The following is a 55,270-nucleotide window of genomic DNA, read 5'->3' as shown; positions in this document are numbered from 1 at the left end:
TGTGACCCGAGTCATCGCGCAGGCTCGTCACCAGGCCGGCGATCATCACCGTCGGCGAGGGCGCCCAGGAGCCGTAGTGGCCGTCGTGCAGCGGCTTCAGCGGGCCGTAGACCGTGGCCTTGAAGCCGGTGATGCCGCGGTTGCCGAAGTTGATCTCCTGCTTGCCGGACTGGTGCATGGGCCCATCGCCCATGATCAGGAGGTCGCCGCGCACCGTCTCCAGGTTCCTGGCCACCAGCCTGGCGAAGTGGGGCGAGCCCTGCTCCTCCTCGCCCTCGTAGAGCAGCTTGATGTTGACGCTGGGCCTGATGCCTGAGGCCTGCAGCGCGTCGAAAGCCGAGATCAGCGCCTGGATCGAGCCCTTGTCGTCGCCGGCCGAGCGGGCGAACAGCCGCCAGTCCGGATCGAGCGTGGCGGCCGCCTTCCAGTCGACCGGCCTGGCCTCCGGGAGCGCGGTGCGCATGGAGGGCTCGAAGGGCGTCGAGATCCAGCCCTTCTGGCTGATCGGCTGACCATCGTAGTGGGCGTAGAAGACGACGGTGCGGGTCGCGCCGGGGACCTTCAGCTCGGCGAAGACCGAGGCCGGCGTGCCGGGGTCGGCGCGCAGCAGCTGGGTCTTGAAGCCGCGCTTTTCCAGGAGGCCGGAAATATAGGCCGCGTTGGCGTCGACGTCGGCGAGCGTGGTGGCGACATTGGGCTTGGCGAGCAGGGCGGTGAAGTCGGCGAGGATTTCGCGCTCATGGGCCACGCGCCAGGCATGGACGGCGGCTTTGGGCGAGGCGGCGTCCGCGGCGCCGGCGGCGCCGAGCAGCATGGCCAAGGCGGTGATCAGATCGCGAGATTTCATGCATTCCCCCAAAGGCGCCTACGAGGGCGTCGCCGCCGTCGCATAACCGTACAGGCTGAGGGCCAAGCTCGCCTCGATCAAAAATTCGCTATTCACGAATTGTGGCGGGCGCCAGAAAGCTGGGCGCATGAGGGGACCGATGATCCGAGCCTTGATCTTTGCGGCCGCGTTTGTGGCCTTGGCGTCCAGCGCGAGCGCTGAGGGCGTGCCGCGCGCGGCGGACGGGCACGCCGACCTGTCGGGCGTCTGGTCCAATGCCTCGGTGACTCATCTGACCCGGCCGCCTGGCCAGACGACGCTGACGATCAGCAAGGCCGAGGCCGAGGCCTTCGCCAAGTCGAGCCCGCTGGTGGCGCGCCAGGAGCGTGACGCCGCGCCCATCGACCCCAAGGCCGGCGCGCCCGGCGTGGGCGATCCCGGCGGCTACAACGCCTTCTGGCTCGACCCCGGCAACACCATGGGCGAGGTGAAGGGCCAGTACCGCACCTCCTGGATCGTCGACCCGGCGGACGGCCAGCTGCCGCTCTCGGCGCAGGGCAAGGCGCTGGTGGCCAAGGCCAATGCCTACAGCCGCGACGCCGACCGGCCCGACAACCCCGAGGCCTTCGAGCCCTGGGACCGCTGCATCATCTCCAGCCGAGGCTCCGGCGGGCCGGGGATGCTGAACAACATCTACAACTCCAACTACCAGATCCTGCAGACGGCCAAGTACGTGGTCATCGAGGTCGAGATGATCCACGACGCGCGCGGCGTGCCGGTTTTCGCCTCCAAGGCCGCCGCCCAGGCGGCGCACGGCCCCGCGGCGCTGGCGTTGTGGCTGGGTGACTCGACGGCGTGGTGGGAGGGCGACACCCTGGTGATCGAGACGGTCAATGTGAACGCCGAGCAGGGGCGCGCCGGGCCGATCTTCCTGACCCCCAAAGGCCGCGTGACCGAGCGCCTGACCCGGGTCTCGGCCAAGCAGATCCTCTATGCGTTCGAGGTGGAGGATCCGACCTACTACACCCGCCCCTGGAAGGCCGAGATGAGCCTGAACGCCGGCCCCAAGGCGATCTACGAATACGCCTGCCATGAGGGGAACTACGCCCTGCCCGATATCCTGAGCGGCATGCGCGCCGGCGAGCGGGCGTCGGCCGGCAAGGCGAAGACCGGCGGGGAATAGGGCCGGGCCGAAGCTCCCACCCAAACCAAGGTGCGACCATCCGTACAGGCGCCCGTTCGCTTGACATGCGAACTTGCGAACAAGTTTCATGTATCCTGGTGTTTTCGGGGGGAACGGCCATGGCTGATGGAGAACCGCTGGCGGCGGCCGCCGCCGCGCCGGGAGGGCCGTCTGGGAGCATTCCGGGCGAGGCGTCGCGCCACGGCTTCGGGCCGGACGCGGTGCACCTGCTGCGCACCACCCAGGCGATCCAGTACCAGCTGAGTCAGATGGCCGACCAGAAGGCCAATATGGTGCTGGCCATCACCTTCGTGATCTTCTCGCTCGCGCTGGGCCAGGCGAAGGGCGGGTCGGAGCCCCTGCCGCTGCTGATCATGGGCGCGGCCGCCTTCGTAGCCGCGACGCTGGCGGTGATGGCGGTGCTGCCGTCGGTGACGCCGCCGCACGTTGGGCCGGACGGGCCGGCCAACATCCTGTTCTTCGGCGCCTTCGGCCAGATGGAGGAGGAGGCCTTCATCGACAAGCTGCTCGACAGCCTCACCGACAACCGCGCGGTCTTCCGAACCTTCGCCCGCGACATCTATCAGAACGGCCACGTGCTGGCGGTGAAGAAGTACCGGCTGCTGGGCTATTCCTATCGCGTCCTGTTGGCGGGCCTGTTTCTCAGCGCCTCGGCCTTCGTCCTGACCTATGGCATGAAGCTGGCGGGGTTCTAGACCTCACCGCCCAGTTCGCTTGACATGCGAACTTGCGAACGCCTTCCATAGTCACGCTGGGTCTAGGGGCGTGAGCATGGCGGACGGGGAACGGGCGTTGGAGGCCGCGGGGCTGGCGGAGGCGGCCCTGGTCGGGACGGGACCCGCGGGGCAGCCGCCCTATGGACCGGACACCGTGCAACTGCTGCGCAACACCCAGCAGATCCAGTACCAGCTCAGCCAGATGGCCGACCAGAAGGCCAGCATGCTGCTGGCCATCACCTTCGTGATCTTCTCGCTGTCGCTCGGCCAGTCGCATCCGGGCGCCATCCCGCAGGCGCCGGTGCTGATCCTGGGCGGCACGGCCTTCCTGGCGGCGACGCTGGCGGTCCTGGCGGTGCTGCCGTCGGTCAAGACCCCGGGCCCCGCGCAGGGCGCGCCGAACATCCTGTTCTTCGGCGCCTTCAGCCACATGTCGGAGGACCAATACATCCGCACCCTGCTGAGCGGCCTCACCGACAACCACGCGGTCTTCCAGGCCTTCGCCCGCGACATCTACCAGAACGGTCAGGTGCTCTCGGGGAAGAAGTACCGCCTGCTGGGCTGGGCCTACCGGATCCTGCTGCTGGGCCTGTTCTCCAGCGCCACGGCGTGGATCACGCCCTATGCGGCGCACGCCGCGGGCCTGCGCTGAACGCAACGAAAGCGGGCCAGGAACGTTTCGGGACTGCAACAATGCGCCATGTGGCGCCTGCAGCCGGAGTTTCCCCCTTATGAAGTCCCTTTTCGTCGTGGCGCTGGCCGCCTCGGCCCTTACGTCCGCCGCGCCCGCGATGGCGCAGCAATTCCAACCCTCCGCCGGCGGGCCCGTGCAGCCGGGCCACGGCTTCCGCGAACAGCTCGAAATGCTCGAAGGCCGCGTGCGGGAGGGCATCCGCGCCGGCCAGATCGATCCGGGCGAGGCGGCCCGCGCCAATCGCGAGCTGGCCTCGATCCGTGGCGAGATGGAAAATCTGCGCAGCCGCAGTGGCGGGGAACTGTCGGACATGGACCGCGGCCGCCTGCAGCAGCGCCTGGACGGTCTGTCGCGCTCGATCCATTGGATGCGCCAGAACGGTCCCGTCGCCGGCCCCGGCGGCCCGCCGCCCGTGGTCGCCATGCCGCAGGGCCAGATGGCCGGCGGCGAGTGGTCGCTCGAACGCCGCGAAGCCTGGATGCAGGAACGCCTGGACCGCGCGCGGTCGGACGGCTCGCTCACCCGCCACGACATCAAGCGGGCGCAGAACACCCTGAACGGCATCCTGGCTCGCCAGAACCGCATGATGCGCGACGGCCACCTGGACGGCCGGGAACGCAGCGAGCTGGAAGGCCGCCTGGATCAGCTGCGCGACACCCTGCGCTGGGCCAACCGCGAGGACGCCCCGCCCTGGCGCCGGTGAGCCGCCGCCCGCGCTGAGCCGCGTGGAACGAAGCCACAGCCCCCGCGCCGCAAGGCGCGGGGGTTTTCGTTCCTGAACGCCGGCTAAACGGGCGGCTCAGCTTGGCCTCAGGGCGCCCGGCGCAACCTCACCGACGATCCGCCACCCTTGGCGGACGCGACGAGGCCAAGACCATGCTGACCGCACGCACCCTTGAGTGGGCGCCGCTCGACCACACCGCGCAGCGGCCGGTGGAGATCGGAGACCTGGTCTCCGCCGACGCCGGCGGCATGCCGATCTACCGCGTCACGGCCTTCGAGGAGGGCCGCGCCTGGGTCGCCACCCGCGAGGGCGCGCCGGCCCGCGCCATGCCCCTGGACGGCTTCCGCTGGAAGGGCCGGAGCGGCTAGATCAGCGCCAAAGTTGGGTCCGTCGGAGTAGACTCCTAACCCTCCCTATAGGGCGCACACGTCACCCGCGCGCGCCGATGTTGGACATGAGAAAGACGGCGGGCCGGGCGCGTAGCGCCAGACCCAACCGCGCAGAATAAGGCCGGCGGCGGCAGCGGCCGAAGATTAAGTGTTCATGTTTTGTTTCAGCCTAAGACGCGCAGTCCGCAAGGCCGTGCAGGGCCGCGACGATCAGCGGTTTCGCCTGGGCCTGGCTGAGTTTCGTCAGCTGTTCGAGCGAGCGGGTCCTGCCGAGCTCCTGGGCGACCAGGAAGCCCACATAGTAGCCGAAGCGCGGCGGCAGCTCCGGGCTCAGCCGCTGGAAGGTGAACAGCGGCGCCTCGTCCTTGTCGTCGGTGGAATCGAGCCGCGCGGTCACCGCGCAGACCGCGGCCTTGCGGTTGGCGTCCACCGCCGGGCGGATCGGCTCGGGCAGCGTCAGCAGCAGGGCCTCGTCGGTGGCGCCGGGATTGAGCCGCGACGCCACATAGGTCGCCAGCCCCTCCTTCCAGAGCCCGCACCAGACCGGCTGGCAGTCGCCAAAGCTGCGTTCGTGCAGGATGTGGAACAGCTCGTGGTGGAAGAACGGCTGGACCTGCGGCCCCTTGTGGATGCGCGCGATCAGGTCGGCCCCGAACAGCAGCCGCACGCCCTGCGGCAGGTCGCGCGTGCCGCCGTCGAACTCGCCCAGGCTGTGCACCAGGTAGATCGGCGCATAGCCGCGCATGGGGCCAAACCGCGCCTCGAAGGTCTTCAGCGCCGGCGCGAACATGGCGGAGAACCTGTGCTCCACGTCCTCGATGCCCGCGCGATCCTGCGGGAAGGCTTTCAGGTTGCGCAGCAGGCGGGCGCGGTAGGCGTCCTTGCCCTTCGGCGTTTCGAACCGCGCGGCGTCGTAGAAGCCCGGCAGCGCCGGGGCGAAGGCGGCCTCGAACGCCGCCCCGCGCTCGGCGTCGGGGAGCGCCTGCGTCGCCTCCCAGGCGCGGGCGAAATCGGGGATCGTGTCGACCAGCCTGGGCTCGCCGCCGGCGGCGGGCGCGGGGTTTGGCGCGGCCTGGGCCGGGGCGGCGGTGAGCAGGGCGAGCGCGCTGAGCGCGAGGATGATCGGGCGCATCCGCCCCCTCTAGGCGTGGCCGTGGCGCAAGCTCCAGTTAAACATCGGTCATGCCGTCGCGGTCGGGGGTAGGGCGGGCGGCCGCGGGCCGGTTTTGTGGGTTGACAAGGGTGGAACAAAAAGAGAACATATACCGACCTGCTCCTCTCCCAGGCGCGGCAGCGCCGAGGGAGAGGAGCAGGGGTTGTTGCGCCGCGCTCACCCCTCGGGCTTGGCGCCGGCTTCGTAGCGGAGGGGGATGTTGATGGTCCCGCCGACCGTCGGCAGGCCCTCGGCGGTCCAGGTGGTGAGGCGGAAGTGCGGGCTGAGCCCCAGCGCCGCCTGGCCGACGCCGGTTCCGGCCGGGTCCTCGGACTGGACGCTGCAATCGGCGACCGAGCCCCCCTGCTGCACCGTGCAGGCGAGACGCGCGTGCGCCGTGCCGGTCGCCACCACCTTGCCGAAGGCGGCCACGGTATCCTGGCCGTTCGGCAGCGCCGCCCACTGGGCCTTGCCGATCACCGGCTGGCCGGCGTCCAGCATGGCCGGGTCGAAGACGAAGGGAAGCTGCAGGTGGGCGCCGGTGACGGGCTTGCCGTCGCTGAGCGTCGGGAAGGCGCGGAAGGCCTTTGACAGCGCCTTGGCGGCGTCGCCGAAGCCCTCGTGCTTTGGCTCCTCCGTCAGCGTGTCGCAGTGGAAGAGCCGCCCCTCCCGATTGATCTCGCAATCCAGGCTGACCCGCCCGCCGACCCGGGCGGCGCGCGCCTTGGCCGGGTAGGCGGCCGCCACGGCCGCGTAGCTGGGCGCCTCGGGCCAGGCCATGTTGGCGCTCACCACCGGCTTGCCGGCGTAGGCGTCCGGCGGCGGGCGGTAGCCGAGCGACTTGAAATTGATGGGGATGTTGGCGGAAGAGACGACGGGCTTTCCGTCAAGGGTCGCCGGCCTCATCAGGAACTGCGGCGCGAGCGCCAAGGCGGCGTCCCCGAAATGTGCGCCGGGCGGCGTTTCAAAGGTGACCTTGCAGTCGAACAGCGCGCCCTGGACGCTGACCGAGCAGTGGATGGTCGCCTGGCCGCCCGTCCCGTTCTTCAGGGCCTCGGTGGGCCAGACCTTCATCAGCTCGCCGGCGGTCGGTTTCCGCAGCCAGTCCGCATTCTTGTAGACCGACTGCGCTCGCGCGTCGGCCGCGGACAGCAGGACCGCGGCGGCCGCCACGGCGATGATACGCAGCTTCATGATACCCGCTCCCCCCAAGGCGCAACCGCAGCGTGCCATAGCGGTTGTGGGGAGGATAGGGGGGCCGCGGCGCGCCGCCGCCCCCGGCGCCATCCGCCTATTTGCCGGTGACCTTGGTGGTCTGGGAGGCGACCGCCATCCAGTGGCCGCCGCGCTTCTGGAACACGTCGGTCCAGCTGTAGGTCCCGCTCGAGTCCTTGCCCTTGTCGAGGCCGGTCTCGTCGTCATAGCCCTGCACGACCGCGACATCGCCGAACACGCGGACCACGACGTCGTGGTTCTTGATCGCGGTGGTCTTGCTGGTCGGGTCCTTCATTTCGGCGAGCGCCTTGGCCTTGTTGTTCTGCTTGCCGCTCGGCCCGCGGCCGATCCAATCCGGCGCCAGGATCGCGTCGACCGCCTTGACGTCCTGAGTGAGCCCCGCGGCCGACCACTTGGCCTCGAGGTCGGTCAGGGTCTTGGCCACGTCTTCCGCGGCCGAGGCGGCGCCCGCCGCGCCGGCCAGCATCAGCACCGCGGCGCCTAGGATGAGACTACGCATGTTGTTTCCTCCCCCGTGGGCGAGGCCGGCCACAGGGCGGGCCTCGCCAGGGCGCTGAGCTTACGACGTTCGCTCAGCGCCCGGCAGTGCACATTTTTGGCGCGCGCGCTTACGCCGCTTCGGGGGCGAAGCGGCCGGCGACGCCGGAGAGGGCGAGGCCGCCGAAGATCGCCCCGGCCGCGGCGACGACGCCGGCGTGCAGCGCCCAGAAGGCGGTGGGCGAGAGGGTCTCGTAGAGGCCGCCCAGGCGTCCGCTGATCAGGCTGCCGGCGAAGATCGCCAGGTAGTAGACCCCGACCATCATGGCGTTGACCTTCTTGGGCGCGGTGTGGGTGTAGAAGGCGATGGCCACCGGCACGACCCACAGGTAGCCGAACGACTCCCCGAAATTGTCCACGATCACCCAGATGAGCGGGATCTTCGCGCTCGCGCCGAAGATCAGGCTGGCCGCGCCGTCGAGCAGGGTGAAGGCCGCCATGACGGCGCAGCCGAACGCCATCTTGCCCATGTTGCTGAACTCACGCCCGTTGCGCTGCTGCCAGTCCCAAAGGGCGAGGACCAGCGGCACCAGGGCGACGCAGATGATGCTGCCCAGGGACTGGATCCAGGCGATCGGCATGTGAAATCCGCCGACCACCATGTTCACATGGTCGCGGGTCCAGATGTTGTAGACGTTCCACTCCTGGGAATTGACGATCCAGTAGAGGGTGAGCGGCGGCAGGAGCGCGATCAGGAAGCCGACCGTGCGCCACTCCGCCCCGGTGAGCGGCGCCGTCGCGCGGACCTCATGCCGCGGCGGGTCGGCCGGGATGTGCTTCGATCCCGCGAGGTAGGTCACAAGCCCGATCAGCATGCCGAAGCCCGCGAACCCGAAGCCGAAGTGCCAGCCCCAGGTCTGGCCCAACAGGCCGGTGATGATCGGGGCGATGAAGCCGCCGGTGTTGACCATGGCCACATAGATCTGCAGGCCCGACGCCAGCCTGGGATCGCCGGATGTATAGAGCTTGCCCACCTGGGCGATCAGGTTGCCGCGCAGGAAGCCCGCGCCCAGGATCAGCAGCAGCAGCGCCAGCAGGAAGGACTGGTCGAAGGCCATGGCCAGGTGGCCGCAGGTCATCAGCACCGCGCCCAGGATCACCGCGTTCTTGCGCCCGATCACCCGGTCGCCGATGAAGCCGCCGAAGATCGGCGTGAAGTAGATGAAGCCGATGTAGAGGCCGAAGATCTGCGAGGCCAGCGCCTGGACGCTGAGCGGCCCGGTGACGCCCTCGATCACCGCCCGGAAGGCCGGGAAGCCCACGACCTTCTCCACGTGGCCGGGCAGGAGCAGCTGCTCGGCGAGATAGAGGGTGAGGAGCGCCAGCATCCCGTGGAACGAGATCCGCTCCCACAGCTCCGTCCCGGCCAGCGGAATGAGCCCCGTCGGATGCCCGAAGGCGCGGCGGTCGCCCCGCGCGATCGCCAGATCGCCGGCTACCGCCATGCCGCCCCGGTCTTCTGCATCCCGCCGTCCCCCAGGGCCGCGAAGGCCCAGGATGGAGTGTAGGCCGCCGTGGCGGGGCGGCAAGGAAAGCAAAAATGTTCAGGGGCGGGCGGGCCGCCACGAATTGGGGCGCCCGGGCCTGGGCCTCGACGTTAACCCCTGTGACGCCGACTCGGACAAATATTCATCGGTCCGATGAAGTTGATTGGCTCGGTGGGGCGAACAATGTTCCAAACGCTCGATTGGGGATGATCGATGAGCGTTCTGAAAGACGACATCGCCGCGTTCGAGCGGATGAGAGCGACGCTTGAAGCCGAGCACGACCACGAGTGGGTCGTGTTCCATGCCGGCGTCTATATCGGCGCATTCAAGGACTTTGAGACCGCGGCCGAAGAAGCCTTGGAACGCTTCGATGTCGGACCGTATCTGATCCGCCAGGTTGGAGCGCCGCCGGTCCAGCTTCCGGGCGGCATGATCTTCACCCCGGCCCATTCCTTTGGCCCAGGCGGGCTTTAGGAAGGGCAAGGACGGCAAGTCGCCGTCCGACCTCCTCGCCGAACTCGGGCCGACGCTGCTGGTCGACATCGGCCTTCGGCGGACCGTCGACACGGACGGAAAGCCCGATCTGCCGACCAAGGGGGTCCGGGCGCTGATCGACACCGGCGCCGGCGGCGACTGCATTGACGACGACCTCGCCCGGTCGCTGGGCCTGATCATCCACGAAGAAGGCTTCATCAGCGGCGTCGGCGGCCGGCACTGGGCGGCGACCTACATGGCGCGGATCTATGTGCCCAGCCTCGACCGCCTGCTGTTCCAGAGCTTCACGGGCGTCAAACTTCGCCAGGGCGGCCAGTGGCATCGCGTGATCCTGGGGCGAACGTTCCTGAGGCAGTACCGGCTGGTCTACGATGGCGGCGATGGCCAGGTGGAGATCGGCGGGGGGCCGGGCTAGCCGCGTCGGGGTCGAGCGTGGCCGCCGCCCCAATCCCGCCGACGATGGGAGCCTGCCTGCGCAGTCCGTTCAAGGACGCCCAGCGGCGCCTTGACCAGGTTCGCCGCCGCGCGAAGCGAACCTTGTTATGCGGCTGGCAGAGGGATAGATTACAACCAGGGCGTGATCCGGCGGGGGCCTCGATCCCATCGCCGCGCGCACGCCGGGGAGGGATTCAAATTGGCCGAACAGAAGCCGCCGCCGCGGGAGCGTTTCCGTTTCTGGGAATTGATGGCGGTGTTCGCCTTCGTCCTGGGGGCGGTCGCGATCGGCGTCTACGGCTGGTCGGTCGCCGCGTTCATCCGGGTCTCGAGCACCCTGCTGCTGGTCGGTTCGGCGGCCTGGCTGTCGGGAAGCGTCCTGGGGTTTCTGTTCGGCGTGCCGCGCTTTCAGACCGATGCGGAACGCCGAGGCGCCCTTGGCGGCCCGTCCGGCTTCATTCCAAACACCAATCTGGAGCAGATCTCGGACTGGCTCACCAAGATCATCATCGGCGCGACGCTCGTACAGCTGAACACACTGGCCGGCGCGATCGGCGGCCTGTGCACGACGATCGGAACCGCCGTGGGAACCCAGGGGGCGGCGACGGTGGCCGGCGCGGTCCTGATCTTCTATTTCGCGACCGGATTCATGTGGGGCTACCTCTGGTGCAGCCTGCGCATCTTCCGCGAGATGGCGGACCTGATGGGAAGCCAGCTCCAGGCCTTCCGCAAAGCGGGCGGACCCGACCCGACGCCCTAGGCGCCGCCCCAATCCCACTGACGATGAGAGCTTGCCCGCGCCGCCCGTTCAAGGACGCGCTCTGGGGTGGGCGGCGGCCGTTGTCTCAAAGATCGGCAAGCTGGTTGTAGTGGAGCAACTCGGTTCCTGTCGTGGCGGCGAGGTGCTGAGCTTGCGGCGTGTACGAGGTGCTGCACACGACCGCGGCGCGGCGGGCTCCCATATGAACCTTGCCCGTCAGCGCTTCTTGTACCGCCTTGTTGCCGACCGGCCCCGAGTAGAGCTTGCATTGGATGACGATGCTGTCGTCGCCCCGGCGGGCGAAGATGTCGACGCCCTGGTCGCCCGAGAACTGGGTCACGTCGGTGGTCCACCCTCCTCGCTGCATTATGGCCGCGCAAAAGTTTTCGAACTCACGCGGCGACATCTTGGGATCAAAGGCCATTCCGAGCGTCAGGTTTTTCGCCGCTTCTTCCACACGCCGATCAAGCTTGGTTGCCTCTAGCTCCATGATTGATCGGGCAAGGTCCGCTTTCACGCGGCGTAGACGAAGTTCTGGCCCCATGCGCGTGGAGTAGAACTCCTGAAGTTCCCTTTCCCATTGCCGTCTGTCCTCGACGCCGTAGGCATTTCGCCGAACCAACTGGAGATACCGGCGCGTAAGCGCGCCTTCGTACTCGTCAACGACCTTCCAGAATTCGAGGCGGGCGCGGGTTCGCTCAGCGAAGCGGCCGCGAATGACCAATACCGGCACGATCAGGATCGCCAACAGCATCAGCAATCCGATGATCGCGCTTGCTGGGGAACTGGGTTGCGGCGTTGGGGCTGAGGTGAGGGGCGTTGACGTGGGCTGAGCGGGCGCGCTCGAACCTGCGGCAGCGCCCGCCGGGGCCGGAACCGGCGCCAGGGATAGGGAGTCGGCTGGCGGCGCCGCGTAATTGGCAGGAGGCGGCTGGTCTGGGGAGCCGACGGTTTGGCTGGCGCTGGTTGGATTGCTGGCTGTCGAATTCGGGGCGGACGCGGGGTTTGTGCTTTCAGAAGCCGAGGACGCATCGGCGAGGTCCTGACGTCTATGTTCCATAGCCAACCGGAGACAGCCGCGATCCCCGTTGCATTGGAGCAGGGCGCGGATAAAGCCCGCTTCGGTCGTCCGGTAGTTGTCGGCGACGTCCGGGTTTTCGCGCATCCGGTCGTGGTAGAGACCGTTTTCCTGTCCCAGGAGGTCAAGGAGGTCGGAGTCGGAGCAGACGGCCTGGGCCGTCGGGTTCGCGCTCCTGACCGAGCAATTAATCGTAGCAGAGCGGGCCAACGGGGCCGACGCTACGACGACGAGGCCCAGCGCAAGCGCAAACAGGTTCCGCATTCGACGATCCCCCGACCAGCCGCGAAACAACTATACGCTGAAATACGGTCGGCAACCGCCTATGAGCGTCCGGACCGTCCTTGTGCTCCTGCTCCGCGACTATCAGACTGAATTTACTAGGAAGGTTCGAAGTCATGGCGTCGTTGATTCTGGAATGCCCCCATTGCGGCGCCGAGCAGATCGGGTTCGCTATCGTGTACGAGTGCGGTGCTCGTCCAGTCAGGTTAGACTATTCTTTTATGGAAATGATGATTTGCAGCGGTTGTGAGCAGGCTGTTGTTGGAATATTTGACGGCAGTGTTGGGTCGGCGAAAAACAATTCTCCGAATAAATGCCAAGGTGATCCCCGTACTCACGGATGGAAGCTCTATACCACCTACCCTGTCCCGACACGGCGAGACGTCCCTCAGTTCATTCCCGATCCGCTCGCAGCGTTCTTTAGGCAGGCGGCGGAATCTTGCCGACGGGGCCACTACGATGCCTCTGGCGCGATGAGTCGGAAGGTCGTGGACGTTGCAACGAAGAAACTCTTGGGCGGCGATCTCGCTAAGAATGAAACAGTCTACAAGAGAATAGAATACCTTTCCGAAAAAGGTCGCCTGACTAGTGATCTGAAAGACTGGGCTCATCATGTCCGCCTGGAGGGAAATGATGCGGTGCATGATGAGGCGCAGTTCACTCGTGATGAGGCCGAGGAATTGTTGAGTTTTGTCGAGTTATTTCTGACATACATATATTCAATGCCCGGACAACTCGCGGCAGCTCGGGCAAAGCGCGATCAAACTACGCCGAGCTGAAGCAGTACACGGCCCCTAAGTTCCCATTCCGTTCCCACCCGACTCCGCGCTAAAACACCCGGGTGACTCTCACCCCCGCCACCCTCGATCTCGCGCCCGCGCTGGTGGTGCTCCCAGGCCCTCGCGCGGCGGTGGCGGACGCCACCGGGCCGCAGGCGCTGCGGACGCCGGATGCGCGGGATCTGTTCGAGCAGTGGCCGGTGCTGACAGCGCATGCGGCGATGACGGCGCGGCGGCTGGGGGTTCCGGTGCCGCCGCGGTCGAACCGGGTGTTCGACGCGCTGGAGCTCTATGCGTTCGTGCGGCCGGGACGGTTCTGTGCGCCGTCGGCGGCGGGGTTGGCGCAGGCCTTGGGGCTGGCGGAGCCGAAGGGGGCTCCGGCGCAGGCGGTGGCTCTTAGGGCTGTGTGCGGGCTGCTGCTGGCGGAGTTGGCGGCGGCGCCGGAGCCCTCGCGGGAAGAGGCGCTGGCGGTGGCCGAGACGCTGGCGCGGGGCGGCTGGCCCTGGGGCCCGGCGGTGGTGGGCGCGCTGCGCTCGGCGCCGGTGGGGAACATGTTCAGGACGTCGGGGCTCGACGTCTGGTCGCGGCTCTCCGAATGGGAGGGCGAGGCGCCGCCGGGGGAGGCGGGGAGCAAGCCGGTGGCGCCGGAGGCGGCGGCGGCGCGGCTGGTGGAGCTGCTGGCGCGCTCGGGGCTGGATGAGGCGAGGCCGGCGCAGGCGGACTATGCGGCGGAGGCGGCGTTCGCGTTCTCGCCGCGCGAGCGGGAGGGGGAGCCGCGGATGATGCTGGCCGAGGCCGGCACGGGGATCGGCAAGACGCTGGCCTATCTGGCGCCGGCGTCGCTGTGGGCCGAGGCCAACGGGCCGGCGGTGTGGATCTCGACCTATACGCGGGCGCTGCAGCGGCAGATCGAGCGGGAAAGCCATTCGGTCTATCCGGACCCGAAGGTGCGGGCGAAGAAGGCGGTCGTGCGCAAGGGGCGCGAGAACTACCTGTGCCTGCTGAATTTCCAGGAGGCGGTGAACGCGGCGCAGCTGGGCGGCGGCGACCTTGTGGGGATGGCGCTGGCGGCGCGGTGGGCGCGGGCGTCGCGCGACGGGGACATGACCGGCGGGGATTTCCCGGCCTGGCTGCCGACGCTGTTTTCGGTCGCGCCGGCGGCGCAGGCCTCGCCCGCCAATCTGGTGGACCGGCGGGGCGAGTGCATCCACGCCGGCTGCCAGCACTATCGGACCTGCTTCGTGGAGAAGGCGATCCGGGGCTCCAGGCGCGCCGACATCGTGATCGCCAACCACGCCCTGGTGCTGAGCCAGGCGGCGTTCGACGGGGCGCGGGCGGCGCGCGGGTCGAAGGGCGACGCGGAGACGACGCAGCTGAAGCGCATCGTGTTCGACGAGGGCCACCACCTGTTCGACGCGGCGGACTCGGCGTTTTCGGCGGCGATCTCCGGGGCGGAGGCGGCGGAGCTTAGGCGCTGGATCCGCGGGCCGGAGGGGCGCGGGCGGCGCGGGCGGGGCCTGGAAGCGCGGCTGATGGAGGTGCTGGGCGACCACGAGGAGGCGCAGGGCGCGCTGATCGCGGCGACCCAGGCGGCGAGCGCGCTGCCGGGCGAGGGGTGGTCGGGGCGGATCGCGCCGCCGAACGGGGAGGTGAACCCGCTGGGGCCGGTGGAGCACTTCCTGGTGGCGGTGATGGAGCAGCTGCGGGCGCGGGCCACGCCGAGCGAGGTGGGGATGGAGTGCGCGGCGCGGCCGGCGCTCGACCTGGTGCGGACGACGGCGCGGACGGCGGCCGAGGCGCTGGCGAAGATCGAGGCGCCCTTGGTGGCGCTGGCCAGGCAGCTGGAGGAGGTGCTGGACGACGAGGCAGCGACGCTGACGACCGCCGACCGGGCGCGGATCGAAGGGGCTCTCAGGGGCATCGACCGGCGGGCGCGGATGGCGCTGCCGGCCTGGCGCTCGATGCTGCGGGCCATCGACGAGGACGCCGAGGACGACCCGGACTTCGTCGACTGGTTCGACGCGACCTTCATGTTCGGCCGCGTGGTGGACGCGGCGTGCCGCCGGCACTGGGTCGACCCGACCGAGCCCTTGACCAACGCGGTGATCGCCCCGGCGCACGGGGTGCTGGTGACGTCTGCGACGCTGGCGGACCCGACGCTGGAGGACCCGTTCGCGCTGGCGGAGATGCGGACCGGCGCGGCGCGGCTGCCGGAGCGGCCCAAGACGTTGAAGCTCGCCTCGCCGTTCGACTATGCGAACCAGGCGCGCTGTTTCGTGGTCACCGACGTCGGCAAGGACGATCCACGCCAGGTGGCCGCGGCCATGCGCGAGCTGTTCCTGGCGGCGGGCGGCGGCGGGCTTGGGCTGTTCACGGCGATCCGGCGGCTGCGCGCGGTGCACGAGAAGATCGCCGCGCCCTTGGCCGACAAGGGAATCGCGCTCTACGCCCAGCACGTGGACGGCGAGGTGGGCTCGCTGGTCGACATCTTCCGGGCGGAGGAGGACGCGTGCCTGCTCGGCACCGACGCGGTGCGGGACGGGGTGGACGTGCCGGGGCGGTCGCTGCGGCTTTTGGTGTTCGACCGGGTGCCGTGGGCGCGGCCCGACATCCTGCACAAGGCCCGGCGGATGCGGTTCGGCGGCAAGGGCTATGACGACGCCGTCGCCCGCGGGCGGATCGCCCAGGCGTTCGGGCGGCTGATTAGGCGGGCGGACGACAAGGGGGTGTTCGTGATGCTGGACGCGTCATCGCCGACGCGGCTTTTCTCGGGGTTGCCCGAGGGGGTGGAGCTGCAGCGGGTGGGGCTGGTGGAGGCGATCGAGGGGGTTCAGGAATTTCTCACGACCCCCAACTCCGCTCATCCCGGCGAAAGCCGGGACCCAAGCTGAGGCTCCGGAGAGGGCTCGGTGAGCTTCTACGTCTACATCGTCGCCAGCGCGCCCTACGGGACGCTCTACATCGGACAGACGAGCGACCTGCCGCGCCGCATCTTCGAGCACCGTGAGAAGGCCGTGCCGGGCTTCACGGCCAAATACGGTTGCACGCGGCTGGTCTGGTTCGAGAGCTTCGAGCTGCGCGAGAACGCCTTCCGCCGCGAGCGGCAGATGAAGGAGTGGAAGCGGACATGGAAGATCGAACTGATCGAGGCGACGAACCCGCGGTGGGACGATCTCTATGAGGACCTGAACAACCTGCTCGGGTTCTGAGAGTCGGCTTGGGTCCCGGCTTTCGCCGGGATGAGCGGAGTTTGGGGTTGGGATGAGCGGATGGAAATCAACCCAGGGCCGTCTCCAGCCAGCCCAGGATCATGCCCCAGCCTTCCTTCGAGCGGTCGGCCCATTCGGCGGGGACGTCGCTGTGGGTGAGGCGGAGCTCGCAGCCGCCGGCGGCGGTGGGGGTGAAGTCCAGGGTGACCGTGGTGAAGTCCGGGTTGAACTGGGGGACGCCGAAGGTGAAGGCGAGGCGCTTGGGGCGGTCGATCTCCAGGTACTCGCCGGTGTGCAGCACGTCACCCATGTCGGGGCGGCGGTCGACGAAGGTGAAGGCGCCGCCGACGCGCGGGTCGGTCTCGGCGCGGATCATCTCGCCGGTCGGGGTGGCGAACAGGAAGCGCCGCGCGATGGCCGGGTCGAGCCAGGCGTCGAACACCCGCTCCGGCGCGGCGGCGTAGGTATGGGTGATGCTGTACTCAGCCATCGGCTTTCTCCTGCAGGATCCTGTCGAGCTCGGCCAGGCGCCAGCGCCACAGCGCCCGCTGGTCGTCGATCCACCGGGCGGCCTCGTCCAGGCCGCCGGGGTTGAGGGTCAGGATGTGCTCGCGGCCCTCGATCCGGCGGCGGACGAGCGCGGCGCGCTCCAGCATGCGGATGTGCTTGGAGACCGAGTTCAGCGAGATGGCGAAGGGCGCCGCGATCTCCGTCACCCGCGCCTCGCCGTCCGCCAGCCGGGCGAGGATCGCGCGGCGGGTGGGGTCGGCGAGCGCGGTGAGCGTGGCGTCGAGCATTATTCATACTTAGGGGTGAATATGTAGATGTGCAAGATCGAATGAACCGCCAAGAACGCCAAGTTCGCCGAGGAGGAACACGAAGACCACGAAGGCCACGAAGACCACAAAGGCCACGAAGACCACGAAGAGGGCGAAGCCCGGTCCAAAAGGCCTGGATGGGAAGATCGCCTGCGGCGCCTTCGTGATCTTCGTGTCCTTCGTGGTCTTCGTGTCGAAGCCCGACCCACCTTCTTGGCGCACTTGGCGTCTTGGCGGTTTCGAGGATCCCGCCCGCCGCGCCTACGCCGCCACCGACAGCTGTTCGAAGAGGTCGGCGGGGAAGGGGGAGACGTAGGGGGTGACGCCGAGCTGGGCGCGGACCTCGGCCAACGGCTTGTCCCAGACGCTCGGCCAGTTGACCGGCAGCAGCGGCGGGGTGCGGCGGCCGTGGGTCCAGGCGCTGAGGATGGTGGGGAGCATGATCGCCCCGCCCTCCGGCCGCTCGAAGGCGACGCGGGTGAGCGCCATGGCCAGGAACATCGAGGAATAGTGGTGGCCGAACTGGCCGAGCTGGAAGCCGGAGATGGCGACCTCGTGCAGCGCGGTGGTGCGGTAGCCGCCGACGAGGTGCCACAGGTCGTGGCACTGCAGGATGCGGGCGTTCAGGTAGTCCAGCGGCGGCGGCAGTTTGTCGAGGCCGAGCGCCTGGCGGTCGAGGACCTCCAGGTCGAAGCCGTTGTCGACGATGAGCGCGTGGAATTCGCCGCCCAGGCTGTCGGCCGGACAGCGTGACAGGGCTTCAAGCGTGAAGGGCTTGGGATAGCCCTGGGCCACGGCGGCGGGGACGCCGGGATAGCAGAGCGCGGCCTTGCCGACCCGGGCCTCGACGCCCTTGGAGATCAGGCCGGCGAGCGCGGCGGTCTTGGTGGTGAGGTTGACGGCCTCCAGGCCGGCGCGGGGTTCCTGCAGCAGCTCCCAGAGCCCGCGCCAGAAGGCGGCCGGGATCGGCTCGGGCTTCGCCGCGGCGTCGGTGGGCACGGGCTTGGCCCCGACCGGCTCGCCGAGATAGCCCTGGGCCACCGCGTCGTAGATGCCGGGCAGCTGTTCCGGCGCGGCCACGGCGCCGTGGATCCACAGCGCGGCCAGCGCCTTGAGGTCGGCGGCCTGGTGTTTCGCCTTCAGGCGGGCGCCGAGTGCGCGGCCGGCGTCGTCGTCGTCCGCCCCGGCCTGGGCCAGGGCTTCGAAACCGGCGCGTTCCTGGTCGTCGCTCATGGCCCGATCTTCTCGCGTGGGTTGAGGCCCACGTCGATACGAGACCCGAAACTATTGCGACTTTGTGTCTGGAGTTTCCGTTGTGCGAACATCGCGCCCGAAGTTGGGGGCGGCGCTTTCCTGGCCGGCGGCGATGATGCCGCGGCGAATCTCGCGGGTGCGCGAGAACTGGTCGAACAGCTTGTCGCCCTCGCCCCAGCGGATGGCGCGGCTCATGGCCTGCAGGTCCTCGGTGAAGCGGCCCAGCACTTCCAAGACCGCGTCCTTGTTGGTCAGGAACACGTCGCGCCACATGGTGGGGTCGGACGCGGCGATGCGGGTGAAGTCGCGGAAACCGCCGGCGGAATATTTCATCACCTCGCCGCGGGTCACGCCCTCCAGGTCGGCGGCGGCGCCGACGATGGTGTAGGCGATCAGGTGGGGGAGGTGGCTGGTGACGGCCAGCACCAGGTCGTGGTGGGCGGCGTCCATCAGCTCGACGTTGGCGCCCAGCGCCGTCCAGAAGTCGGTGAGCCGCTCGACAGCCACCTGGTAGGGCGTGTCGTCCGCGGCCTGATAGGGCGCCTGGACCTGGGCCTGCGGCGTCAGGATGGTCCAGCGGTTCTGGAACAGCTCGGCGAAGCCGGCGTCGGGGCCCGACTGCTCGGTGCCGGCGATCGGGTGGCCGGGAATCACCAGGGCGTCGGGGAGGGCGGCGATGAGGGCGGCGGCGATCGCGGCCTTCACCGAGCCGACGTCGGTGACCGTGACGCCCGCAGCGATGCCCGGCGCCGCGGCGCGGGCGGCCTCGCCCATGGCCATCGGCGGTACGGCGAAGACCACCAGGTCGGCGCCGCGGCAGGCGTCGGCGGCGCTGTCGGCGACCCTGTCGGCGTAGCCCAGCGCGACGATGCGGGCGCGGGCGGCTTCTGAGGCGTCGAACACCGCGACCTCACCCACGGCGCCGGCGGCGCGCGCGGCGCGGATCATCGACGAGCCGATCAGGCCGCAGCCGATCACCGCCATCTTCTGGTAGATCGGCGGGCTCATGTCGCGGGCGTCGGCATGGCTTCTCGGGGGGCCATGAAGTCGGCGAGCGCGTCGACTAGCGCGCGGTTGTGCGCCTCCAGGCCGATGGTGATGCGCAGGTGGTCGGGCAGGCCGTAGAGGCCCACGCCGCGCACCAAGAGGCCCCGCGTGGCCAGGAACGCCTCGGCCTCGGCGGCGGTGCGGCCGGGGATCTGCGGGAAGCCGACCAGGACGAAGTTGGCCGCCGAGCCGCCGACCACCTCAAGGCCCAGGCCGCCCAGCTGCTGGGTCAGCCACGGCCGCCAGGTCGCGGTGAGCTCCAGGGTGGCGTCCTGGAAGTCGGTGTCGGCGAGCGCCGCGACCGCGGCGCGCTGGGCGGCGATCGAGGTGTTGAACGGCAGGCGGATGCGGTCGACGGCCTGGGCGATCTCCAGCGGCGCATAGCCCCAGCCGATGCGCAGCGCGGCGAGGCCATGCAGCTTGGAGAAGGTGTGGGTGACCACGACGTTGGTCGACGCGCGGGCGAGCTCCAGGCCGTCGTCGAAGGCCGGGTCGGCGCAGAACTCGCCATAGGCGCCGTCGAGCACCAGCACGACCGAGGGCGGCAGGGCCTCGTGCAGGCGGCGGACCTCGGAGAACGGGATCCAGGTGCCGGTGGGGTTGCCCGGGTTGGCCAGGAAGACCAGGCGCGTGCGGTCGTCGACGCAGTTCAGCAGCTCGTCGACGTCGATGCGGTAGCCGGGTTCCGGCGCGCGGCGCACCTCGCCCTGGCAGGCATAGGCGCCGATGGCGAAGGCCGCGAAGCCGTACTGGCCCTGGACCATGTTGTCGCCGGGCTCGAGGAAGGTCTGGTTGAGGAGCTGGAACACCTCGTCCGAGCCGCAACCGAAGATCAGCCGCTCGGGTTCGAGCTTGTAGCGCTCGGCGACCGCGGCGCGGATGATGCTGGCGCGGGGGTCGGGATAGACGTGCAGGCTCCGCTCGGCGCTGGCGAAGGCTTCGTGCGCCTTGCCGCTGGAGCCCAGCGGGTTCTCGTTGGCCGACAGCTTCACGGGCTCGGCGAACCCCTCGGCCTTGGCCTTGCCCGGCTGATAGGCGTGGATGTCCAGGATCCCCGGCTTCGGGAGCGGCCTGGCCGCCTTGGAGCGGTCGAGACCGGAGTCGAGGGTTGGGGCGTCATCGGACATTGGACTGCTTGCGGACTTTTAGGACAGGCGGAGCCTTGCGGCGGAGGCTGTGCCTCTTACACGCCCGACGCCCGCAGGTCCAAGGGCGGGCTCGGCCGGGCGCGGCGGAAGACCCTACGCCTTCGCGCCGGCGCCCTGATCCATCAGCCGCAGCAGCGCCGCGTCCCAGCCGTAGACGTCCGGCAGGACGGCGATGCGCCCGCCGCTCGGCACGGCGGTGAGGTAGAGCAGGCGCACCGCGACGGGCGCGTGCAGCTTCACCGTCGTGGTCTGCTGGGTGGCGACGGTGTCGGCGACCCGCTGCGGCGACCAGCCGGGCTCCTGCGCCAGCAACAGGTTCGCCAGGTCCATGGCGCGTTCGAGCCGCACGCAGCCGTGGCTGACCGCGCGGCCGGCCTTGTCGAAGGCGGCCTTCGACGGGGTGTCGTGCAGGTAGACGGAATAGGGGTTGGCGAAGTCGAACTTCACCAGGCCCAGCGCGCTCTCCGGCCCCGGGTTCTGCACCAGGCCGCCGGTCTCGCTGGCGACGAAGCCGTGGGCGGCCAGATAGTCCTCTCCCTTGGGCATGAGTTCGGCGGCGGCGATATTGGCCGGCACGTTCCAGGGCGGGTTCAGCACGATGCTGTCGATCTTCGAGGTCAGCATCGGCGTCTCGTCGCCCGGCTTGCCGGAGGCCGTGCGCATGGTGAGCTTAGCCTGACCGTCGACCACATAGATCAGGGTCGCCGAGGCGATGTTGACGTCCACCCGGGTGGCGGGCTCCTCGCGCGGCAGCCAGCGCAGCCGCTCGAGGTTGGCGCGGAGCAGGGCCGGGGTCACGGCGCCGGCCTGCGCCGCGGCGGGCTGGGTCGCCTGGGGCTGGGTCGCCTGGGGGTGGGCGAGGATGGCGGCGTAGGCCTGCTGCAGGTCGTGGTAGATCGGGCTGGGCGGCGGCTGCGCGTCGAGCCAGGCGCGGAACTGGCGTCGGGCGAGCGCCGCATCCAGTTCGGCGGCCGCGTCATAGGGCGCGGGCGCCTCGCCCCAGGCGGCCGGCCGCGCGCGGGCCGGAAGGCTCAGCCCATGCTGGGCGCGGGCGTATTCGATCACGCCCTCCCGCAGCAGCGCGCTGGCGGCGGGGTCGCGGCGCGCCTCGGCGGCGTGGATCTCGCCGATGTGGAAGGAGCCGGGCGCGAAGCCCTGCTGGGGCGCGCGGTCGAGGACCTGCGTCGCATAGACCGCGTCCTCGCGGGCCAGGCGGACCGCGGCGCTGTGCGGCGCGCAGGCGCTCAGCGCCAGGACCGCCGAGGCGGCCAGGATGGCGGAAAGAAGGGGCGAATGGGCGGGGGCACGCGTGGCGGTCATGCCTCGGCAACGCCTGCCGAAGCGGTTTGGTTTACCGGCGCAGCCGGCGACGGCTCAGGCCACGGCCACGGCCGCGCGGCGGCGGCGGCGACCGGGATGGCCCGTAGCGGCCGCATTCAACTCGCTGCAACTTCATCACGGTCGATGCGACTGATGCGCCGTTCTCCCCATCCCTAGGTTCGCGACTCGAAGCCTTCGCCGCCATTCCGGCCGGCGGTCGAGATGCGAGATGAGAACCATGTTCAAGAGTTATGCGGCCCTGGGCGGGACGCTTGTCCTGGCGCTGGGCGCCGTGGCCGGGAACGCCGGCGCCACCTCCTACAAGATGATCGACCTTGGCGCGCTGCCGGGCGGCATCGACAGCACCGCCAAGGGGATCAACGACCTGGGGCAGGTGGTCGGCTTTTCCGACACCACCGGCAGCATTCTGGGGCACGCCTTCCTCTATAGCGGCGGCGCGATGACCGACCTTGGCACTTTGGGCGGCGACGGCAGCGGGGCCACGGGGATCAACAAGCTGGGCCAGATTTCGGGCTTTTCGGACACCAGCGGCGGCGCGCAGCACGCCTTCCTCTACAGCGGCGGCGTCATGAACGACATCGGCACGCTGGGCGGCGCCGGGAGCTTCGGCACGGGGATCAACAACAGCGGTCAGGTCGTGGGCTATTCGAACACCAGCGACGGCCAGCAGCACGCCTTCGTCTACAGCGGCGGCGTGATGAGCGACCTTGGCACGCTCGGCGGCACGATCAGCGAGGCCGACGGCATCAACGCCTCCGGGCAGGTCGTGGGGTCGTCCTATTTCGCCGGCAACAACACCGAGCACGCGTTCATCTACAGCGGCGGCGTGATGCACGATCTCGGAACCTTGGGGTCCGGGAACAGCTTTGGCGCCGCCATCAACGACGCCGGACAGGTCGCCGGCAGTTACCTGGCGAACGCCCACGAGCACGCGTTCTTCTATGACGGCGCCAATACGGTCGACATCGGCACGCTGGGCGGGACCTTCGCCACGGCCTACGGCGTCAACGATGCGGGCCAGGTCTTCGGCTATTCCGACATCGCCGGCGACACGGCCTGGCATGCGTTCATCTGGAGCGCCGGGTCCGGGATGACCGACCTGGGCACCCTGGGCGGCAGCGTCTCCTGGGGCTACGGCGTCAACAATCTCGGAGAGGGCGTCGGCGAGTCCCTCTACACGGGCGGCGGCGGCTATGGGCACGCATTCATGACCGAAATCAGCGGGGGCGTGCCTGAGCCGGCCGCCTGGGCGACGATGCTGCTGGGCTTCGGCGGCGTCGGCGCGATGCTGCGCTCACGCCGCAGGTTCGCACGCCCGGCAGCCTGACCGGCGGATTTCCCGCAACAACCCCGCTGGCCGGCGCCGACAAGCGCCATCCCTCTCCATCCCTGGCGAAGTCCGGGTCCGCGTGGACCCGGGGCAGCCCCACCTGACTCCGCCGGAACCTGAACATGACCCCTAAAGCCGACAGCCGCCTGCGCGGACGCCGCCTCCTTGCCCTGTTCGGCTCGACGGCCCTGGCCGTCGCCGGCCTGGCGGCGGGCTCGGCGCGGGCCAGCGACATCTGGAACGGCACGGGCTCGAACGACTGGTTCACCGCCGGCAACTGGACCCCCAACGCGGTCCCCATCGCGACGGACAATGTCTCCATCGGCGTGATCCTGCCCAACCCCACGACGATCAACGCCGCCGGCGCGGTGGCCTTCAACCTCGGGGTCGGAGACGCCACCGGGGGGAACAACGGCGCGCTCACCATCAGCGGCGCCGGCGGGCTCGCGGTGAGCCAGAACAGCTACGTCGGCCGGGACGCGGGCACGACCGGCGTGGTGACCGTGACCGGCGCGGGCGCCAGCTGGAACACGACGGCCGGGGTCTACATCGGCGACGTCGGCGCCGGCCACGTCTCGCTGCTCGCCGGCGGCCACATCACCAACGCCGGCGCGACGATCGGCGACTTCGCCGGATCGGTCGGCGTGCTCACGATCGACGGCGCGGGATCGCTTTGGGCGAGCACCGGAAACGTCAACGTCGGCGCCGCCGGTCAGGGCACGCTCACGATCACCAACGGCGGTCAGATGACCGCCGACCAGACCTACGCCGGCGGCTCGACGACGGGCGTGATCACCGTCGACGGCGCGGGCTCCCACCTCACCGACAACACGATCCTTCAGATCGGCAACGCCGGCGTCGGCGGCGCGCTCAACATCACCAACGGCGGCGCCGTCACCACGACCAACGGGTCGATCGGCGGGGGCGGCTTCGCCGGACAGGCCAGTGTTACGGGCGCGGGCTCGGTGTTCACGGTCAACAACACCCTTTCGGTTGGCGCCGGCGGCGTGCTGACGATCTCCAACGGCGGCGCGGTGTCGTCCGCCACCAACGGCACGGCCGTCAACGGCAACGGCGTGATCAACATCGGCGCCGCGGCGGGATCGGCGCCCGGCGCGCCCGGCGCCTACACCGCCGTCACCCTGTTCCTGGGCGCGGCGGCCAGCACCATCGTCTTCAACGACACCTCGGCCGGCTACGCTTTCGCCGCCCCGCTCCAGGGCAGCGGCAAGGTCGATCAGGAGGCCGGCGTCACCCACCTGACCGGCAGTTCGCAGTTCTTCGCGGGCTCGGCCGTGGTCAAGGGTGGGACGCTGTTCGTGGACAACACCTTCGGCGGGACGATCGCGGTGGCGTCGGGCGGGACGCTGGGCGGCAATTCCTCGTCCTTTGTGCTGGGCGCGGTCACCGTGGCCAGCGGCGGAACCCTGCTCGGCGTCCAGGGCGCCACCTTCAACCCGACGAGCTCGCTGACGCTCGCCAGCGGCTCGGTGCTCAATGTGACCCTGGGCGCGCCCGGCAGCGTCACGCCGCTGTTCGCGGTGGGAACCAACCTCACCCTCGACGGGACCCTGAACATCGCCAATGCGGCCGGGTTCGGACCCGGGCTCTACCGGCTGATCAACTACGGCGGCGCGTTGACCGACAACACGCTGGATATCGGGACGACGCCCGGCGGCACGACCGCCGCCCAGTTCGCCGTCCAGACCGGCACGGCGCACCAGATCAATCTGCTCTATTCGGGCGCGGCCCCACCGCCGCCGCCGCCGCCGCCGCCCCCGCCGCCGGGTCCGCCCGCGCCGCCGGCCCCTGTGGGGCCCTTCAGCTTCTGGAACGTCGGCGGCTCGGCGGCAGGCGTGGCGACCACCGGCGGCACGGGCGTCTGGACCGCAACGTCCAGCACCTTCGCCAATCTCGCCGGCACCGCCAACGCCTCGCTCACCGCCACGCCGGGCTTTCCGATCTTCGGCGGCGTCGCGGGGGTGGTGACCGTCGATCTCAGCGCCGGGCCGGTGCAGGTCAGCGGGCTGCAGTTCGCGACGTCGAACTATCTGATCACCGGCGGCGCCATCCGATTGAACGCGGGGCTGAACACCTTCCGGGTCGGCGACGGCACCGCCGCCGGCGCGGGCTTTGTCGGCTCGATCGCGTCCAGCCTGACCGGGGCCGGCGGCCTGGACAAGAACGACCTGGGGACCCTGATCCTGTCGGGCGTCAACAGCTACACCGGCGAGACGCGGGTCTCGGCCGGGGTGCTGGTGCTGGCCGACGCCGGCTCGATCGCCGCCTCCAGCGGCCTGACCGACAATGCGGTGTTCGACATCTCCGGCGCGGCCCAAGGCGCGGCCGTCGCCAGCCTGGCGGGCACGGGCGCGGCGGTGCTCGGATCGCAGACGCTGACCCTCACCGCGGCGAGCGGCGACTTCAGCGGCGCGATCGGCGGGGCCGGCGGCCTGTCGGTGACCGGCGGCGCGCAGGTGCTGTCCGGCGCCAACGGCTTCACCGGCGGCGTATCGATCGGGCCGGGCGCCAGCCTGGCGCTCGGCAATGGGGGCGCCGCCGGCGCCGTCATCGGGCCGGTGACCGACAATGGCGTCCTGATCCTCGATCGGTCGGACGCCGTCACGGTCGCCAACGTCATCTCCGGTTCCGGCCATGTAGCCCAGACGGGGTCGGGGATGACGACGCTCGCAGGGCCGAACAGCTACTCCGGGGGCACCACCATCTCGGCCGGCGGGCTCGCCGGATCGGCGGCGAGCTTCGGGTCCGGGGCGATCCTGGACAACGCCGCCCTGACCATCGTCCAGGCGACCGACGCGGTCATGGCCAACCGGCTGGACGGGACCGGGGTCTTCACCAAGGCGGGCTTGGGCGGGCTCAGCCTGACCGGCGGCGGCGGGCTCACCGGCGGGATCACGCTGGCCGCCGGGCGGCTGTCGATCGACAGCGACTTCAGCCACACCCCGGTGACGGTCAACGCCGGCGTCCTGGCAGGGACCGGCTCGGTCGGCGCGCTGACGATGAACGGCGGCGTTCTGCAGCCGGGCGACGCGCCCAGTTCGGGCGGCCAGGCGACGACACGCAGCAGCGCCAGCGGCGCCAGCGGCGTGCGGGCCGCCGCCGCCGCCGCTGCGCCGGGGCCCGGCGCCCTGACGGTGGTCGGCGACTACAGCCAGGCGGCCGGCGCGATCCTGCGCCTGCAGGTCAGCTCGACCAACGCCAGCCAGCTTGCCGTCACCGGCGTCGCGACGCTCGCGCCTGGCGCCATCCTGCAACTCACCCCGGTGGGCAGCGGCCCCTATACGATCGGCGCGCAGATGCTGGCGTTTTCCGCGGCCGGCGGCATGCAGGGACGTTTCACCCTCGACGTCGGCGGCCCCGTCTCGCCCTTCCTGGGCTTCACGGCGAGCTATCAGGGCAACGATGTCTACCTGAGCCTCTCGAAGCTGCGGCCGTTCGCAGCCGCCGGCGCCACCTTCAACCAGCGCGCCGCCGCCGCCGGCGCCGACAGCCTGACCGTGACCCAGCCGGTGATGGTCGCGCTGGCCGGGCTTACGTCCGACGCCGCCGCGCAAGGCGCCTTCGACCAGCTGTCCGGCGAGGCGCGCGCCTCGGCGGTGACCAGCGCGTTCGAGGACAGCCGCTTCCTGCGCGACGCCGTTGCCGACCGCATGGGCGAGGGCGTCTCGCGGACCGGCTCCGCCTGGGCCCGGGCGATCGGCGCCTGGGGAAGCACCGGCTCGGACGGCGACGCGGCGCGGCTTTCGCGCTCGTCCGCCGGCCTGATGTTCGGCGCCGATCGGGCGCTTGGCGACACCTGGCGCGCCGGGCTGATCGGCGGCTACGTCCGCACCCAGGAGCGGGTGGCGGCCCGGTCGTCCTCGGTCACCGCCGAGGGCCTGTCGCTGGGCGGCTACATCGGCGGGCGGTTCGAACGGCTGACCCTGTCGGCGGGCCTCGCCCAGACCTGGAGCTCGCTGGACATGAGCCGCACGGTCGCCTTCCCGGGGTTCGCCGGCCACGTCACCGGCGGCCCGGGCCTGGACGCGACCCAGCTGTTCGGCGAGGCGGCCTATGGCCTGAACCTGCCGCGGCAGGACGCGCAGCTGGTCGGCGACCTGGCCTTGGTCAACCTCCACGCCCGGTCCGGCCAGGAGGATGGCGGCGCGGCGGCGCTCACGGTCCAGGGCAAGGACCAGGCGATCGCGTTCGCGACGCTGGGCTTAAGGGACAGCGTGCGGCTGAACGCCCAGGGCCTGACCGCCGAGGCGACGGTCGCCTGGCGCCACGCGCAGGGGGACGTCACGCCGTCGTCGACCCAAGGCTTCGCCGGCGGGTCCGACTTCACCGTGCACGGCGCGCCGATCGCCCGCGACGCCCTGATGCTCAAGGCGGCGCTGGGCGGTGAGATCGCGCCGCGCCTGGCCGTGCAGCTCGGCTACGCCGGCCAGGTCTCCCGCCGCGCCCAGGATCAGGATGTCAAACTCAATGTCAGCCTGCGGTTCTGAGCCCATGCCGCGCTCACGCCGCAGGGGGCCGGACCGTCAGGAGGCCACGCCGTGACCGAGCCGCCGCGCTTCGCCCTTCGCCGCGACAACCGGGGATGGACCGTGTTCGACCTGGCGACCGGACTGCCGGCGACGATCGTGGCGATCCCGCAGACCGGCCTGATGGAGACCGACGCCGTGGAGATCGCCCGGCAATTCAACGGGCGCACTGCCGACAGCGCACCGGGAAAGGCCTAGCGCGTGCCGCAGGGGCTACGCATTCTTAACGCGAACGGGGGGCTAGATTGACCTCCCCGCTTGGACCTCGACGCCTCTTCGCCGTCCCGGCCGCTTCGGATGAAGGCCGCATGTCCACGATCGGGTTCTCCGACAAGCTTCGCCTGGTGCTCAAGCTTCTGTCGATGAGCGCAGCCCAGCTCGCCTCCGAACTGGAGACCGACAAGTCGGTGGTCAGCCGGTGGCTGAACGGCAGCGTCCAGCCGTCGGCGCACAATCTCACGCGGCTGTCGGCCCTGGTGGCCACCCGCGTCGAGGGCTTCCGGACGCTGGATTGGGAGCGCGACCCCGAGGGCCTGGCGCAGATGTTCGGGGTCGACCCCGACGCCATTCCAGCCATCCGGTCGTCACGGCCCGGCGCCGGCGCCCTGCCGATCGCCATCTGGGATCAGATGCTGAACACCGCCGCCTTCCGTGGGCAGGCCTATGAAGGCTTCTTCAGGTCCACCCGGCCGCATCCGATGAGCCCGGGCCGCTATTGCCACGAGTACGGCATGATCCGCCGCGACGAGATCGGGCTGCTGCGCCTGCGGATGGGCAACGCCAACGTCATCGTCGACGGCTGGATGATCCCGCTGCACGGCCAGCTCTACAGCATCGCCGCCGACGTCCAGAGCGGCACCCTGGTGTTCGGCATCTTCAATGGGGTCGGCGCCTCGCAGGTCGATGTCTTCGACGGCCTGACCCTGATCCCGGGCTTCGACAAGGGCCGCTCGCCCACCGCCACCGGGATGATCTGCGAGCGCATCGGGAATCTGAGCGGCGACCGGGAAGCCGACGACCGCCGGTTCGAGGACCTCGCCAAGCAGGGCCCGCTGGCGCCCGAGGGCTCGATCCCCGAGCACATCCAGGCGCATCTGGCCCGTGACTTCGGGCCAAGCCACGTGGCCGACGGCGGGGACTGGCTGCTCAACATGGCGCTCAGCCGGTCGATGACCCGCGGACCGGCGTTCGAGGACTAGACGTCCAGCGGGCCTAGACGTCCAGCGGCTGGGGCGCGGCGCCGATGACGCCGGAGAGCTTGCCGGGCGCGCGGGCGAGGCGCGGGTCGTCGGCCTGGTAGTAGCCGGAGAGCAGGAAGAGCTTCAGGCCGCCATGCTCGACCATCAGGGTGGCGGCGACGCCGTCGCGGGAGAGCGCGTCCTCGACCGCCTTGGCCGACTGGGCCGCGTCGGTGACCCAGAAGGTGTTGTCGGCGCCGGTGGGCTCGATCTCGACCTCGGCGACGGCGAGCGCCGAGAGCGGCCCCCAGGCGGCGAGGCAGGGAAGGGCCGCGAACACCTTGAGCTTAGGCTCGGCCAGGAGGCGGCCCCACCAGGCGCTGTCCGGGGTGAGCGCGCAGACCCCGACGCCGCCCAGGCTCCTGGCCTCGGCGATGGCGTCCTCCGGCTTGGCGACCTGGCGCAGGGCCGGCGCGACGCCGAAGCGCAGGCGGGCGACCTCGACGGCGCGGCCTGGATCCTTGCCGCCCCAGACGGCGATGTGGAAGGGGCCCTGGGTCGCCAGGCTGTCGCCGATCAGCTCGCGCCAGATACGCACGATCAGCCCCGGGCGGGCGCCATTGCGGGGCCCGGCCAGGAGCTTCTTCAAGAGCGCGGTCTCGCGCCCCGGGCGCAGGCCGAACTTGCCACCGTCGCCGGCCGCGGCCTTGGCGGCGGCCACGGCCTTGGCCAGCGACGCGCGCTCGACCACCAGGCGCAGCAGGTCGGCGTCGATGGCGTCGATCCGCTTGCGGACCTCGTCGAGCGATGGCGGTGCGTCGTCACTCATGGCCAGAGCCAAATTCTCCCCCAAACCGAAGGGTCGCGACCTAAGTCATTGCGGCTGGCCGCGCAATAGGGCCGCTCGCCGCAATAAAGTTGCAGCCGAAACCAGTGGCCCCGATCCGGCGCGTCCCGTTCGGCGGGGAGGGTGCATATCGCGTTCCGTGGGACCCGGCGCCAATGTCGAACCGTTGACGGAGGACCCGACATGGCGACCAACCTCGCGGACCGGCGAACGGTCCTGACCGGCGCCGCGGCCCTGCTGGCGGCGGGCGCCGCGCGGGCGCAGAGCGTGACCCTGCCGTTCGACAACGGCGAGCGGCCGATCAAGACCTATCCCGAGAAGCGCCCGATGCTGGTGCTGACCGAGCGGCCGCCACAGCTGGAGACGCCGTTCGAGGTGTTCGACCACGGCGCGTTCACGCCCAACGACGCCTTCTTCGTGCGCTACCACCTGGCTGGCACGCCGCCGCGCGGCCTGGATGCGGCGACGCACAGGGTGAAGGTGCTGGGTGCGGTGGAGAGGCCGCTGGACCTGAGCCTCGCCGACCTGCGGCGCGACTTCCCCGCCGTCGAGATCGCGGCGGTGAACGAGTGTTCCGGCAACGGGCGCGGCTTCTCCTCGCCACGGGTGGCGGGCGGCCAGCTCGGCGAAGGGATGATGGGCAATGCGCGCTGGCGCGGCGTGACGGTCAAGGCGCTGCTGGACCGCGCGGGCGTCAAGGCGGGCGCGCACGCGGTGGAGTTCAACGGCGCGGACAAGCCGCAGCTGGCCTCGGTGGCGGACTTCGTGAAGGGCCTTGGCGTCGACCATGCGCGGGGCGGCGAGGTGATGCTGGCCTATGAGATGAACGGCGCGCCGCTGCCGCTGTTGAACGGCTATCCGCTGCGGCTGATCGTGCCCGGCTACTACGGCACCTATTGGGTCAAGCACATCACCGACCTGACGGTGCTGGAGCAGGAGTCGCAGAGCTATTGGATGCAGAAGGCCTATCGCATCCCGGACAACGACTGCGCCTGCGTGCCGGCGGGGACGGCGCCGCCCGCCACCCGGCCGATCGGCAAGCTCAACGTGCGCAGCTTCATCACCAACCTGGCGGACGGCCAGAGCGCCAAGGCCTCGCCCAGGACCCTGGTGCGGGGCGTCGCCTTCGACGGCGGCTCGGGCATCGCCGGGGTGGAGCTGTCGACCGATGGCGGCAAGACCTGGACGCCGGCGAGTCTGGGTCAGGACCACGGCAAGTACTCTTTCCGCGAATGGTCGGCGCACGCGCCGCTGGCGGCGGGCGAGCATCAGTTGGTGGCCCGCGCGACCAGCAAGGCCGGCGACGTCCAGCCGCTGACCGCCAGCTGGAACCCCAGCGCCTATATGCGCAACGCCGCCGACCCGGTGCGGGTGATCGCGGCATGAGCCGGCTCGCGAAACCCCTGCTCGTGCTGCTCGCCGTCGCCGCGGCGGGCGGCGTCGCGGCCCGCGAGACGGCCAGGCCGCCGCCCACCTACGCCCCGCCGCCGGAGACCTCGAAGTTCGTCACAGCCCCCGGCGTGGAGACGGCCCAGAGGTACTGCCTGACCTGCCACTCGGCCGACTATGTCTCGACCCAGCCGCCGCATATGCCGGCCGCGTTCTGGCAGAACGAGGTCGCCAAGATGCGCAACGCCTATGGCGCGACGATCCCGGACGACGCCGCCAAGGCGATCGCCGACTACCTGGTCGCGACCTACACCGACCCCACGCGCGTCGGGCGGTAGCTCTTACCTCCCCCGCGCAGCGGCGGGAGGGGGACCGTCGGCCGAGCGCAGCGCAGAGCCGATGGTGGAGGGGGCGAACCTCGTGCTCGGCGGGTCGGACCGGCTGTTGTCAGCGCTGCGGATGGGGCTCGCCCCCTCCACCACCCGCTCTATGGCGGGCGGTCCCCCTCCCGCCATTGCCGCCGCAATGGGGGAGGTAGACGGCTTCACGCCTTGCGGGTGAAGCCGTCCTCGCTCCAGCCCTCGCAGCCGACGCTGTGGTGGACGAAGAACAGGCCGTCGGGGTCGTAGCGGCGTTTGACCTGTTTCAGGCGGGGGTAGTGTTCGCCCCAGAAGGCGGCCTGCCAGTCGGGCTCGAAATAGTCGGTTTCCGAGAGGTAGGAGGCGGGTTTGCCGGGCAGCGCCAGCAGCGGCGCCATGCCGGCCGCCACGCGCTTGGCGTCGAGGCGGCCGCGCGCGTCGTTCGGCTCGTGGCCCGCGATCCCCGGATAGGCCGGACCTTCGCCGGCGCCGGTGATGGCGAGCGCGAAGGCGTCGAGCACGGCGGGGTTCATCGCCGTGTCGCGGGTGCGGGCCAGCGCCAGGTCCGGCGCGCCGGCCAGGCCCTTGTTGCAGTGAAGCGAGACCCCGCCGGTCGCCGCGGCATGGATCAGGGCGTCGACCAGGGCGCCCTGGCGGCCCGGCTGCAGCAGGTCCTTCGGCAGCCACGCCGACTGGTAGGCGTGGATCACCTGGCCGACCTGGTCGCCGTCGCCGTCCCAGTGGAAATGCGACGCCGGCGCGCCGGGCCGGTCGTCCTTGCGGATCACGCCCGGGATGGCCCCGATGATGTCGGGGTTCCAGAACATCCGCGCCGGGATCGCCAGCACCTGCGGCTTGGGGAAGGCGTAGTCGTCGGGCCGGGCGGCCACCTCGTCGAAGAAGGGCTTCCAGACGGCCTGCGCCTCGGCCTGGCTGAGCCCTTGGAAGACCATGCTGACGCTCACCTGGCGGCGGAACTGGAAGCGGATCTGCTCGCCCCAGTGCGGGTTCAGGAGGCTCGTCCGATAGAAGGTCAGCAGCTTTTCGATCAGGGTCTTGAAGGCCTCGTCCGACTTGGCGGTGATGGTGGCGTTGACCGCGCCGAAGGTGGCCGGCAGGTCGTGGGTGCGCAGGGTCAGGCGGGTGACCACGCCGAAGGCGCCGCCGCCGCCCCCCTTCAGCGCCCAGAAGAGGTCGGGGTTCGTGCAGCCGTTGGCGATCCGCACCACGCCGTCGGCGGTGACCACTTCGGCCTCCAGCAGATTGGCCGCGCCGGTGCCGAAGCCCTTGGAGAAGCTGCCGAAACCACCGCCCTGCACGAGGCCCGCGACGCCCACGGTGGTGCAGCCGCCGCCCTGGACGTAGCGGCCGCCCTTGGTGGTGACCGCGTCATAGGCCTCGAGCCACAGGCACCCGGCGCCGACGCTGACCGCGTGCTCGGGGGCGACCTTGCCCTGGCAGCCTTGCGGCACAAAGGCGTCGTGCAGTTCGATCGCCTTCAGCTTCTTGGTCCAGATGAGCAGCGAATCCGGCGCGTTGGAGCCGCCCAGGTAGCTGTGGCCGCCGCCCTTCACGACCAGGCGCAGGTTGTGGCGACGCGCGAAGGTCACCGCGGCGGCGACGTCGGCGGCGCTTTCCGGGGACACCGCGTATTCGCTGGGCTTGGAGGTCCAGGCGTCCGTCCAGCCGAGCGTCTGGGTGAGCCCGGCCTCGTCGCCGATGAAGAAGGGGTTCTTCAGGCTCTTGAACAGCGCTTCGCAGGCGGCGGGATCGGGCGCCTTGGCGCAGGCGGTCAGCGGGGAAGAGACCTTGCTCAGCCGCCCGCCCACGGCGGTCTTGAGCGCCGCCCACTGGGTTGCGCTGGGCCAACCCGGATCGCCCGGGCGCACCCGCTTGCGCGCCGGGGCGGCGGCGAAGGCGGTGAGCGGGCCCGCGAAACCCGCCGCCAGCGGCAGGGCGGCGGCGCTCTTCAGGAGATGGCGTCTCAGCATGGCGGAAATCCTTGGCCGGTGTCGCCGACAGTGGTCCTCCCCTCCGCCGGCCTCCGCAACCATTCGGGGCCGAGCGGCGGGCCGGCCGGGACACGCGCCGCCAGCCCTGGGACAAGCGGCGGGATGGCGAGGCCGAGCGGAAAGGGCGCGGCCTGCCTGAGGGCTAAACCCCCTCGCGCCTGTGGAATTTTCCGCCCTGCAGGATCACCGGCAGGTTGGCGCCGCCGCGGCCCAGGCAGGCGATGTCTTCCAGGGGGTCGCCATCGACGGCGATGAGGTCGGCGGCGTAGCCCGGGGCGACGCGGCCGATGCGGTCCTGCATCTGCAGCAGCTCGGCGTTGATACTGGTGACCTGGCGCAGGATTTCGATGGGCGAGAAAACCTGGGCGCGGAGGCCGAACTCGCTCCCCTGGCGGTCCTGTTGGGAGCCCAGGAGGTCGGTGCCGAAGCCGACCTTGAGGTTGCTGCGGCGCATCACCTGCAGGCCTTGCAGGACACCGCCGGAGACCTGCTGCAGTTTCTCCTGGCTGGAGGGCGGCAGGCCAAGCTTCGCGCCGTCTTCCAGCAGCGCCCAGATGGTGGCCAGCGTGGGGACCACGAAGGCGTCGGCCGCGGCCACGGCGTCGGCGGCGTCCTGGTCGATCAGGGTGGCGTGCTCGATGGAGCGCACGCCCAGCTCGGCGCAGCGCTGGACGGCGCGGGGCGGGTGGCAGTGGGCCATGACATAGGCGCCGTGGCGGGCCGCCTCCTCGACGGCGGTCAGGATCTCGGCGTCGCTGAACTGCAGGCGGTCGACGGGGTCCGAGGGGCTGGCGACGCCGCCGGAGCCCATGATCTTGATCTGGTGGGCGCCCAGGCGCAGCTCCTCGCGCACCGCCTTGCGGACCTCGTCGGGGCTGTCGACCACGTGGGTGAAGCGCGCGCCGCCGCCCTCGCGCAGCTCGCAGGCGCAGGCGAACTCGCCGGCCCGGCGGAAGTCGCCGTGGCCGCCGGTCTGGGTCAGCATGCGCCCGGCCGGCAGCAGGCGCGGGCCGGGCGCCAGGCCATCGTGCAGCGCCTGGACGTAGGAGACGTCGGTCCCGCCGGCGTCGCGCACGGTGGTGAAGCCGCGGCCCAGCATCTGGGCCAACGAGCGGTAGGCGAAGGCGGCGAGATATTCGCTGCGCCGGGTGATCAGCTTCAGGACGTCGAGGTCGGTCGCCCAGATGTGCACGTGGGCGTCGATCAGGCCGGGCATCAGGGTGGCGCCGGCCAAGTCGACGGTCTGGCAGTCGGCGGGCGGCCTGATGGCCTTGTCCGAGAGGTCCTGGATGGTCCCGTCGGCGACCAGGACCTGGGCGCCCTTCAAGAGGTCGGGGCCATGGCCGTCGAACACCGCGGCGTTGGTGAAAAGGATGGCGGTCATGGTGCGCTCCCGGCTGGCTGCGGCCGGGCTGGACAGTGGCACGCGGGAGCCGGAGGATCGAGCCTGCGGCTGCGGCGAGGACGGCCATGACGTCGAAGAAGATCGAAGAGGCGCGGGCCGCAATTCTGGCCATGCCGGGCGCGGAGGGTTCGGTCCTGCCGTCCGCGCCGCGCGTCACGCTCTACAAGGTGATGGGGAAGATGTTCGCCATCCTGGAGGACGGGAAGACGCAAGGCGTGATCCTGAAGTGCGACCCGCACCTGGCCGAGGTGCTGCGCGAGCAGTACGCGAGCGTCGGCCACCGTTCGCACCTGGACCGGCGGTTCTGGATCTTCGTCGACCTGGGGCCGGGGTCCGATGTGCCGGCGGCGGAGACCGCGCGGCTGATCGGCCATTCCTACGACCTGGTCGCGGCCGGTCTGACCAAGAAGCAGAAGGCGGAACTGGCGGCCCTGGCGAGGTAGGAAGATGAGTCCACGAACCACACGAACCACACGAACGGGCTCGTCTTGATAGGCCCGCGCAGCGGGCAGACCTTTTTCAAACCGCTGAGAACGCAAAGACCGCAGAGGAGGGGATGATCGCGATAGCCGTGCTGCCAGCGCGGCCACTCCGCGGTCTTTGCGTTCTCCGCGGTTGAATTGACGGAGCCTCCGCTACGCGGAGCCGCAAGGCGCGAACCCGTTCGTGTGGTTCGTGGACAGATCTTGACGGCCGCGGACCCGCCATTCGTCGCGCGGCGGCGTTCGTCGGCCTCAAGGGGCTGGCGGCGGGGCGGCGGCGCGATGGCAGTCTGGGGACTTAAGACCCTGCGCCTTTCCGGAGCTGTCCCTATGAGATCCCTGGTCGTTCCCGCCCTGCTGGCCCTCTGCGTGGCCTCCGGCGCCGCCATGGCCGCCGCGCCGGCCTTTATCGCCCAGGCGCTTTCCGATCCGTCGCGGCCGAAAGCCGACGTCGAGGCCGACGCGATCCGCGACCCGGCCGACACGCTCGCCTTCGCCGGCGTGAAGCCCGGCATGACGGTGGCCGAGCTGTTCCCGGGCGGCGGCTATTTCACCCGGATGATCAGCGACGTCGTCGGGCCCAAGGGCAGGATCTACGGCATCGAGAACGCCGGCTGGAAAGGCGCGGCCAAGGCCGACCAGGAGATGATCGCCAGCCTGCCGCAGAAGAACGTCGAGTTGCAGGTCCAGCCGTTCGGCCAGATGGAGCTCGCCCAGCCTGTCGACCTCTTCTGGATCACCCAGAACTATCACGACCTGAAGATCGCCAAGTACGGGGCCGTCGACATGGCGGCCTTCAACAAACACGTGTTCCAGGTCCTCAAACCGGGCGGCGTCTACCTGGTGCTGGACCACCAGGCCAATCCGGGGACCACGCTGGAGCAGATCGCGGTGCTGCACCGGGTGGAGAAGGCCCAGGTGATCGCCGAGGTGACCGCCGCGGGCTTCAAGCTGGCCGGTGAGGGCAAGTTCCTCAACCGACCGGGCGACGACCACACCAAGCCGATCTTCGACAAGGCCATCCAGGGCAAGACCGACCAGTACGCGCTGAAGTTCGTCAAGCCGAAGGGGTAGCGCCCAAGAAAAAGGCCCGGCGCCTTTCGGGGCCGGGCCTCGTTCAGGTCGACATGGGCCGGCGGCTTACCTGCCGGCGGTCGGGGCCGGGGCGACGCCAGGGGCGGCCTGGGCTTCCTGGCGACGCTTGCCGCCCATCATCTTCATCGCTGCGGCCAGCTCATCCTTGTCGATGACGCCGTCGTGGTTCTTGTCCAGCGCATCGAAGTTCTTGAGCAGGTTGGCGCCGATCTGGCTCTCCGGCTTCAGCTCGCTCTTCTCGATCTTGCCGTCGATGTTGGAGTCCAGCATCCCCATCAGGGCGCCGGCGCCCATCTCCTCGTCGTAGTTCACGAGGTGCTTCGAGGTCTCGTCCATCCAGCGGTAGCGGATGCGGGTGAAGAACATCTCTTCCCAGGACTGGTCGCCCCAGACCACGGTCTTGGTCGGGTCCGGGTTGTGCGGGTTCGACTTCGAGTTGTCGTAGACGTAGTGGGCGATCAGCTTCGAGCCCGCCGGCACCTTGACCGGCTCGGCGAAGTTGTAGTGGCCCTGCCAGCCGAAGTCGTAGCGCGGGAGCGTCAGGAGCAGCTTCTTCTTGCCGTCCGGATACTGGATCCAGAGGTCCGAGGAGGTCGCGCGGTAGTGGGCGTGCGGGAAGGCTGAATAGAGGAGCGCGTCCTTCGGGAACTCCATATAGGCGACTTCCTGGTGATGCCCGTCGCCCGGCGGCAGCACGATCGCGTTGTTCACGATCTGGTTGTTGTGCATGACGATGTCGGGGGTCTCACCGGGCTTGTAGAAGTAGAGCCCGATCTTGGAGTGGGTCACCGTCTCCTTGCCGAACGGCGTGTAGTGGTTCTGGAAGCCGATGGCGCCGCCGCCCGGGATGTAGGTGCCGGCGTCATCCGGCGCGACTTCGCTCTCGGCGCCGACGGCGTAGCTGCCGACCGAGGCGCCCCAGCGGTTTTCGAAGGCCTGCTGGCCCTCCTTCGGGGCGTCGGCCATGAAGCCGGTGAGGATGTGGTGCACGGCCTGGCGGGAATCGACCTTGATCGTCGAGGCCTTCAGCCAGCGGCCTTCGGTCAGCGGGTTCTTGACCCACGGGTGCTGGTAGTCGACCACGCCGCTGGCGGGGATGGTGTAGGCGGGCACGTCCAGCACCACGTCGGGCTTGCCGAGCGGCCATTCGACGGCGACCAGGTGCTTGACGTCCAGCGGGTCCTTGCCCTCGCCGCGCGGCGCGCCCTGGTCGATCCAGTGGATCAGGGTCTTGGTCTCCTCCGGCGTCAGGCGGCGGTCGTTGGAGAACTTGCCGACGTGCGGGTCGGCGTGGAACGGCGGCATCCGGTCGGTGCGGATCACATCGCGGATCATCGGCGAGAAGCCCTTGGCCATCTCGTAGCTGGTCATGGCGAAGGGACCGATGCCGCCCTGTTCGTGACAGGCCACGCACTTGGCTTCCAGGATCGGGGCCACGTCCTTGACGTAGGTGATCTGGGTCTTCGACGCGCGGGCCGGGAAGTCGATGGCGGCGCCGTTACCAGCCGCCGAGGCGACGGTGACGGACTGGCCGGCGGTCACGGCGTCCAGCGCCTTGCCGGCGTTGGCCAGGCTGCCGCGCCAAGCGACTTTCCAGGTCTTCGGGTCGATGACGATGACTTCGGCCGAGCGGGTGACGCCCAGGCTCTCGCCGACCAGCTGGTAGCTGTCCATCAGCACCGGGGTGTCGTAGCCGGCCTTGGCGCTTTCGGCGAGGATCGCCTCGCGGCTGTCCTTGAGGTTGGAGTTCAGCATCCAGAACTCGACGCCCTTGCCGGCGTAGGCGGCCTTGAGCGCCTTCAGCGCCGGGGCCTCGCCGCGGATCACCGCGTCGCCGTTGGACTGGGTCACCAGCACCACGGCCTTGTTCTCGGCGTGGCGGTAGAGCTCGTGGGCCTCGAAGTTGGCGTCCACCAGCAGGAAGTTGCCGACGGTGGTCGACGAGGCCATGGATTCAGTCGCCGACGCCGTGTGCGCCGAGTTGAGCGCATTCGCAGCCGGGCCGGTGGAGCAGCCGTAGACCAGGAGGGCGCTGACCGCCGCTCCGAACACCTGGGCCTTCAAGAACGTCATCGGAGTCCCCCTAGGGTCAATCTTGTCGCTGCTTACATACCCGTTAGAGGCCGCGAACAACAGCGGCGGATGCACGCAGCGCAAACATTGTTTCGCGAGCGAGGCGTTTGGGTGACGCTGGCGTCATCGAACGGAGTCGCCGGGGGCGGCGAGGCGGCGCAGGATCTCCGCCTGCTGGGCCTTCGCCGCCGGCGAACCCGAACCGCCGCGGCCGGTCTGCCAGCTGGCCAGCTGCAGGGGCGTCGAGCCCTTGCCGTTGGGCTTCAGCGGATCGGCGCCGCCGGCCAGCAGGGCCGCGACGGCGGCCGCGCAGCGGGTGCGGATGGCGCGATGCAGCGGGGTCACGCCGTTCATGTCGGCGGCGTTCGGATCGGCGCCGGCTTCGATCAACAGGGTCACGACCCTGGCCTGCGCGGCCGGGTTCCAGGTCGGCGCGCCCGGGGTTCCGTCGGCCGCGTAGTGCAGGGCCGTGGCGCCACGGCGATTGCGCGCCTGGGAGTCCGCGCCAAGGGCCAGCAGCCGCCGGGCGATCTCGACGCGCCAGCCGGCGGCGGCGATGTGGAGCGCGCTGTCGCCCCGGTAGATGTAGTGGCCGATCGTCGGCAGCATCCAGGCCTTCGCCTCGGCCCGCGTCGCGCCGGTCTCGATCTGCGCGCGCGCCAGGCCGGGGTCGGCGGCGAGCATCGCGGCGACGGCCGCGTCCTGGTTCTCGTCGATCGCCCACATCAGGGCGCGAAGCGGCGGCTCGCCGGTCATCTCTGGGCGCCTTCCCATCCCGATGGAGGACCTGAAAGCTAAGCCCTACGCGCGTGCGCTGCTAGGCGGACGCGGCCCGCTCGCTCTCGGCGACCCCGGGAGAGGTCCAGTGGTCGAGGGCGGCCAGCAGCTGCGGCAGGTTGATCGGCTTGCCCAGGTGGTCGTCCATGCCGGCCTCCCGGCAGCGGGCGACCTGTTCGGGGAGGACATTGGCGGTCATGGCGATGATCGGAGTGGCCGCGGCGGCGCGGTCGGCCAGGTCGCGGATGCGCCGCGTGGCGGTCAGGCCGTCCATCACCGGCATCTGCATGTCCATCAGGATCACGTCGTAGCGCCCGGCGGCGACCGCCTCGACCGCTTCGGCGCCGTCGCAGGCGGTGTCGATCTCGATGGGGAAGGGGCTCAGGAGGATGGTGATCAGCTCGCGGTTGACGGCGTTGTCCTCGACCACCAGGCAGCGGATCGGCCGATCGAGGGCGGCGCCGCGCGCCTCCGGCTCGACGTCCAGGGCGTCGTCCGCGGTGGTCGGCAGATCGACCTCGAGCCAGAAGGTCGAGCCCTTGCCGACGACGCTGTCCACGCCGATGCGACCGCCCATGGCCTCGACGATCTGCTTGGAGATCGCCAGGCCAAGGCCGGTGCCGCCGAACTGCCGCGAGACCGAGGCGTCGGCCTGGGTGAAGCGGTTGAACAGGGCGGCGATGTGCGCCTCGTCGATGCCGATGCCGGTGTCGGTCACCGCGATCCGCATGTGGCAGCGGTCGTCCTGCACGCGCCCCGAAAGCTCGATCGTGACCCCGCCTTCGCGGGTGAACTTGATGGCGTTGGAGAGGAAGTTCAGCAGCACCTGGCGGAAGCGCGGCGCGTCGCCGATCAAGAGCGGCGCGGGGTCGGGCGCGTCGATGCGCAGGTCAAGCGCCAGCCCTTTGCCGGCCGCCTGTTCGGCGACGATTTCGGCGGCCGAGCGCACGGTCGCGGCCGGGTCGAACGGCGCCGGGTCGAGCTCGAAGGCGCCGGCCTCCAGCTTGGAGAAGTCGAGCACGTCGCCGACCACGCCCAGCAGGGTCTGGCTGGCGTCGTGGATCAGGCCGGCATGGCGCGCGTCCTGGCCGGTGAGCGTCTTGGACTGGCGCAAGACGCCGGCGAAGCCGTGGATGGCGGTGAGCGGCGTGCGCAGCTCGTGGGTCATGTTGGCCAGGAAGTCGGTCTTGGCCGCCGCCGCGGCCTCGGAGCGGGCGAGCGCGTCCTTCAGCTCGGCCTCGAGCGCCTTGCGGTGGCCGACGTCGCGCGAGACGGCGAGCAGGCGCCCTGAACCGTCGTTGAGGCGGGTGAAGGTGGTCTCGGCCCAGATGAAGGAGCCGTCCTTGCAGAAAACCCGGTAGTCGAGGGTCTTGGGGCCGGTCTCCTGCGTCACCGAGGCGATGAAGGCCTGCACCATGTTGGTGTCGTCGGGGTGCATGTATTTGTAGTTGGGCGTCGCCATCAGCTCGCCCGGCGCGAAGCCCAGGATGCGCTCGATGGAGGGCGAGACGTAGAGGCGCTTGCCGTCCGGCGAGGCCAGCGAGATGACGTCGGTGACGTTGTCGGCGAGCAGGCGATAGCTCTGCTCGCTCTCCCGCAGGTCTTGGGTGGCCTGCTCGTAGCGGCTGCGCGCGGCCATGGTCTGGCGCGCGCCGGTGACGGCGAAGGCGACGCTGGCGACGAGCAGGAACCAGACGGGCCAGGGGGAGCCGACCGCGGCGTTGTGGACGGCAAGCGGGGTGGTCAGCATGGCGGCGGCCGGGATCACGCCCGCCAGCACGTAGCCGGCGCGGGACTGGTAGGCGTAGACCTGGGCGAAGCCCATGAGCGCCAGCCAGATGGCGACGCCGCAGACCGCGCCCGCCGCCGAACCGGTGCGCCAAAACAGCACGCCCAGCAGCACCCAGCCGAAGACGCCGGCCACCAGGCAGGCGACATGCCGCAGGCGGGCGGCCGGCTTGATGGGGACGCCGCGCGCCTGGTCGCCGGTGATGAACCAGCTGATGAGATCGACCCCGCCAACCAGCACGGCCCATGCCACGCAGGCCGGCCATGGCAGGAAGGCCAGCGCGATCAGGCCGACCGCGACCGTCGCCGCCAGGCGCGGACCCGCGGAGGCGTGGGCGCCGGCGGCCATCTCGTCGAGACCGTGATCGAGGACGTCCAAGGCCATAGAAACCCCCTTGCCGGGCGATCATCGCAGGCGAGGATTAATTCCGGATAAGTAAGCCGATGGATTGCGGCCCAGCCGGTGGGCGAGGTCAGGCCGCCGCGGCGGCCGAGCCAGCCGGGTCTTCGGTCGTGTTTTCGCCGAGCGCGGCCTGCAGGGCGGCCAGCAGGTGTTCCGGCTTCATGGGCTTTTCGACCACCCCGTTCATGCCGGCGGCGAGGTAGCCCTCGGCGTCCTCCGGCTCGGCGTTGGCGGTCAGCGCGATGATCGGCACCTGGCTGTGGGGCCCGCCCATGGCGCGGATGGCGCGGGTGGCGGCGACGCCGTCCATCACCGGCATCTTGATGTCCATCAGGATCAGGTCGAAGCGGCCGCCGCGGGCGGCTTCCACCGCCTCGGCGCCGTCGTTGGCGCTCTCGCAGGTGCAGTCGAACATTTCGCACAGCGCCTGGGCGACCATGCGGTTGGTGGCGTTGTCGTCGACCACCAGCACGTGGGCCGAACGCTCGGCCTCCTGCGGCTCCTCGGCCGGCGTCTCCGAGGCGATCGGCAGCAGGACGTCGAAGATCACGGTTTCCGAGCCGCCGCCGGCGCCCTCGTTGCGCAGCGTGCCGCCCAGGCCGTCGACGATCTGGCGGGCGAGCATCACGCCGATGGCGACTTCCAGGCCAAAACGCGCCTCGACGTCGCGGACGCGGGCCTCCAGGTCCTGGGATTCCCAGGCGGGATCGCGGGCGCCGCGGACGCGGCCTTCCAGGCGGACGCCCTCGGGAGTGACGATGGTGCGGACGCTGGCCTCGACGGCGCCGCGGCGCATGCTGGCCACGGCCTCGCCGATGAAGCCGCCGAACACCTGCAGCAGGCGGTCGCGGTCGCCGAGCGCGCAGGCGTCGGGATCGCCGTCGTAGGAGACCAGGAGGGTGACGCCGCTCATCTTCGCGGCCGGCTGCCAGCGGGCGTGCACCTCGTCCACCAGCTCGCGCAGGCGCAGCGGCGCGGGCTCAAGGGTCAGGCCGTCCATGGTGACTTTTCGCAGGTCGACCGCGGCTTCCAGCATGCGGCGCACGCCGTCGGCCATTTCCGCCGCGCTGGACGCGCAGGACTGTGCGTCCGCGGTCAGACGCTGACGCGCGAGCTGATCGGTCAGCGCGAGGATGCCCTCCATCTGCTGAAAGATCTCGGCGGTGACGCGGTCGAAGAAAAACGTTTGCAGAGACATGAACAGCCGGAGGTTGCGGAACGCGACGACGGCGCACCATGGCGCCAAGCGCTTGCGGAGAGGTTAAGTGACAGCGGTGACATAGCGATCGGGGCGCGCGATCTTCCGATCCGGCCATCTTTCGCTCAAGAGGGGGATCGCGCATATGGGGGCGATGAACGACCCCAAGACCGAGCGGGGCGCAGGCGCGCTGGTGCTGTTCTCGGGCGGGCAGGACTCCAGCGTCTGCCTGGCCTGGGCGCTTGAGCGCTACAGCCACGTGGAGACCGTGGGGTTCGACTACGGCCAGCGCCATGCCGTGGAGCTGGAGGCCCGCGTGGCGGTGCGCGCCGCGGTCGCGCAGCGTTTCCCGAGCTGGGCGCCCCGGCTCGGCGACGACCACATGATGGATATCTCCAGTTTCGGGGCGGTGGCGGAGTCAGCGCTCACCGCCGACCGGGCCATCGAGATGACCGCCAAGGGCCTGCCGTCGACCTTCGTGCCGGGCCGCAACCTGGTGTTCTTCGTCTATGCCGCGGCGCTGGCCGACCGGCGGGGGTTGCAAGCCCTGGTTGGCGGCATGTGCGAGACCGATTTCTCCGGCTATCCGGACTGCCGGCGCGACACGCTGGACGCCATGCAGACAGCGCTGAACCTGGGGATGGCGCAGGACTTCGTCATCGAGACGCCCTTGATGACCATCACCAAAGCCGAGACCTGGGCGCTGGCCAAGGGCCTGGGCGGCGAGGCGCTGGTGGAGCTGATCGTGGCTGAGAGCCACACCTGTTACCTCGGCGAGCGCGAGACCCTGCACCCCTGGGGCTATGGCTGCGGGACCTGCCCGGCCTGCGAACTGCGGGCCCGCGGCTGGCAAGGCTGGGTCGCCGAAGATCGTCCCCTCCTTCGCCAAGGCTTCGGAGGGCAAGCAGCGCCACCTGTCCTTCAAAGCTCCGCGAGGAGCGAAGAAGGATGAGCTACTCGGTGAAGGAGATCTTCCTGACCCTGCAGGGCGAGGGCGGCCAGGCGGGACGGCCGGCGGTGTTCTGCCGCTTCGCCGGCTGCAACCTTTGGTCGGGACGCGAGCAGGACCGGGCGCAGGCGGTCTGCAATTTCTGCGACACCGATTTCGTCGGGATGGACGGCCCAGGCGGCGGCCGGTTCGCCGACGCCGAGGCGCTGGCCGATGCGGTCGAGGCGGCCTGGGAAGGTGGGGCGGAGAACCGGCTGGTGGTGCTGACCGGCGGCGAGCCCCTGCTGCAATTGGACGAGCCGCTGATCGCGGCCCTGCACGGGCGGGGCTTTTCCCTGGCGCTGGAGACCAACGGGACGCTGCCGGCGCCCAGCGGCGTCGACTGGATCTGCGTCAGCCCCAAGGCGCAGGCGAGCGTGGTGCAGACCACGGGGCAAGAACTGAAGCTGGTCTATCCGCAACCGGGCGTCGACCCGGCGCGGTTCGAGGACCTCAAGTTCGAGCGCTTCCTGCTGCAGCCGATGGACGGGCCCAGACGGGCGGAGAACACCAAGGCGGCCATCGCCTATTGCCTAGCGCACCCCCGCTGGCGTTTAAGCGTCCAGACGCACAAGTACCTTGGCATCGCCTGAGAACCGGGTATTGGGGCGCGCCTCCCGCCAGATTGCCGCGCTAGACGAGATGAGTTCCAGGATTTTCGAGATCACCAAGGCCGCGACCTTCGACGCGGCGCACCACCTGCCGGCCAATCCGGGCGGCGGACCCTACACGCGCCTGCACGGCCATTCGTTCAAGGTCGAGGCGACCGTGCGCGGCGAGGAACAGGGGGCGGTCGGCTGGGTCGCCGACCTGGGCGAGCTCGACCGGGTGTTGCGCGCCGCGGCGGGCGAGCTGGACCACGGGATGCTGAATGAGAAGCCGGGCCTTGAAAGCCCGACGCTGGAGCATCTGTGCCTGTGGTTCGCCGAGCGGTTGAAGGCCGACTTCCCGGGCCTGTCGCGGATCGTGGTGTCCCGCCCGACCGTGGGCGAAAGCTGCGCACTGAACCTGGGCTAGCGCCCTAGCTGCCGCCCTTGTCGTCCTTCTTGCCGCCGGTGACGACGTCGCCGACGCCGTGGGCGACCGCGCCAACGCCCTTGGCGGTGACGCCGATGGCGGTCCCGGTGACGGCGACGGCCGCACCGCCGACCGCGCCGGCCGCGCCGAGCACGAGGCAGCCGGAGAGCATCAGGCCGCAGGCGGCGAGGGCTGTGGCGGTGGTCAAGGTCTTGAAGGTCATCTTGGCTGGTTTCCCCGGCGAGGCCGCCAGCATGCCCGCGAAAGACTTACGAAAGAAGCCGCTTCAGAGCTCCTTGAATGCGGCCTTTCGCCCTTGCTTGTCGCCTTCGCGGCGGAAGGGGCCCGGGAAGTTGGGGTCGTTGCGGCGGCGCCGGTCGGGGCCGAAGTAGGCCTCGGTCTTCACATAGGACCTGGGATGCTCGACGATCTGGGTGATCCGCTCGACCACGCCGCGGGCGGTGAGCGGCTTGGCCAGGAACTCGTTGACCCCGGCGTTCCGCGCCTCGTTGACGCGGGCCATGGTGGAATGGCCGGTGACCATGATCACCGGGCACATCTGGTTGGGGCTGTCGGGGGAGCGGCGCAGCAGGCGCACGAAGTCGATGCCGTCCAGGGGCTGCATCGAGAGGTCGGTGATGATGATGTCGATGCTGTGGCCCTTCATCATCTTCAGGGCCTGGGCGCCGTCGCTGGCCTCGTAGATATGGCGCACGCCGACGGCCTTCAGAATCTCGGCCAACATCACCCGCATGTGGCGGTTGTCATCGACGATCAGGATTTTCAGAAGGTCGTAACGCACAGGCGTTCCAGGTCCAATTGAGCCGACGGCCAGCGCCGCTCTCAGAGTTCGAGGCCGCAGGGTGCGGGTGATTACGTTGGGGAAATACTAACGGTCAACGACAATCTCGGCTGTTTTGTCGCCAGCCTAAGTCCCTGTAGGCATTCGAATATCAGGTATGCATACAGCGCGTGTGGATGTCAGCGCTGTCATCCAACCGCAGGTCGTCGGCAGGCCTAGGCGCCGCCGGTCTGGCCCCTGTGGCGCAGATAGGCGTCGGCGAGCACGCAGGCGACCATGGCCTCGACCACCGGCACGGCGCGGATGCCGACGCAGGGGTCGTGGCGGCCCTTGGTGCGCAGCTCGATCTCCTCGCCGGCCTCGTTGATCGAGCGGCGCGGGGTGAGGATCGAGGAGGTGGGCTTGAAAGCCACGCGCGCGGTGACCGGCTGGCCGGTGGAGATACCGCCCAGGATGCCGCCGGCGGAATTGGACAGGAACGTCGGGCCGTCATTGCCGGCTCGCATCTCGTCGGCGTTCTCCTCGCCGGTCAGCGCCGCGGCGGCGAAGCCGGCGCCGATCTCGACCCCCTTGGCGGCGTTGATCGACATCAGGGCCGCGGCGAGTTCGGCGTCCAGCTTGCCGTAGATCGGCGCGCCCCAGCCGGCTGGGGCGCCCACCGCCTCGACCGCGACGATGGCGCCGGTCGAGGAACCCGCCTTGCGGATCTTTTCCAGGTGCTCTTCCCAGGCCGGGACCATGTCGGGGTCAGGGCACCAGAAGGGATTGCTCTCAGTCTGGCTGAAGTCGATGCGGTCGGGGGCGACCGCGTGCGGGCCGATCTGCACGACCGCGCCCCGGATCGCGACCCCCGGGATGATCAGCCGCGCGATGGCGCCCGCCGCCACGCGGGCGGCGGTCTCGCGGGCCGACTGGCGACCGCCGCCGCGGTAGTCGCGCACGCCGTACTTGGCCCAATAGCTGTAGTCGGCGTGGCCGGGGCGGAAGGCGGTGGCGATCTCGGAATAGTCGCGGCTGCGCTGGTCGACGTTCTCGATGATCATCGAGATCGGCGTGCCGGTGGTGACCTGGTCTGGGCGGCGCTCGTCGGAGAAGACGCCGGAGAGGATCTTCACCGCGTCCGGCTCTTGGCGCTGGGTGACGAACTTGCCCTGCCCCGGCCGGCGCTTTTCCAGCCACTGCTGGACGTGGGCCTCGGTGAGCCTGATCCCGGGCGGGCAGCCGTCGACCACGCAGCCGAGCGCCGGCCCGTGGCTCTCGCCCCAGGTGGTCACGCGGAAGAGGTGGCCGAACGTATTGTGCGACATGGCCGGGCTTGTAGCGGCTTCGGCTGTCGCCTCCAACCTAGGCCCGATCGCTACGGCGGCCCCATCGTCTTGCCGAAGAAGATCAGCGCCTGTTGCAGGGCCGCGAAGTGGGTCGGTCCCTGGGGGACCTGCAGGCTCATGCACAAGGGGATTTGGCGCCGCGCGGCCCCCGGCCCGCAGGCGGCGAGCCAGTCATAGTGGCCGACCCCGGGCAGACCCTTGATCTGCGCCCGCGGGATCAGCCGCGCGGCCACGCTGCCGTTGGTGTGCGGCGGGGCGACCTGATCGGCCTCGCCCAGGACGATGGAAACCGGGATGTTCATGGCCTGCAGGCTGGCCGGATCGAACGCCTGGACGATGGCCGGCGCCATGACGAAGACGCCCCGCACGCCGCGGATCGAGTGATCGCCATCGGCCTGGGCGACTTCGCCCGCCAGCTCCGGCGAGGCGTAGGCCGCCTGGGCCTCGTCGAGGGTGAAGGCGAGCTCCTGCTGCGGCTTGCAGACGCCGTCCTCGGGGTGAGCCTTGCAGAAGTCGATGAAGTGCTTGAGGTCGACCCGCGCGCCGCCGGCCGCGAGCGCGGTGAAGCCGCCGGCGGAAAAGCCCGCGACGCCCAGGCGCTTCAGGTCCATGTGCGGGCTGATTTCCGGGTCGTTGGCGACCTTGTCCAGCGCAGCCTGCAGGTCGCCCGGCCGGTCCCAGAACAGGATCGCGCCCGGCAGGGTCAGCTTGTCGAGGCCATTGTTCCCCGGATGCTCGACAGCGACGACCACATAGCCCTGCTGGGCCATGACCGTACCGAACCAGCCCATGATCCGCGCCGTCCCGCCGAAGCCGTGGGAGAACAGGATCACCGGCCGCCGCCTCGTGTCGGCGAAAGGCGCGTCAGGTGCGGCGGCGCCCACATAGAACTCCGGCTGGGCCGCCGGCCCGAGGTCCAGCGACTTCTCCTCCGACCCGCCGGCGGCCGGATACCAGACGGTGACCCGCACCTGCGGCTTGTGGTCGGCGTCGCGCAGGGCGGCGGTGGGGTTGATGGCGGTGAGGTGGCGCTCGCCGACCGGATAGTCCTCGGCCCGCGCGGCTGTGGCGAGGGAGAGCGCGGTTACGGCGCAGGCCAGGAGGGTCGAAAGGCGCATTGGCGGTCCTTGGGAGGAATCGTCGCCGGACCCTAGGCGAGCGGCTGGCGCGGCGCCGCTTAAATCGAATTTAGGCGGCCCAGGCGGCGGCGAAGCGGCGGAGCAGGGTGCGGGCGGCGGAGTCGGCCTGACCGGCCTTGGCCGGGGCGAGACGCAGGAAGAGGTGGCCTTGCCGGTGGCGGCCGCGGGCGGGCAGGCCCTGGCCCTGCAGGCGGACGAGCTTGCGCTCGGCGGCCTTCCTGGTCAGCCAGACCACGCGGCGGCCGAGCGGGGTCTCGACGGCGACGCGGCCGCCCTCGGTCAGCAGGCGCGGGGCGACGCTGGCGGTGATCCACAGGTCGTCGCCGCGCACCAGCATCTCCGGCGAGCCGGTCAGCACCACGGCGAGCTCGGAGGCGCCGACCCGGACGGTGTCGCCGCCGCGCAGGCCCGGCGGCAGCTTCACCCGCACATGGCGCCCGTCGCCCAGGACGTGGTCGGCGGACCCCCCGCGCAAGGCGATCAGCGGATCGATGCGCAGTTCCGTCGGCTCCGGCGGGCGCGGCGCGGGCGGCTGGATGATGCGGTCGGACCCGGTCTGGACGATCTGCAGGCGGTGATAGGCCTCGACCACCTGGCGGAACCGCTCGGCGCCGCCGCCGGCCCGGTCGGGGTGGGCGCGCTTGGCGGCCTCGCGGAAGGCGCGGCGCAGCTCGCTGGGCGAGAAGAACGGGCCGACGCCCAGCACCTCGCGCGCAGCCTTCAGGGAAATCTTGGTGTCGGACGCCATCGGCGCGGACAGTCGCCGCGACATGGTCAATGGGCGGTTAAACTGGGGCAGGTTAAGCCCAGCGACCTAGGCCTGGGGCCGGATCGGGTTAGGATCGCGCGATGTCGAAGGGTCCCTCAATCATCTCGCAACGGCCGGGCGCGATCGGCGAGGCGCTGGAACAGGCGAACCTGGCGCTGTTGGCGCGGCGGCTCGACGAGGCGGCGCGGCTGGCGGCCGTCGTCCTGCAGGCCGACCCGGACAATGTCGCGGCCGGCGAAATCCAGGGCACGGCGCTCCTGCTGCAGGACCGTTCCGAAGACGCCATCGCGCCGCTGCAACGGGCGGCGGAGCGCAGCGGCGATCCCAACATCGAGACCCTGCTCGGCCGGGCGCTCTCCAATGTCGGGCGCCGCGAGGAGGCCCTGAACGCGCTTAGGCAAGCCACGAGGCGTCAGCCGCCCTATCCTCAGGCCTTCCTGGAACTGGGCGATCAGCTGAGCGCCGCGGGGCGGTTCGAGGAAGCCGCCGCGGCCTTTACCGAAGGCTGCGCGCTCAATCCGGACGCGCTCGTGCTGCGCGTCGGCCTGGCTTACCTGCATCTCAAGTGCAACGACCGCCGCCTCGCGCGCGGCGAGTTCGAGGCGTTACGCGCCGCGGCGCCGGAGCGCTATGACGCGCTGATCGGCCTCGCCTGGGTGCTGGCGGCGGACGGGGAATACGCCGCCGCGGCCGAGCTTTTCCGCCACGCGCTGGCGGCCCGGCCCGGCGACGCTGTGGTGCGGCTCGAACTCGCCAAATGCCTGCTCGAACTTGGCGAGCGCGCGGCCGGGGAGGCGGAGCTGCGGGCCGCGACCGGCGGCGACCCGGGCAACGCCGGCCCGGCGCTGCTGGCGCTCACCGCCACGCCGCACGGCCGCTTCTTCCTGCGGCCCAGCGCGGCGATGGCGTTCCTGGGGCTGGACGCGAGCGCCTAGGCCCTGAACCACCGCCGGTAGACGCCTTTTTCGCGGGCGATGGTGGCCATCAGGCCGTGGGCCCGCTGAGCGTCCTCCTCGGTGAAGACCTCGGTGCGCGCGGTCCAGGTCTCGCGCTTCACCGGGAAGCACTGGGCGATCGGGGTGCCCTTGGGGAGCACGCCGCTGAAGGTCTCGTCGTGCCAGTGGGCCGGGAAATGGATCCAGCCCTCGTGGTAGCGGTCGCTGTCGACCAGGCCGCTCAGCGTCGTGAACGGCAGGTCGAAGCGGTTGACCGGATGGGTGAACATCAGCGCGTAGCCGTCCGGCGCCTGGATCGTCCAAAGATTGTGGAACTTGATCAGGAAGCGGTCGTCGAGGGCCAGCGGCGTGCCGGTGGCCTGAGCGGCGTCATGGAAGGCGATGGGCGAGCGCACGAAGCTGACCGCCCCGCCCGGCGGCAGGTCCTCGTCCCAGCTGAATTCGCCGTTTTCGACCCGCAGGTCGCAGATCAGCGGGATCAGGAAACCGGTGGTCATGGCGTCGACGAACGGCGGGCAGCGCTTGACGGTGTCGTCGTCCTCGCCGGCCATGGGGCTGAACGCCTGCTGCGGCATGGTCTTCAGCCAGTCGGGCAGGCCCTGCGCGGCCGGGACGGGCGGCGGCAGCCAGCCCTCCAGCTCCGCGGGACAGCGGAAGGTGAGCGTTTGGGCGGGATGATCCGGTTGCGCCATCGCAGGCCTGCGCTCCTCTCACCGGCGCGAAACGCCGGCGCCCACCCATAGCGACCCCCGGAAGCGCGGGCTATATGCCCTGCGATGACCGACAAGACGCTGATCCCGCCGTCGCCTTCCGAGGACGACTACGTCGCCCAGGTGGCGGCCGCCGAACCGTTGCCGCAACTGAGCGAGGCCGATCCGTTCGCCCTGTTCAACGCGTGGCTGACCGAGGCGCTCGCCAAGGAGCCCAACGACGCCAACGCCATGTCGCTGGCGACGGTCGATGCGGCGGGGATGCCGGACGTTCGCATGGTGCTCTTGAAGGACGCCGATCGGCGCGGCTTCGTGTTCTATTCGCACCTCGGCAGCGCCAAGGGCCAGGAGCTCAGCGCGAACCCGAAGGCGGCGCTGCTGTTCCACTGGAAGTCGCTGCGCCGCCAGGTGCGGGTGCGGGGCGCCGTGAGCCCGGTGACGCCGGAAGAGGCCGACGCCTACTGGGCCACCCGCGCGAGACCGGCGCAGCTCGGCGCCTGGGCGTCGGAGCAATCGCGGCCGCTGCCCGACCGCCTGGCCTTCGAGAAGAAGATCGCCGAGTTCGGCCTGAAGTTCGGCCTGGGCAAGGTTCCGCGCCCGCCGCACTGGTCGGGCTGGCGGGTCGAGCCGCAGGTCATCGAGTTCTGGCGCGACCGGCCATTCCGGCTGCACGAGCGGCTGCAGTTCGTGCGCAGCGGTGAGGGTTGGACCACCAGCCGGCTGTTCCCTTGAGCAAGGGGCAAGAAGCCGAGATCACCGCCTGGCTCGCGACCCAGTCCGAACGGTCCATCGACACCGCCTGCGCGCATGTCTTCCTGGCCGGCGAGGTGGCCTGGAAGCTCAAGCGCAACGTCGACCTGGGCTATGTGGATTTCTCCACCCGCGAGAAGCGCAAGTGGGCGCTGGACCGCGAGCTGGCGTTCAACCGGACCGCGGCGCCGGACATCTACCGCGCCGTGCGGACCATCACCCGCGAGGCGGACGGAAGCCTCGCCTGGGACGGCGCCGGCAAGGCGCTGGAATATGCGCTGGAGATGCGCCGCTTCGACGATGGCGCGGTGCTGTCGGCGGACCCCAGCGTCATCGACGGCGAGATGGCGGAAGCCTTGGGCCGGACGATCGCCGGTTTCCACGCGGCGGCGACGCTGCGCCCCAATGGGGGCTTGAGCGCCCTGGAATGGACGATCAATTCCAACGCCGGCCTGCTGCGCGACCTCAAAGGCCAGCTGGGCGCCGAGCGCGTCGAGACCATGGTCGAGATGACCTTCGCCGAGCTGGCGCGCCAGCGGCCGCTGCTGGCGGCGCGGACGCGAGCCGGGTTCGCGCGGCGCTGCCACGGCGACCTGCACCTGGCCAACATCCTGATCGAGAACGGCGAGCCGGTGCTGTTCGACTGCATCGAGTTCAACGACCTCCTGAGCGACCTGGATATCCAGTACGACCTGGCGTTCCTGCTGATGGACCTGGACTTCCGCGGCCGGCGCGACGCCGGCGTGCGGGTGCTGTCGGCCTATATGGACCAGGCGGCGCGAAGCTTTTCGGCCATGCTCTGGGAGGGGCTGGCGGCGCTGCCGCTGATGCTCGCGGTGCGGGCAGGGGTGCGGGCGCACGTCTCGATGCACGCCGGCGATGTGGCGCTCTCCAAGGCCTATGTGGACGCCGCCATCGCCCACCTGTCGCCGCCCGGACCGGTGCTGGCCGCGGTCGGCGGGTTTTCGGGGACCGGCAAGACCAGTTTCGCCCGCGCCGTGGCGCCGGGGCTCGGCCGCTCGCCAGGCGCCCTGGTGCTGCGGACCGACGAGGTGCGCAAGCGGCTGGCGGGCGCGGGGCCGGTCGATCGGCTGGCGCGGGAAATCTACACGCCCGAGTTCTACCAGCGCGTCTACGACACCCTGTTCGAGACCGCGCGCGCCGCTTTGCAGGCGGGCCAGGCGGTGGTGCTGGACGCGACCTTCACCGAGCCGGCCACGCGGGCCCGCGCCGAGGCCCTGGCCGCCGAATGCGGCGTGGCGTTCCATGGCGTATGGCTCGATGCGCCGCTGGCCGTGCTGGAGGCCCGGGTCGTGGCTCGCACGGGCGACGCCTCGGACGCCACGGTCGAGGTGTTGCGCGACCAGGTCCGCCGGCATGGCGAGCAGGACGTGGGCTGGACGCCGGTGGACGCGACGGCGGCGACCACGCTCACCGGCGCGGCGGCGCAGGCCTGGGTGCGGGATGTGACCCGTTGAGCGCTTTGAAGAATGAACGCGAGGCCGCGCCGGGCCTCGACGGGACGGTGTTCCGCATCATCCTGGCGATCGGCTTCTGCCACCTGCTGAACGACATGATGCAGTCGCTGCTGCCGGCGATCTATCCCAACCTGAAGATCAGCCTGGGCCTGACGTTCGGCGAGATCGGCCTGGTGACGCTGGCCTATCAGCTCACCGCCTCGATCCTGCAGCCGGTGGTGGGGTTCGTCGCCGACCGGCGGCCGACGCCGTTGGCGCTGCCGGGCGGGACGCTGTTCTCGCTGGCGGGTCTGGCCGTGCTCTCGACGGCGCACAGTTATGGGCTGGTGTTGTTTGGCGCGGCGCTGTTGGGACTGGGGTCATCGGTGTTCCATCCGGAGTCCTCGCGGGTGGCGCGGATGGCGTCGGGCGGCCGGCCGGGCCTGGCGCAATCGATGTTCCAGGTGGGCGGCAATCTGGGCTCGGCGCTGGGGCCGCTGGCCGCCGCGGTGGTGGTGGTGCGCTGGGGGCAGTCGAGCCTGGCCTTCTTCGCGCTCCTGGCGCTGCTCTCCTGCGCGGTGCTGTGGAACGTCGCGAGCTGGTACCGGCACCATGGCCTCGCGCGGCAGGCGGCCGGCGCCAAGCGGGCCGGCGCCGCGCCGCTTCCGACCGGCAAGGCGCGGCTCGGCATCGCCATCCTGCTGGCGTTGATCTTCTCGAAGTACGTCTACCTGGCGAGCCTGACGAGCTACTTCACCTTCTATCTGATCCACCGGTTCGGGGTGTCGGTGCAGACCGCCCAGGTGCACCTCTTCGTCTTCCTGGCCTCGGTGGCGGCGGGCACCTTGCTGGGCGGGCCGGTGGGCGACCGCGTGGGCCGGAAATATGTCATCTGGGCCTCGATCCTGGGCGTGCTGCCGCTGACGCTCATGCTGCCGCACGCGAGCCTGTTCTGGACGGGGCCGTTGAGCGTCGCCATCGGCCTGCTGCTGGCCTCGGCCTTCCCGGCCATCGTGGTGTTCGCCCAGGAGCTGATGCCCGGCCGGGTCGGGATGATCTCGGGCCTGTTCTTCGGCTTCTCGTTCGGCATGGGCGGTCTGGGCGCCGCGGTGCTGGGCCGCGTGGCCGACGCCCAGGGTATCGACACGGTCTATGCGATCTGCGCGTACCTGCCGGCCATCGGCCTGCTCGCCGGCTTCCTGCCGAACCTGCCGCGGGCAAATGCCGCCAAGCATAGCTGAGGCTGCCCGCCGCGTTGCGTCTGATCGCTGATAACACTAGCGTCCGCCCTGACCGGGAATTCGAGACCGGCGGGAGGAAGACGATATGCACGGGCTGATGCAGGACTGGCCGCTGACGGTCGACAAGATCCTGGACCACGCCAAGAACTGGCACGGCGACCGCGAGATCGTCAGCCGCTCGGTGGAAGGACCCATCGTGCGGTCGACCTACGCCGAGGTGCATCGGCGCGCCAAGCAGCTGTCGAACGCGCTGAAGGGCCTGGGCGTGAAGCCCGGCGACCGGGTCGCGACGCTGGCCTGGAACACCGGCCGCCACATCGAGGCCTGGTACGCGATCATGGGCATGGGCGCGGTCTGCCACACGCTCAACCCGCGGCTGTTCGCCGAGCAGCTCTGCTACATCATCAACCACGCCGAAGATAAGATCATCTTCACCGACCTGACCTTCCTGCCGGTCCTGGCGGAACACCGCGCGCAGATGCCGACGGTGAAGAAGGTCGTGGTGTTCACCGACGAGGCGCACCTGGACCCCGCAGTCTATCCGGGCGCCATCGCCTACGAGACCCTGGTGGCGAGCGGCTCGCCCGACTTCGTCTGGGGCGACTTCGACGAAAACACCGCGTCCTCGCTCTGCTACACCTCGGGCACGACGGGCAATCCCAAGGGCGTGCTCTATTCGCACCGCTCGAACTTCCTGCACACCCTGGTGACGCTGGGCGTCGACGTCATGTGCCTGTCGGCGCGGGACACCGTCCTGCCGGTGGTGCCCATGTTCCACGCCAACGCCTGGGGCCTGACGTTCTCCTGCGCGGCGGCCGGCTGCAAGCTGGTGATGCCGGGCCAGAAGCTCGACGGGGCGTCGGTCTACGAACTGCTGGAGACCGAGGGCGTGACCTTCTCGGCGGCGGTGCCGACCGTGTGGCTGGGCCTCTTGAACCACATGCGCGAGAACAGGCTCAGCCTGTCGACGCTGAAGCGCGTGGTGATCGGCGGCTCTGCGGTGCCCGAAGCCATCGTGCGCGGCTTCCGCGACGAGTTCGGCGTCGACGTGACCCACGCCTGGGGCATGACCGAGATGTCGCCGATGGGGACGCTGTCCTCGCCCAACGCGCGGATCGCGGCGACCGACCCGGAGACCCAGCTGCGGTACAAGCTGAAGCAGGGCCGCCCGCCCATCGGTGTCGAGATCAAGCTGGAGGACGACGCGAACCAGCGCCTGCCGCACGACGGGCACACCTTCGGCCGCCTGATGGTCAAGGGCCCGTTCATCGCCGGCGGCTACTTCAAGGGCGACGGCGGCAATATCCTCGACGACGAGGGCTTCTTCGACACCGGCGACGTCGCGACGCTGGACGAGGACGGCTACATGCAGATCACCGACCGGGCGAAGGACGTCATCAAGTCCGGCGGCGAGTGGATCTCCACCATCGAGATCGAGAACATCGCGGTGGGCCACGAGAAGGCCGAACTGGCCGCGGTGATCGGGGCGGCGCACCCCAAGTGGGACGAGCGGCCGGTGCTGCTGGTCAAGCTGATGCCGGGCGTGCAGTCCTCGAAGGAGGAGTTCCTGGCCTTCCTGGAGGGCAAGATCGCCAAGTGGTGGACGCCCGACGACGTG

General features: G+C 70.2%; 53 protein-coding genes (1 of these 53 cut by a window edge). 27 read left to right on the top strand and 26 right to left on the bottom strand.

Features of this window, described 5'->3' with window-relative positions:
• Positions 1-847: the 5' portion of a M20/M25/M40 family metallo-hydrolase gene (locus VKQ35_RS12460; protein WP_324362037.1), read on the bottom strand. It extends 677 nt beyond the left edge of the window; the window shows 847 of its 1,524 coding nt (coding positions 1-847); it begins with the start codon at positions 845-847; its stop codon lies beyond the left edge, outside the window.
• A 139-nt stretch (positions 848-986) separates the two neighbouring features.
• On the opposite strand from VKQ35_RS12460, the gene VKQ35_RS12455 reads away from it, so the two are divergent.
• The 5 genes from VKQ35_RS12455 to VKQ35_RS12435 all read left to right on the top strand — a co-directional run bounded on the left by VKQ35_RS12455 (position 987) and on the right by VKQ35_RS12435 (position 4,532).
• Complete coding sequence (locus VKQ35_RS12455; RefSeq protein ID WP_324362035.1) at positions 987-2,009, top strand: hypothetical protein; 1,023 nt, start codon at positions 987-989, stop codon at positions 2,007-2,009.
• Positions 2,010-2,128: 119 nt separating this feature from the next.
• A complete protein-coding gene (locus VKQ35_RS12450; RefSeq protein WP_324362033.1) occupies positions 2,129-2,725 on the top strand; it encodes a Pycsar system effector family protein in 597 nt (198 codons plus the stop codon).
• Between the two features lie 76 nt (positions 2,726-2,801).
• Positions 2,802-3,398 (top strand): Pycsar system effector family protein, encoded by a 597-nt coding sequence (locus VKQ35_RS12445; protein ID WP_324362031.1) that lies wholly within the window; start codon positions 2,802-2,804, stop codon positions 3,396-3,398.
• A gap of 79 nt (positions 3,399-3,477) precedes the next feature.
• Complete coding sequence (locus VKQ35_RS12440; protein WP_324362029.1) at positions 3,478-4,143, top strand: hypothetical protein; 666 nt, start codon at positions 3,478-3,480, stop codon at positions 4,141-4,143.
• A gap of 173 nt (positions 4,144-4,316) precedes the next feature.
• On the top strand, positions 4,317-4,532 hold the full coding sequence (locus VKQ35_RS12435; RefSeq protein WP_324362026.1) for a hypothetical protein: 216 nt from the start codon (positions 4,317-4,319) through the stop codon (positions 4,530-4,532).
• A 190-nt stretch (positions 4,533-4,722) separates the two neighbouring features.
• On the opposite strand, the gene VKQ35_RS12430 is transcribed toward VKQ35_RS12435, so the two are convergent.
• The 4 genes from VKQ35_RS12430 to VKQ35_RS12415 all read right to left on the bottom strand — a co-directional run bounded on the left by VKQ35_RS12430 (position 4,723) and on the right by VKQ35_RS12415 (position 8,924).
• Positions 4,723-5,685, bottom strand: a complete 963-nt coding sequence (locus VKQ35_RS12430; RefSeq protein WP_324362024.1) for a hypothetical protein — start codon at positions 5,683-5,685, stop codon at positions 4,723-4,725.
• 198 nt (positions 5,686-5,883) lie between these two features.
• Positions 5,884-6,900: a TonB family protein gene (locus tag VKQ35_RS12425; protein WP_324362022.1), complete on the bottom strand. Its 1,017-nt coding sequence runs from the start codon at positions 6,898-6,900 to the stop codon at positions 5,884-5,886.
• Between the two features lie 97 nt (positions 6,901-6,997).
• Positions 6,998-7,441 (bottom strand): nuclear transport factor 2 family protein, encoded by a 444-nt coding sequence (locus tag VKQ35_RS12420; RefSeq protein WP_324362020.1) that lies wholly within the window; start codon positions 7,439-7,441, stop codon positions 6,998-7,000.
• Positions 7,442-7,550: 109 nt separating this feature from the next.
• Complete coding sequence (locus VKQ35_RS12415; protein ID WP_324362018.1) at positions 7,551-8,924, bottom strand: peptide MFS transporter; 1,374 nt, start codon at positions 8,922-8,924, stop codon at positions 7,551-7,553.
• A gap of 255 nt (positions 8,925-9,179) precedes the next feature.
• Here VKQ35_RS12415 and VKQ35_RS12410 point away from each other — a divergent pair, with 255 nt between their 5' ends.
• The 3 genes from VKQ35_RS12410 (at position 9,180) to VKQ35_RS12400 (ending at position 10,656) form a co-directional block, all read left to right on the top strand.
• Positions 9,180-9,440, top strand: coding sequence for a hypothetical protein (locus VKQ35_RS12410; protein ID WP_324362016.1), 261 nt, complete (start codon positions 9,180-9,182; stop codon positions 9,438-9,440).
• Complete coding sequence (locus tag VKQ35_RS12405) at positions 9,421-9,876, top strand: hypothetical protein (protein WP_324362014.1); 456 nt, start codon at positions 9,421-9,423, stop codon at positions 9,874-9,876. The genes VKQ35_RS12410 and VKQ35_RS12405 overlap by 20 nt, the downstream gene beginning before the upstream one ends.
• 90 nt (positions 9,877-9,966) lie before the next feature.
• A complete protein-coding gene (locus VKQ35_RS12400; RefSeq protein ID WP_324362012.1) occupies positions 9,967-10,656 on the top strand; it encodes a hypothetical protein in 690 nt (229 codons plus the stop codon).
• A gap of 85 nt (positions 10,657-10,741) precedes the next feature.
• Here the strand turns inward: VKQ35_RS12400 and VKQ35_RS12395 are convergent, their stop codons facing one another.
• On the bottom strand, positions 10,742-11,998 hold the full coding sequence (locus VKQ35_RS12395; protein ID WP_324362010.1) for a restriction endonuclease: 1,257 nt from the start codon (positions 11,996-11,998) through the stop codon (positions 10,742-10,744).
• Positions 11,999-12,132: 134 nt separating this feature from the next.
• Between VKQ35_RS12395 and VKQ35_RS12390 the strand changes: the two genes are divergently transcribed.
• The 3 genes from VKQ35_RS12390 to VKQ35_RS12380 all read left to right on the top strand — a co-directional run bounded on the left by VKQ35_RS12390 (position 12,133) and on the right by VKQ35_RS12380 (position 16,004).
• Positions 12,133-12,795: a DUF4145 domain-containing protein gene (locus tag VKQ35_RS12390; RefSeq protein WP_324362009.1), complete on the top strand. Its 663-nt coding sequence runs from the start codon at positions 12,133-12,135 to the stop codon at positions 12,793-12,795.
• Positions 12,796-12,857: 62 nt separating this feature from the next.
• Positions 12,858-15,686, top strand: coding sequence for an ATP-dependent DNA helicase (locus tag VKQ35_RS12385; protein ID WP_324362008.1), 2,829 nt, complete (start codon positions 12,858-12,860; stop codon positions 15,684-15,686).
• A gap of 18 nt (positions 15,687-15,704) precedes the next feature.
• On the top strand, positions 15,705-16,004 hold the full coding sequence (locus VKQ35_RS12380; protein ID WP_324362007.1) for a GIY-YIG nuclease family protein: 300 nt from the start codon (positions 15,705-15,707) through the stop codon (positions 16,002-16,004).
• A 67-nt stretch (positions 16,005-16,071) separates the two neighbouring features.
• Here VKQ35_RS12380 and VKQ35_RS12375 read toward each other — a convergent pair whose 3' ends face one another.
• The 7 genes from VKQ35_RS12375 to VKQ35_RS12345 all read right to left on the bottom strand — a co-directional run bounded on the left by VKQ35_RS12375 (position 16,072) and on the right by VKQ35_RS12345 (position 21,591).
• Positions 16,072-16,494, bottom strand: coding sequence for an SRPBCC domain-containing protein (locus VKQ35_RS12375; RefSeq protein ID WP_324362004.1), 423 nt, complete (start codon positions 16,492-16,494; stop codon positions 16,072-16,074).
• A complete protein-coding gene (locus tag VKQ35_RS12370) occupies positions 16,487-16,801 on the bottom strand; it encodes a metalloregulator ArsR/SmtB family transcription factor (RefSeq protein ID WP_324362002.1) in 315 nt (104 codons plus the stop codon). The genes VKQ35_RS12375 and VKQ35_RS12370 overlap by 8 nt, the downstream gene beginning before the upstream one ends.
• A gap of 9 nt (positions 16,802-16,810) precedes the next feature.
• Positions 16,811-17,044, bottom strand: a complete 234-nt coding sequence (locus VKQ35_RS12365; protein WP_324362000.1) for a hypothetical protein — start codon at positions 17,042-17,044, stop codon at positions 16,811-16,813.
• A gap of 39 nt (positions 17,045-17,083) precedes the next feature.
• The gene (locus VKQ35_RS12360) at positions 17,084-18,055 is read right to left on the bottom strand and encodes a Coq4 family protein (protein WP_324361998.1); all 972 of its coding nucleotides are present in this window, start codon (positions 18,053-18,055) and stop codon (positions 17,084-17,086) included.
• A 51-nt stretch (positions 18,056-18,106) separates the two neighbouring features.
• Positions 18,107-19,084, bottom strand: coding sequence for a prephenate/arogenate dehydrogenase family protein (locus tag VKQ35_RS12355; protein ID WP_324361996.1), 978 nt, complete (start codon positions 19,082-19,084; stop codon positions 18,107-18,109).
• Positions 19,081-20,250 carry a histidinol-phosphate transaminase gene (locus VKQ35_RS12350; RefSeq protein WP_324361994.1) on the bottom strand — a complete coding sequence of 390 codons (1,170 nt, stop codon included), beginning with the start codon at positions 20,248-20,250 and terminating at the stop codon, positions 19,081-19,083. The genes VKQ35_RS12355 and VKQ35_RS12350 overlap by 4 nt, the downstream gene beginning before the upstream one ends.
• 114 nt (positions 20,251-20,364) lie before the next feature.
• Positions 20,365-21,591, bottom strand: a complete 1,227-nt coding sequence (locus VKQ35_RS12345; RefSeq protein ID WP_324361992.1) for a L,D-transpeptidase family protein — start codon at positions 21,589-21,591, stop codon at positions 20,365-20,367.
• 238 nt (positions 21,592-21,829) lie between these two features.
• Here VKQ35_RS12345 and VKQ35_RS12340 point away from each other — a divergent pair, with 238 nt between their 5' ends.
• The 4 genes from VKQ35_RS12340 (at position 21,830) to VKQ35_RS12325 (ending at position 28,688) form a co-directional block, all read left to right on the top strand.
• Positions 21,830-22,939: a PEPxxWA-CTERM sorting domain-containing protein gene (locus tag VKQ35_RS12340; RefSeq protein ID WP_324361990.1), complete on the top strand. Its 1,110-nt coding sequence runs from the start codon at positions 21,830-21,832 to the stop codon at positions 22,937-22,939.
• 125 nt (positions 22,940-23,064) lie between these two features.
• Positions 23,065-27,450, top strand: coding sequence for an autotransporter domain-containing protein (locus tag VKQ35_RS12335; protein ID WP_324361988.1), 4,386 nt, complete (start codon positions 23,065-23,067; stop codon positions 27,448-27,450).
• A gap of 51 nt (positions 27,451-27,501) precedes the next feature.
• Positions 27,502-27,687 carry a hypothetical protein gene (locus VKQ35_RS12330; protein ID WP_324361986.1) on the top strand — a complete coding sequence of 62 codons (186 nt, stop codon included), beginning with the start codon at positions 27,502-27,504 and terminating at the stop codon, positions 27,685-27,687.
• A 110-nt stretch (positions 27,688-27,797) separates the two neighbouring features.
• Positions 27,798-28,688 carry a helix-turn-helix transcriptional regulator gene (locus VKQ35_RS12325; protein WP_324361984.1) on the top strand — a complete coding sequence of 297 codons (891 nt, stop codon included), beginning with the start codon at positions 27,798-27,800 and terminating at the stop codon, positions 28,686-28,688.
• A 13-nt stretch (positions 28,689-28,701) separates the two neighbouring features.
• On the opposite strand, the gene VKQ35_RS12320 is transcribed toward VKQ35_RS12325, so the two are convergent.
• Entirely contained in the window at positions 28,702-29,496 is a 795-nt protein-coding gene (locus VKQ35_RS12320) for a chorismate mutase (RefSeq protein WP_324361982.1), read from the bottom strand.
• A 201-nt stretch (positions 29,497-29,697) separates the two neighbouring features.
• Between VKQ35_RS12320 and VKQ35_RS12315 the strand changes: the two genes are divergently transcribed.
• Entirely contained in the window at positions 29,698-30,900 is a 1,203-nt protein-coding gene (locus tag VKQ35_RS12315; protein WP_324361980.1) for a molybdopterin-dependent oxidoreductase, read from the top strand.
• On the top strand, positions 30,897-31,241 hold the full coding sequence (locus VKQ35_RS12310; RefSeq protein ID WP_324361977.1) for a cytochrome c: 345 nt from the start codon (positions 30,897-30,899) through the stop codon (positions 31,239-31,241). Before VKQ35_RS12315 ends, VKQ35_RS12310 begins: the two co-directional genes overlap by 4 nt.
• Before the next feature lie 206 nt (positions 31,242-31,447).
• Here the strand turns inward: VKQ35_RS12310 and VKQ35_RS12305 are convergent, their stop codons facing one another.
• On the bottom strand, positions 31,448-33,253 hold the full coding sequence (locus tag VKQ35_RS12305) for an FAD-binding oxidoreductase (protein ID WP_324361975.1): 1,806 nt from the start codon (positions 33,251-33,253) through the stop codon (positions 31,448-31,450).
• Between the two features lie 163 nt (positions 33,254-33,416).
• On the bottom strand, positions 33,417-34,658 hold the full coding sequence (locus VKQ35_RS12300; RefSeq protein WP_324361973.1) for a metal-dependent hydrolase family protein: 1,242 nt from the start codon (positions 34,656-34,658) through the stop codon (positions 33,417-33,419).
• Positions 34,659-34,744: 86 nt separating this feature from the next.
• Here VKQ35_RS12300 and VKQ35_RS12295 point away from each other — a divergent pair, with 86 nt between their 5' ends.
• Both VKQ35_RS12295 and VKQ35_RS12290 read left to right on the top strand, forming a co-directional pair.
• The gene (locus tag VKQ35_RS12295) at positions 34,745-35,122 is read left to right on the top strand and encodes an MmcQ/YjbR family DNA-binding protein (protein WP_324361971.1); all 378 of its coding nucleotides are present in this window, start codon (positions 34,745-34,747) and stop codon (positions 35,120-35,122) included.
• Between the two features lie 369 nt (positions 35,123-35,491).
• Entirely contained in the window at positions 35,492-36,235 is a 744-nt protein-coding gene (locus VKQ35_RS12290) for a class I SAM-dependent methyltransferase (RefSeq protein WP_324361969.1), read from the top strand.
• A gap of 66 nt (positions 36,236-36,301) precedes the next feature.
• Here VKQ35_RS12290 and VKQ35_RS12285 read toward each other — a convergent pair whose 3' ends face one another.
• The 4 genes from VKQ35_RS12285 to VKQ35_RS12270 all read right to left on the bottom strand — a co-directional run bounded on the left by VKQ35_RS12285 (position 36,302) and on the right by VKQ35_RS12270 (position 42,495).
• Positions 36,302-38,329, bottom strand: coding sequence for a hypothetical protein (locus VKQ35_RS12285; RefSeq protein WP_324361967.1), 2,028 nt, complete (start codon positions 38,327-38,329; stop codon positions 36,302-36,304).
• A 123-nt stretch (positions 38,330-38,452) separates the two neighbouring features.
• The gene (locus tag VKQ35_RS12280; RefSeq protein ID WP_324361965.1) at positions 38,453-39,085 is read right to left on the bottom strand and encodes an ankyrin repeat domain-containing protein; all 633 of its coding nucleotides are present in this window, start codon (positions 39,083-39,085) and stop codon (positions 38,453-38,455) included.
• A 61-nt stretch (positions 39,086-39,146) separates the two neighbouring features.
• The gene (locus VKQ35_RS12275) at positions 39,147-41,279 is read right to left on the bottom strand and encodes a hybrid sensor histidine kinase/response regulator (protein ID WP_324361963.1); all 2,133 of its coding nucleotides are present in this window, start codon (positions 41,277-41,279) and stop codon (positions 39,147-39,149) included.
• 88 nt (positions 41,280-41,367) lie between these two features.
• Positions 41,368-42,495 carry a response regulator gene (locus tag VKQ35_RS12270; RefSeq protein ID WP_324361961.1) on the bottom strand — a complete coding sequence of 376 codons (1,128 nt, stop codon included), beginning with the start codon at positions 42,493-42,495 and terminating at the stop codon, positions 41,368-41,370.
• A gap of 154 nt (positions 42,496-42,649) precedes the next feature.
• Between VKQ35_RS12270 and queC the strand changes: the two genes are divergently transcribed.
• From queC to VKQ35_RS12255, 3 genes are read left to right on the top strand one after another with little or no spacing between them, the layout of a single operon-like run.
• Positions 42,650-43,447: a 7-cyano-7-deazaguanine synthase QueC gene (gene queC / locus VKQ35_RS12265; protein WP_324361959.1), complete on the top strand. Its 798-nt coding sequence runs from the start codon at positions 42,650-42,652 to the stop codon at positions 43,445-43,447.
• Positions 43,444-44,076, top strand: coding sequence for a 7-carboxy-7-deazaguanine synthase (queE, locus tag VKQ35_RS12260; protein ID WP_324361957.1), 633 nt, complete (start codon positions 43,444-43,446; stop codon positions 44,074-44,076). The genes queC and queE overlap by 4 nt, the downstream gene beginning before the upstream one ends.
• A 49-nt stretch (positions 44,077-44,125) precedes the next feature.
• Positions 44,126-44,500: a 6-carboxytetrahydropterin synthase gene (locus VKQ35_RS12255; protein ID WP_324361955.1), complete on the top strand. Its 375-nt coding sequence runs from the start codon at positions 44,126-44,128 to the stop codon at positions 44,498-44,500.
• 4 nt (positions 44,501-44,504) lie between these two features.
• On the opposite strand, the gene VKQ35_RS12250 is transcribed toward VKQ35_RS12255, so the two are convergent.
• The 5 genes from VKQ35_RS12250 to VKQ35_RS12230 form a co-directional block, all read right to left on the bottom strand.
• Positions 44,505-44,723, bottom strand: coding sequence for a hypothetical protein (locus VKQ35_RS12250; protein ID WP_324361954.1), 219 nt, complete (start codon positions 44,721-44,723; stop codon positions 44,505-44,507).
• Between the two features lie 63 nt (positions 44,724-44,786).
• Positions 44,787-45,302: a response regulator gene (locus VKQ35_RS12245; protein WP_324361952.1), complete on the bottom strand. Its 516-nt coding sequence runs from the start codon at positions 45,300-45,302 to the stop codon at positions 44,787-44,789.
• Between the two features lie 215 nt (positions 45,303-45,517).
• A complete protein-coding gene (gene aroC, locus VKQ35_RS12240; RefSeq protein ID WP_324361950.1) occupies positions 45,518-46,609 on the bottom strand; it encodes a chorismate synthase in 1,092 nt (363 codons plus the stop codon).
• 50 nt (positions 46,610-46,659) lie between these two features.
• Positions 46,660-47,748 carry a hypothetical protein gene (locus VKQ35_RS12235; RefSeq protein WP_324361948.1) on the bottom strand — a complete coding sequence of 363 codons (1,089 nt, stop codon included), beginning with the start codon at positions 47,746-47,748 and terminating at the stop codon, positions 46,660-46,662.
• Between the two features lie 70 nt (positions 47,749-47,818).
• Entirely contained in the window at positions 47,819-48,517 is a 699-nt protein-coding gene (locus VKQ35_RS12230; protein ID WP_324361946.1) for a DnaJ domain-containing protein, read from the bottom strand.
• 101 nt (positions 48,518-48,618) lie between these two features.
• Between VKQ35_RS12230 and VKQ35_RS12225 the strand changes: the two genes are divergently transcribed.
• On the top strand, positions 48,619-49,473 hold the full coding sequence (locus VKQ35_RS12225; protein WP_324361944.1) for a tetratricopeptide repeat protein: 855 nt from the start codon (positions 48,619-48,621) through the stop codon (positions 49,471-49,473).
• Here VKQ35_RS12225 and VKQ35_RS12220 read toward each other — a convergent pair.
• Positions 49,470-50,186 (bottom strand): hypothetical protein, encoded by a 717-nt coding sequence (locus VKQ35_RS12220; RefSeq protein ID WP_324361942.1) that lies wholly within the window; start codon positions 50,184-50,186, stop codon positions 49,470-49,472. The genes VKQ35_RS12225 and VKQ35_RS12220 overlap by 4 nt on opposite strands.
• Before the next feature lie 84 nt (positions 50,187-50,270).
• Here VKQ35_RS12220 and pdxH point away from each other — a divergent pair, with 84 nt between their 5' ends.
• The 4 genes from pdxH to VKQ35_RS12200 all read left to right on the top strand — a co-directional run.
• A complete protein-coding gene (pdxH, locus tag VKQ35_RS12215) occupies positions 50,271-50,936 on the top strand; it encodes a pyridoxamine 5'-phosphate oxidase (protein WP_324361940.1) in 666 nt (221 codons plus the stop codon).
• On the top strand, positions 50,933-52,432 hold the full coding sequence (locus VKQ35_RS12210) for an AAA family ATPase (protein ID WP_324361938.1): 1,500 nt from the start codon (positions 50,933-50,935) through the stop codon (positions 52,430-52,432). The genes pdxH and VKQ35_RS12210 overlap by 4 nt, the downstream gene beginning before the upstream one ends.
• Positions 52,429-53,652 (top strand): MFS transporter, encoded by a 1,224-nt coding sequence (locus VKQ35_RS12205; protein ID WP_324361936.1) that lies wholly within the window; start codon positions 52,429-52,431, stop codon positions 53,650-53,652. Before VKQ35_RS12210 ends, VKQ35_RS12205 begins: the two co-directional genes overlap by 4 nt.
• Positions 53,653-53,737: 85 nt before the next feature.
• Positions 53,738-55,270 (top strand): long-chain-fatty-acid--CoA ligase (locus tag VKQ35_RS12200; RefSeq protein WP_324361934.1); only part of this gene is annotated, 1,533 nt, incomplete at its 3' end.

The organism is Phenylobacterium sp. (assembly GCF_035309685.1).
In the GTDB taxonomy this organism is placed as follows: domain Bacteria; phylum Pseudomonadota; class Alphaproteobacteria; order Caulobacterales; family Caulobacteraceae; genus Phenylobacterium.
This window is presented reverse-complemented; position numbering and strand designations above follow the sequence as displayed.

Excerpts from the sequence above, each read along its gene's own strand:
- VKQ35_RS12290 (WP_324361969.1), top strand. The coding sequence starts at position 35,492 with ATGAGATCCCTGGTCGTTCCCGCCCTGCTGGCCCTCTGCGTGGCCTCC.
- VKQ35_RS12445 (WP_324362031.1), top strand. The coding sequence starts at position 2,802 with ATGGCGGACGGGGAACGGGCGTTGGAGGCCGCGGGGCTGGCGGAGGCG.
- VKQ35_RS12355 (WP_324361996.1), bottom strand. The coding sequence starts at position 19,084 with ATGAGCCCGCCGATCTACCAGAAGATGGCGGTGATCGGCTGCGGCCTG.
- pdxH (WP_324361940.1), top strand. The coding sequence starts at position 50,271 with ATGACCGACAAGACGCTGATCCCGCCGTCGCCTTCCGAGGACGACTAC.
- VKQ35_RS12315 (WP_324361980.1), top strand. The coding sequence starts at position 29,698 with ATGGCGACCAACCTCGCGGACCGGCGAACGGTCCTGACCGGCGCCGCG.
- VKQ35_RS12430 (WP_324362024.1), bottom strand. The coding sequence starts at position 5,685 with ATGCGCCCGATCATCCTCGCGCTCAGCGCGCTCGCCCTGCTCACCGCC.
- VKQ35_RS12455 (WP_324362035.1), top strand. The coding sequence starts at position 987 with ATGATCCGAGCCTTGATCTTTGCGGCCGCGTTTGTGGCCTTGGCGTCC.
- VKQ35_RS12390 (WP_324362009.1), top strand. The coding sequence starts at position 12,133 with ATGGCGTCGTTGATTCTGGAATGCCCCCATTGCGGCGCCGAGCAGATC.
- VKQ35_RS12425 (WP_324362022.1), bottom strand. The coding sequence starts at position 6,900 with ATGAAGCTGCGTATCATCGCCGTGGCGGCCGCCGCGGTCCTGCTGTCC.
- VKQ35_RS12235 (WP_324361948.1), bottom strand. The coding sequence starts at position 47,748 with ATGCGCCTTTCGACCCTCCTGGCCTGCGCCGTAACCGCGCTCTCCCTC.
- VKQ35_RS12450 (WP_324362033.1), top strand. The coding sequence starts at position 2,129 with ATGGCTGATGGAGAACCGCTGGCGGCGGCCGCCGCCGCGCCGGGAGGG.
- queE (WP_324361957.1), top strand. The coding sequence starts at position 43,444 with ATGAGCTACTCGGTGAAGGAGATCTTCCTGACCCTGCAGGGCGAGGGC.
- VKQ35_RS12435 (WP_324362026.1), top strand. The coding sequence starts at position 4,317 with ATGCTGACCGCACGCACCCTTGAGTGGGCGCCGCTCGACCACACCGCG.
- VKQ35_RS12325 (WP_324361984.1), top strand. The coding sequence starts at position 27,798 with ATGTCCACGATCGGGTTCTCCGACAAGCTTCGCCTGGTGCTCAAGCTT.
- VKQ35_RS12250 (WP_324361954.1), bottom strand. The coding sequence starts at position 44,723 with ATGACCTTCAAGACCTTGACCACCGCCACAGCCCTCGCCGCCTGCGGC.
- VKQ35_RS12410 (WP_324362016.1), top strand. The coding sequence starts at position 9,180 with ATGAGCGTTCTGAAAGACGACATCGCCGCGTTCGAGCGGATGAGAGCG.
- VKQ35_RS12375 (WP_324362004.1), bottom strand. The coding sequence starts at position 16,494 with ATGGCTGAGTACAGCATCACCCATACCTACGCCGCCGCGCCGGAGCGG.
- VKQ35_RS12320 (WP_324361982.1), bottom strand. The coding sequence starts at position 29,496 with ATGAGTGACGACGCACCGCCATCGCTCGACGAGGTCCGCAAGCGGATC.
- VKQ35_RS12310 (WP_324361977.1), top strand. The coding sequence starts at position 30,897 with ATGAGCCGGCTCGCGAAACCCCTGCTCGTGCTGCTCGCCGTCGCCGCG.
- VKQ35_RS12300 (WP_324361973.1), bottom strand. The coding sequence starts at position 34,658 with ATGACCGCCATCCTTTTCACCAACGCCGCGGTGTTCGACGGCCATGGC.
- VKQ35_RS12230 (WP_324361946.1), bottom strand. The coding sequence starts at position 48,517 with ATGGCGTCCGACACCAAGATTTCCCTGAAGGCTGCGCGCGAGGTGCTG.
- VKQ35_RS12370 (WP_324362002.1), bottom strand. The coding sequence starts at position 16,801 with ATGCTCGACGCCACGCTCACCGCGCTCGCCGACCCCACCCGCCGCGCG.
- VKQ35_RS12275 (WP_324361963.1), bottom strand. The coding sequence starts at position 41,279 with ATGGCCTTGGACGTCCTCGATCACGGTCTCGACGAGATGGCCGCCGGC.
- VKQ35_RS12225 (WP_324361944.1), top strand. The coding sequence starts at position 48,619 with ATGTCGAAGGGTCCCTCAATCATCTCGCAACGGCCGGGCGCGATCGGC.
- VKQ35_RS12305 (WP_324361975.1), bottom strand. The coding sequence starts at position 33,253 with ATGCTGAGACGCCATCTCCTGAAGAGCGCCGCCGCCCTGCCGCTGGCG.
- VKQ35_RS12420 (WP_324362020.1), bottom strand. The coding sequence starts at position 7,441 with ATGCGTAGTCTCATCCTAGGCGCCGCGGTGCTGATGCTGGCCGGCGCG.
- VKQ35_RS12440 (WP_324362029.1), top strand. The coding sequence starts at position 3,478 with ATGAAGTCCCTTTTCGTCGTGGCGCTGGCCGCCTCGGCCCTTACGTCC.
- VKQ35_RS12415 (WP_324362018.1), bottom strand. The coding sequence starts at position 8,924 with ATGGCGGTAGCCGGCGATCTGGCGATCGCGCGGGGCGACCGCCGCGCC.
- queC (WP_324361959.1), top strand. The coding sequence starts at position 42,650 with ATGAACGACCCCAAGACCGAGCGGGGCGCAGGCGCGCTGGTGCTGTTC.
- VKQ35_RS12280 (WP_324361965.1), bottom strand. The coding sequence starts at position 39,085 with ATGACCGGCGAGCCGCCGCTTCGCGCCCTGATGTGGGCGATCGACGAG.
- VKQ35_RS12350 (WP_324361994.1), bottom strand. The coding sequence starts at position 20,250 with ATGTCCGATGACGCCCCAACCCTCGACTCCGGTCTCGACCGCTCCAAG.
- aroC (WP_324361950.1), bottom strand. The coding sequence starts at position 46,609 with ATGTCGCACAATACGTTCGGCCACCTCTTCCGCGTGACCACCTGGGGC.
- VKQ35_RS12345 (WP_324361992.1), bottom strand. The coding sequence starts at position 21,591 with ATGACCGCCACGCGTGCCCCCGCCCATTCGCCCCTTCTTTCCGCCATC.
- VKQ35_RS12220 (WP_324361942.1), bottom strand. The coding sequence starts at position 50,186 with ATGGCGCAACCGGATCATCCCGCCCAAACGCTCACCTTCCGCTGTCCC.
- VKQ35_RS12255 (WP_324361955.1), top strand. The coding sequence starts at position 44,126 with ATGAGTTCCAGGATTTTCGAGATCACCAAGGCCGCGACCTTCGACGCG.
- VKQ35_RS12295 (WP_324361971.1), top strand. The coding sequence starts at position 34,745 with ATGACGTCGAAGAAGATCGAAGAGGCGCGGGCCGCAATTCTGGCCATG.
- VKQ35_RS12285 (WP_324361967.1), bottom strand. The coding sequence starts at position 38,329 with ATGACGTTCTTGAAGGCCCAGGTGTTCGGAGCGGCGGTCAGCGCCCTC.
- VKQ35_RS12360 (WP_324361998.1), bottom strand. The coding sequence starts at position 18,055 with ATGAGCGACGACCAGGAACGCGCCGGTTTCGAAGCCCTGGCCCAGGCC.
- VKQ35_RS12340 (WP_324361990.1), top strand. The coding sequence starts at position 21,830 with ATGTTCAAGAGTTATGCGGCCCTGGGCGGGACGCTTGTCCTGGCGCTG.
- VKQ35_RS12335 (WP_324361988.1), top strand. The coding sequence starts at position 23,065 with ATGACCCCTAAAGCCGACAGCCGCCTGCGCGGACGCCGCCTCCTTGCC.
- VKQ35_RS12270 (WP_324361961.1), bottom strand. The coding sequence starts at position 42,495 with ATGTCTCTGCAAACGTTTTTCTTCGACCGCGTCACCGCCGAGATCTTT.
- VKQ35_RS12395 (WP_324362010.1), bottom strand. The coding sequence starts at position 11,998 with ATGCGGAACCTGTTTGCGCTTGCGCTGGGCCTCGTCGTCGTAGCGTCG.